Here is a 57,154-nt window from a genome sequence, read left to right as displayed (position 1 = left end):
GTGGTCATCTGGCCGCCGACCCAGACGTGCACCCGGTTGTGCAGATTGGGACCGCGCCAGCCCTCGATGTTGTTGCGGAAGCCGTCGGAGGAGCTGTTCCAGGGGGCGGCATCGTAGACGTTCAGGGCGAGCACCCGGTCGACCTCGGCCCGGGTCGGCAGTTCGCGGACCCCGGTGCCCAGGGAGCGGCGCAGGAACGTCCGGCCGTCCACCCGTATGTTCATCGGCCACTTGCCGCTGCCGAAGGCGAACGGCCCTGACGTCACCCGGCCGTCGCCGCTCCGTCCGTCACCGCCGAGGAAGTCGTCGGCCCACAGGGAGCTGCTGGTCGAACGGTCGACGGTCCAGTCCCAGTAGGGCAGCGTGACCGACGGCGTGATGCTCTGGAGCGCTTCTTCGAACTGGAGCAGGAACCTGCGGTGCCAGGGAAGGAACGACGGTGACCGGTGGCCGGTCCGCTCTCCGTTGTCGGTGTCACCGATGATGAAGGCGTTGTGGGTGCTGATGAACTCGTCGTAGCGGCCGGTGCGCTTGAGCTCCAGCACCGCGTCGACGAAGTTCCGCTTCTCGGTGGCGGTGAGGTCCGCCTGGTTCTTCCGGTCTGCCATGTCGAGGACTCCTCGGTGGGGGGACGGTCAGGGTCGGGCCTCAGCCGGTGACGACGGGGACCAGGTCGGCGCCCTGGAGTTCACGCACGGCGGCGCGCGCCAGGGCGTGTGGCGTGTTGAACGTCTCGTAGTGGTTCACCAGGCTGATCCAGGTGCCGTCCGCGTTCCGCATCACATGCAGGTCGTCGTTGTCGATGCGGACGACGAAGTCCATGCCCTCGTGCGGGCCGGCCTGGCCGGAGTGGTGCCCCGCCTGGCCGCCATGTCCTTGGTGGCCACCGTTGTGCCCACCGTCTTCGTCTGTCGGCCAGCCCTCTATGTGGCGGCCCTGGTATATCTCGTCGAAGGGCTCCGGCATCTCGTGGCCACCGGAGTGCCCGGCTCCCGCCGTGTGTGCGTGGCCGTCGGCGGGGCGGGCGGTGGGGGTGTCGGCGAAGGCGGCCGGCGCGGCGAGCGCCGCTCCGGCCAGGGCCGCGGCGCTGCCGTACAGCACCTGGCGTCGGGTGGGACGCGACATGTTCCACTCCTCTGTTCGTCTCGGCTCCTCCTCCGGGGCAGGGCCGCGGAGGAGGCTGGAGCCGGCGCGCCGAAGGTCGGCCCGCGCCGCCACATGCTGGCAGGGACGAACGGATCATCAAGTTGTGCCGTCTCCTCGGGCAACGAACGAGACAACACCTGTGCGGAGGTGCAGGATTCAACGGCGGTGATCGTGCTCCTGCCCCGTCGCACTTCTCCGCGGAACGGGATATTCCGCGATGTGGGCCACTCTTGGCCGCAGATCCTTTTCCCGCGCGGTCGAAACCGTGAGCCCTCGCACGGCCGGAACTCGGCGCGAATGCACGGGGCTTGGGGCAGAGGGAGTTTGAGGGCGGAGCCCGGTTACGGCGGGTCCGCAGGACGCACCATCCGGGCATGGGGTGTATCCGCAGCCGATGGAGCCCCCTACTGCGCCCCCTGGCCCGCTCGCCGTTCAGAGGTCCAGACAGAATGCGTCGTTCGTAGCGCGGCTGGTTGGTGCCTTCGCTGTCCGATACCGAGGTGTCCTAGAGTCGCCGCATGCGACGAAGGACAGGACTGGCAATAACTGGGGCTGCCGCCCTGGTCTGGGGCGAGTGGTTGAACTGGCGCTGGTCTCGAGCTCTCGTGGGGAACAGCGAGGGCGCTGTCGAGGCCGTGGTCGTGTTGGGTTACCGGAACCCTCAAGCGACGGCGAACTTCATCAACCGCTGGCGAGTCCGTGCTGGAATTCGCTCCATTGCCGCTGACCGTGCGCGTGGCACTCGCGTGATCTTCAGCGGCGGTGCGACCAGCAGCGGCGCCGCGGAGGCCCAGTTGATGGCTGACTACGCGAAGTCGGTGCTCGAGTTCGACGGCACAGTGCTCCTCGAAGACCACAGCGAGACGACATGGGAGAACATCACGAACGTGATCCCACGTCTTGAGGACGTCGACCGCATCAAGATCGTCTCCCAACCAGCTCACGCGCTCAAGGCCCGCGCGTACTTGCGGCGGCAGCGCCCTGATCTTGCCAAGAGGCTCGTGCGCGCGGATGACTACCGCCCTGGCGAGTGGATGGTCGTCAAACCGCTGCTGGCTCTGTACGGCCTTTGGACACTCCGCGGTCTCAAGGCCGACGAACGGAAGGCCTCGCTGTAGACAGCCGCTGTCGCAGCCTGACGTCCTGGGCCCGCAACATCGACCCGGTGGCTGCCTCACACCCCCACTGGACCGCGGTTCTCTCTGGCCAGTGGGACGACCCTGGCATGGTGTGAGGACCCCGGCCGGCGCTGCCACAACTCACCACGGCCCCTTTCGGTGGGAACCCATGGGGCAGAGGACGCCCTTGCTCGGCTGTGAATGCGGCGAGTGGGGATGCCGGCCGCTCATGGCCCGCATCACCGTGACAGCCGATCTCGTGACCTGGGACTCCTTTGAGCAACCCCACCGCACAACACGCGACTACACGGCATACGGCCCGTTCCCATTCGACCGCAACCAATACGACGACGCCTTGCGGGTGCGGAGCGCGACAATCAACTCCAGCGACACGTGAGTTCGCCCGAACCATCCCGGCAAGTTCAGAGAGATCCCGGGCCTTGTCCGTCAGTTCCTGGTGCTGCTCCTTCATCCTCGTCCAGCTGCCGACGACACCGTCGTCCCAGGAGGGGAGCGGCTCGAGGAAGAGATCGTCGCCGCGGGCGCCGCCCAGATGCGGGCCCGGATGTTCCACCGGAGCCACGGGAAGCTGCGCACGACGAGGATGAGGGGCCAGTGCGACGTTTGCGCCGAGCCTTTGCGAGGCGAGAGGGCCGCTGGCGATCTCCGGTGTGATCCATGCCGCGGGAACTCCGGCCGTACGCCGTGGGTTACGGGGCGCTGCGCCGTCCGGGCACCACAGCAACGCCCCCAGCCGAAGCCAGGGGCGCGGTGGACGCGACGGCGTGCGCGAGGTGCATCTTGCCGGTGCCCGGCATACCCGTGACCCCGCCGCGAGGGTTACAGGAGGTGCTGGAGCCACTGGATGAGGAGGGTGACGATGCCGCCGCCGGCGGTGTAGGTGGCGCCGCGGACGAGCTCGTGCCACCAGGGCTGAGCAGTCAGCGGAAAGCGGCTGGTTTCCTGAGCTGGTGTGGTGTGGGGCGGGGTCGGCTGCTCGCCGGACGGGTCGGTCATGTCGGGCCCTCTCGGGTCGGCGTGTGGGCTTGTGGTCGAAGGTCAGGACCGGTCCGGGTTGTCGTAGAAAGGCGCCACCTTGAACCTTATTGACGGGTCGGAGCGCGTGTCAGGGTTTGCGGTCCCCGGCCCCTGGAGCTCGCGGGAGCTGGGCGGGACGGTGACAACGAAGGTTGAGCAGTGTCAGCGAAGGCTGAGTGACCCAGTTCACTTCTGTGGTGGTCATCGGGCGGCTCCGACGACGGTCGACCCACAACGCTTGATCTCATTTGCCGAACGGACCGGCATCGGACCGGGCATCAATTTGCCTGACCTGCATGGTTTGCACGTCCTTGGTGTGCCAACGTCGAGCCTGGCACGAGTGACCAGGCGAAGGGACGGACGACAGTGGGATTCCGTAAGGATAGGTTAGGAGTGGCGATCGCCGCGGTCGCGGCGGCGGCCGCGGGGGTAGTGCTGCTCGGACCCGGTGCCGCGGGGCCCGGATCCGGCCCGAAGGCGTCGTTCGCGCTCCGCTCCCACGAATCGCAGGTGGTCGTGGGTGCTTACGATGCGCCAGTGCCGCTCCTGACGCCCGCGTTCAAGAACACCGGGCCCGAATCGGCCTCCCGCGGCGTCGTCCTGCGGGTGTCGGTCACCAACGCGCAGATTGCCGACACCGCCCCGTCATACCGCAACTGCTACTACTCGGACGACTACCACACGGCGTTCTGCGAATTCCCGGACGCCGTGCGTGCGGGAGCCGCGTTCGAGACGACCGAGCCGATCACGGAGCGCATCAACACCCACTACCACGAGCTCGAAGCGGCATACACCTACGCCGTGTGGCCGTTGGACAGTCCTGCACCGCACACCCCGGACTACAAGGCGCACTACCACCAGGGCACGGGTGACGCGCTCGGCCTGAAGCCAACGACCCTCAGCGCCGGCAAGCGCGGCGGTGAGCTGCGCTTCCACTGGAAGGCCTTGGAGGGGCCGGCGGACTGGTCTGTCAGCGCCCTCACGATCCGCGGCAGGATCGGCGAAGAGGCCGAGGTGGACGTCCCGCAGCCCCAGGGCACACCCGGGCCGGGCCCGACACGGATGCGTATCGAACTCCCGCCGGGCACCACACTGGCCAAGCTCACACAGGAGGTGCGGGAATCGAAGCCTTCCGAAGTCGACTACTGCTCGCGGGATGACAAGGACGGGAACATCTACTGCACCAACGTCAACTGGAACGTCCTGCGGGTGCGGATCGACCGTCGGGTCGACGGCGCCGAGGGACGGATCTCGGTGCCCGACCCGCTCAAGGGGGACACCAACCCAGCCGACAACTCCGCCCCGATCAAGGTGGAGATCACCGGTACCGCATAGGTGGACCACGCCGTGCCACCGGTAGCCGGCGGGCCGAGCGGGCCGACTGAGCTGCCAACGGCGTCGCCGCGGAATCTGGGTCGGCCGGTGACCAGCTCCGGCGGGACGCTGACGGACATGGCACACCTTGGAGTCCAGGCTAACCACGCAGTCGATCCGACCTCCCAGAAGGGTGGTCGGCAGGATCAGCTCGTCCCGCTCCGACCGCGACTCATAGGCGATCTGCTCGCCTGGCCCACTCCGCAAGCTCCCCCGCTGCCGCCCTTTACCCACCAGCACGTCGTGCCACTCAAACTTCGCTGGCCCGTACCTGCTGATGCGCAACCTTCGGTGGCAACCGGTCACGGTCCGCTGGCACAGGACAATCATGTGACTGAGCACGGCAGTTGGCCCGTCTGGCCACCTAGAGCGCTAAATTCAGAAGCCTCTGACCTGCAGTAATGCTTGAGAAGCTCATGCCTCGAGGGGACTGTGCGAGCCTGCTCACCCGGTCGGCCGGCTACGGGGTCGCCGCGCGGAAGAGGGCCAGGAGGGCCTGGGCCGGCGAAGTGTCCGCGTCGAAGAACTGCGTGGCCAGCGCGGGTGGCACGGCCGTTCCGTGCATGCGGACCTCGTGGCACCTGAAACAGAACGCCGCCTCGAACAGCGCCAGGTCGAGAGAGTCCTCGTAGCCCCGGACGCTCCAGCCTGGCGAGAAGCCGCACCGGTGCTGTTCGCTGCCGGGCAGGTTCTCCATCAAGGCCAGGGCGTCGGCGGCCTCGCTCCCAGCCCAGTGGGCGACCGCCCTGCCGGGGTACGCGACGCCCCGCTTGGTCGGGAGGGCGGAGATCCTTACGACCTCGATCAGCACGGTGGCGGCAACGGCATCGGCAGGGAGCTGCATGTGCGCAGTCTGCCCGCCGGGTCGCGTCTAGCTAAAAAAGTGAAGCGCAATCTCAGCGGGCCAACTCACTCGCTCACGGGCCAACTGAGGCGGAATCACTTTTACTCCCAACTGGGCACGGTGAGATTTCACCGATACCCGCACAAAAATCTCCTCACCGGGCTGGCCACCAGCACGGTGAACACGGTGCCCGAGGCGCCGTGTGAGCCCTGCTCTTCCTGTAAAGCGAGCTTGACAACCGCTGAGAGGTGACAAGTAAGCTTTACACGTGCGAAACAGCGTCAGGGAACTGCGGTCGTCACGAGGGCTCTCCCAGGGGCAGTTGGGCACAGCCCTCGGGGTCTCACGGCAAACGATCAACGCGATCGAAACCGAGCGGTACACACCTTCCCTGCCGCTCGCCTTGTCCATGGCCAAGTTCTTCAAGGTCAGCGTTGAGGAGATGTTCCATGTCGATCAAAGCCCAGCAGATGACCAGTAGCACAGCCAAGCGGGCGGTCCCCCGCTTATTCCTCGGCGTCGGAGTCGGCTGCCTCGCGGCCGCAACTGTCGGCGGCCGCCTCGCTCTCGGCCTGGTGATATTCGGGATCCTGGCGACCTGCAGCCTCGCCTTGGTCCTGCTGGGACGCCGGAGCGAGACCTATCGGGGCCTCACCGAAGATCCCGACGAACGCTTCGCCCGGATCGGAGGGCGAGCCTGGGCCGGCACGGGCGTGGTGCTGACCGTGGGGAATCTCTGCGCTTTCATCGGCGAGCTGGCATCCGGACGAAGCGGCGATCCGTACTACTGGTTCGTGGCCACCGCCGCCATCACCTACATCGCGTTCGTCGCCTTCTTCACTCGGCATACCTGAGAAGCCATCCCTTCGAACAGCTTCGCCGCCGTACGTCCGACCAGACAACGCGATCAACCTGGTCACCGGAGGTCGGTGCCGGGCGAGGCTGAGCAGGCGCGGGCAATGGCGGGCACGTCAGTTCCCGGCCGAGCCCTGGGCGGCGGCTCGGGCTTGGGTGATGGCGAGGCGGTGGGATTCGGTGCCGGGCTGGATGAGGTTGCCGCCGAAGCTGAGGCGGTCGACGATGGCCGCGCAAAGGCGGGGGCGGTGAAGGTCTTGGTCCAGCCGCTTCGGCTTCCATGAGTGAATCCTTGCGCACAGGAACGGCGCGGTGGGGCGAACTGGCCGGATCAGGCAGGGATCAGGCAGGGACCGGCGCCGACGGTGAATGGCCACTGAGAAATGCCCCGGCCGGATGGTCGGCAACGGGATCCGAGGAATCCATCAAGGCGTGAGCGGATCCGGCTGGAGGCCGTGGCTCGATTCGAGCCGGGGAGAAGAACGCGGAGGTTGCCGCGCACGGAACGGGACCGTGCCGACCGCGACCCGTCGGAGAGCGCCTACACCCCGTCCCCACTCCCGTTGCTGTCCCCGCTGAAGGACAGCCCCTCCGCCGCCAGGGCGTCGCGCAGGATGCCCAGGGCCTTGGGTCCCATCCCGTGCAGCTGCCGCAGCTCCGCCTCGCTGGCGCCGGCCAGCTGGGAGAGCCGTAGATAGCCGGCCCGCTCCAGCGCCCGGCGCGCCGGGGCGCCGATCCGTGGGGGAAGGCCGTCCGAGGGCTCGCCGAGCTCGGTGTCGTCGGCCGTCACAGGGCTTCTCCTCGTCGTACGGACTGCTGCCTCGCTCCCAGCCTGACACCGTCGTGGCCGGGCCGCCCGCAGGGGAACGCTCATGGGACGTTCTCCGGCTGGAAAGATCCACGTGGTCCCCTGAACGCACGGCACGCCGAGAACAGCGGTATGCGTGTCGTCATCGTCACCGAATCCTTCCCGCCCGATGTCAACGGCGTCGCACACTGCGCCCTGGAAACCGCCCGGCACCTCGTACGACGCGGGCACGAACCACTCGTCATCGCTCCGCTCGGTGGCGGCGCGCCCGGCCCCATGACCTTCGAGAGCCCCTGCCGGGTCGTCCGGGTGCCCTCGATGCCGCTGCCCGGATACCCGCAGGTGCGGATCGCGCTCCCGGGGCGCCGGCTGTCCGCGGCGCTCACCGAACACCGGCCCGATCTGGTGCACCTGGCCAGCCCCTTCGTCCTCGGAGCCCGCGGTATGGCGGCCGCGGCCCGGCGGCAGGTGCCCGCGATCGCCGTCTACCAGACCGATCTGGGCCGCTACGCCCGTACCTATCTCGGAGGCGGCGCGGCCACCGCCTGGCGGCGCATCCGCGCGGTGCACGCGGCCGCGGACCGCACCCTGGCACCTTCCAGCGCGGCGCTGCTGGACCTGACCGAGCACGACGTGCCGCGGGTGCACCTGTGGCCGCGCGGTGTCGACTCCGAGCGGTTCCACCCCGGGCGGCGCGACGCGGTGCTGCGCAGCTCGCTGACCGCGGGACGGGAGCTGCTGGTGGGGTACGTGGGGCGGCTCGCGCCGGAGAAGGACGTCCGGCTGCTGGCCGAGACCTCCCAGCTGCCGGGCGTACGCACCGTCGTCATCGGCGACGGCCCCAGCGCCGCCGGGCTGCGCGCCGCGCTGCCCGACGTCCGCTTCCTGGGGCGGCGCACCGGCGATGAACTCGCCCGGCTCTACGCCTCGTTGGACGTCTTTGTGCACACCGGTCCGTATGAGACCTTCTGCCAGACCGTGCAGGAGGCGATGGCCTCCGGTGTGCCGGTGGTCGCGCCACGGGCGGGCGGCCCGGTCGACCTGGTCGACCACGGCCGTACCGGACTGCTGGTGCCCCCGGGCGACGGCGGTGCGTTCCGGGACGCGGTGCGCTTCCTCGGGGACAGCGCCGAGCTGCGGGTACGGTTCGGCGCCGCGGCCCGGCGGGCCGTCGCGGACCGCACCTGGGAGGCGGTCGGCGACCAGCTGCTGGGCCACTACGAGGCCGTGCTAGCCGACCGGACGGCGGTGGCGGCATGAGCCGGCGGCAGGACAGCGGGGCGGGCCTGCGGATCGTACGGATCGCCAACTTCGTCACCCCGGCCTCCGGCGGGCTGCGCACCGCGCTGCGGGAACTCGGCGCGGGCTACCGGGCCGCCGGACACGAGCCGGTGCTCATCGTGCCGGGTCCGCCTGGCCGCGGCACGGGTGACGAACTCACCGCACAGGGACGGGTGATCACCCTGCCCGGACCGGAGCTGCCCGGCAGCGGCGGCTACCGGATGCTGACCGACCGGCGGCGGCTGGAACGGCTGCTGGCGGCGCTGGCCCCCGACCGGCTGGAGGTCTCCGACCGGACGACGCTGCGCTGGACCGGCGAGTGGGCCCGCCGGGCCCGGGTGCCCGCGGTGATGGTCTCCCACGAGAGTGTGGACGGGGTGCTGCGCACCTGGGGCGTGCCGCGGCCGCTCGCCCGGGCCGCCGCGGACCGGCTCAACCGCCGTACCGCACATGCCTACAGCCGGGTGGTGTGCACGACCGAGTGGGCGGCGGCGGAGTTCACCCGGGCCGGGGCGCGCAATGTGGTGCGGGCACCGCTCGGGGTCGATCTGGCCGCCTGGCACCCGGACTGCCGCAGCACGGAGCTGCGCCGTCACTGTGCGGGCCGGGCGGAGTTCGTGCTGCTGATGTGTTCCCGGCTGTCCCAGGAGAAGCGGCCGGGGCGGGCCCTGGACGCCCTGGCGGAACTGCGCCGGCGCGGGGTCGACGCGGCGCTGGTGGTGGCCGGTGACGGGCCGCTGCGGTCGCGGCTGGAGGCCAGGGCGCGGGCCGAGCGGCTGCCCGCGGCGTTCCTCGGCCATCTCGCCGACCGCGCCCGGATCGCCGCGCTCCAGGCCAGCGCCGATCTCGCGTTGGCGCCCGGGCCGGCGGAGACGTTCGGACTGGCCGCCCTGGAGGCGCTGGCCTGCGGCACCCCGGTGGTCGCCAGCGCGGCCTCGGCGCTGGCCGGGCTCGTCGGCAGCGGTGGCGATACGGCGCTCGACGACGGGCCCTCCTTCGCCGACGCCGTCCAGCGGGTGCTGGCCCGGCCCGGGCCCGCCCGGCGCGCAGCCGCCCGCCGGCGCGCCGAGGGCTACGGCTGGCAGCCCGCCGTCGACGCCTTCCTGGCGGCACACGACGCGCCCGCGGTGCTCGGCCGGCCGGTCGCCGCGGCGGCCTCGCCGTACCCGGCGGGTCCGCGGGGCGGGTGGTGACCATGGCGTCCGAAGGGGGAGCGATATCCGGCGCGCCGGCCACGTCCGGTCCTGCTCAGGCCGGCGGCTCCGCCGCGGCCCCGGACAGCTTCGTCGCGCTCGGCGATTCGCTGACCGAGGGGCTGGGCGACCCCGTACGGGGCGGCGGCTGGCGCGGCTGGGCCGCACTGCTCGCCGAGGCGCTGGGCGAGCGGCCCGGGAGTGTGGCGCTGGTCAACCTGGCCTTCAGCGGGGCCCTCGCGGCCGATGTCGCCGAGCGGCAGCTGCCCCTCGCGCGCGAGCTGAGGCCGCGGTATGTCTCGCTGGTCGTCGGCGCCAACGACACCCTGCGCTCCGCCTTCGCCATCGAGCGGGTCGCGGCCGCGCTGGACCGGGTGCACGGCGCGCTGAGCGCGGACGGGGCGGTGGTCCTGACGGCGTGCCTGCCCGACCCGGGGAAGATGCTGGGGCTGCCCGCGCCGCTGGCCCGTCCGCTCGCCCGCCGGATGCGCGCCGTCAACACCGTCGTCCATGCGGTCGCCGCCCGCTACCAGGGCGTCCATCTGCACCTCGCCGACCACCCCTGGGTCGCCGAGCGCGCCTCCTGGAGCGTGGACCGGCTGCACCCCAGTGAGCGCGGCCACCGGCTGCTGGCCCGCGGTTTCCACACGGCGCTCGCCGACACCGGCCTGCCCCTGGGGCCGCCGCCCTCGCTCACCCTCGACGGCCGGCCGCCGACCCGTACCGCATCCGCCCTGTGGATGGCGACCAAGGGGACGCGCTGGGTGGTCGACCGGTGCACGGACCTGCTGCCCGGGCTGCTCGGTCTGGCGCTCCAGGAGTGCCGGCACGGGCCGGCCGGGTCCGGTCGCCTGCTGGACGCCGCGACCGAACACGCCACCCGTGCCGCGCTTGCCGCGCTGGGCGGCGCCGACCGGGCGAAAGACGCCGCTACGGTGCCGGACGCTGCGACAATGGCGGGATGACGACCGGACGCTGGGAGTTCTGGATCGACCGCGGTGGCACCTTCACGGACGTCGTCGGCAGGCGGCCGGACGGACGGCTGGTCGCCGGCAAGCTGCTCTCGCACCACCCCGAGCGCTACCGGGACGCCGCGGTGGCCGGTATCCGGATGATGCTGGGCCTCGGGCCGGACGAACCGGTGCCCGCCGACCGGGTCTCCGTCGTCAAGATGGGCACCACCGTCGCCACCAACGCCCTCCTGGAGCGCAAGGGCGAGCCGACGGTGCTGCTGATCACCGAGGGCTTCCGGGACGCGCTGCGGATCGCCTACCAGAACCGGCCGCGGATCTTCGACCGGCACATCGTGCTGCCCGAGGCGCTCTACGACCGGGTGATCGAGGTGCCCGAACGGATCGGCGCGCACGGCGAGACGGTCCGCCCGCTGGAGGTGGACCGGGTCCGCGCGGCGCTCGTCCGGGCCCGCGCCGACGGGCTGCGCAGCGCCGCCGTCGTCCTGCTGCACGGCTACCGCCACGCCGACCACGAACGGGCGGTCGCCGAACTGGCCCGGCGGGCCGGCTTCACCCAGGTCAGCTGCTCGCACGAGGTCAGCCCGCTGATGAAGCTGGTGCCGCGTGGCGACACCACCGTCGTCGACGCCTATCTCTCGCCGATCCTGGGCCGCTACGTCGACGAGATCGCCGCCCAACTCCCCGGTATCCGGCTGATGTTCATGCAGTCCAACGGGGGGCTCCGGGAGGCCACCCACTTCCGCGGCAAGGACGCGGTGCTCTCCGGCCCGGCCGGTGGTGTGGTCGGCATGGTCCGTACGGCCGCCGAGGCGGGCGACGGGCACGACCGGGTGATCGGGTTCGACATGGGCGGCACCTCCACCGATGTGTCGCACTACGCCGGTGAGTTCGAGCGGGTCTTCGGCAACGAGGTCGCGGGTGTACGGATGCGCGCGCCCATGATGAACATCCATACCGTGGCGGCCGGCGGCGGTTCCGTACTGCACTTCGACGGGCGCCGCTACCGCGTCGGCCCCGACTCGGCCGGCGCGGTCCCGGGGCCGGCCTGCTACCGGCGCGGTGGACCGCTCACCGTCACCGACGCCAATGTGATGCTCGGGCGCATCCAGCCCGACCACTTCCCCGCCGTCTTCGGGCCGGACGGCGATCAGCCGCTGGACGCCGAGGTGGTCCGCACCCGCTTCGCGGAGCTGGCCGCACGGGCCGCCGCCGAGGCCGGGGACGACCGCGGCCCCGAGGAGGTGGCGGCCGGCTTCCTGGAGATCGCGGTGCTCAACATGGCCAACGCGGTCAAGAAGATCTCCGTGCAGCGCGGCCGGGACATCACCCGCTACGCCCTGACCAGCTTCGGCGGCGCCGGCGGCCAGCACGCGTGCGCGGTCGCCGACGCCCTGGGCGTCAACACCGTTCTCGTGCCGCCGCTGGCCGGTGTGCTCTCCGCCTACGGCATCGGGGTCGCCGACGCCACCGCGATGCGCGAACAGGCCGTCGAGGCGGAGCTCGCCGACCCCGCGGCCGTCGACCGGATCCACCAGGTCTGTGACACGCTCGCCGGACAGACCCGGCGCGAACTCCTCGACGACGGCGTGCCGGACGCGTCGATCACCACCCGCGCCCGGGTGCTGGTCCGCTACGCCGGGACCGACTCCACCATCGGTGTACCGCTCGGCGACGCGGACGCCATGAGTGCGGAGTTCGTCCGTGCGCACCGCGAGCGCTATGCCTTCGCCATGGACAAACCGCTGGTGGCCGAGGCGGTCTCGGTCGAGGCGCTGGGGGAGGCCGGCGGCGCTCGGGGCTACGAGGTCCCCTCCGGCGGCCGGGAAGGGGAGCTGACGCCGGCCGCCACGGTCCGGATGTACGCGGGCGGACGCTGGCGGGACACCGTCCTCTATCGGCGCACCGATCTGCGCCCCGGCGACACCCTCACCGGCCCGGCGATCATCGCCGAGGAGGATGCGACCACGGTCCTCGACCCCGACTGGCAGGCCGCCATGGGTGACCGCGGCCACCTCCTGCTGACCCGGGCCCGCCCGCGCGGCGACCGGGTCGCGGTGGGCACCGAGGCCGACCCGGTGATGCTGGAGGTCTTCAACAGCCTCTTCATGGCCATCGCCGAGCAGATGGGCGTCCGCCTGGAGAACACCGCACACTCCGTCAACATCAAGGAGCGGCTGGACTTCTCGTGCGCGCTCTTCGACGCGGACGGCAACCTGATCGCCAACGCCCCGCACATCCCGGTGCACCTGGGCTCGATGGGGGAGTCCATCAAGGAAGTGCTGCGGCGGCGCGGCGACGACATGCGGCCGGGCGATGTGTATGCGGTCAACGATCCCTACCACGGCGGCACCCACCTCCCTGACGTCACGGTCGTCACCCCCGTCTTCGCAACGACCTCTGATGCGGTAACGCACGGTGACGAGTTGTTGTTCCTGGTCGCCTCCCGCGGCCACCACGCGGAGATCGGCGGCATCACGCCGGGCTCGATGCCCGCCTTCAGCACCACCATCGAGGAGGAGGGCGTTCTCTTCGACAACTGGCTGCTGGTCCGGGACGGGAAGCTGCGGGAGAAGGAGACCCGCGAGCTGCTCACCGCCGGCCCGTACCCCTCCCGCGCCCCGGACGCCAACCTCGCCGATCTACGCGCCCAGATCGCCGCCAACGAGAAGGGCATCCACGAACTCCACCGGATGACCGAGCAGTTCGGGCTGGACGTCGTCCGCGCGTACATGGGCCACGTCCAGGACAACGCCGAGGAGTCCGTGCGCCGGATCATCGCGCAGCTGTCGGACGGCAGTTACCGCTACGAGACCGACAGCGGCGCGGAGATCCACGTCACCCTGACCGTCGACCGCACCGAGCGCAGCGCCGTACTGGACTTCGCCGGCACCTCACCCCAGCAGCCCGGCAACGCCAACGCGCCCACCTCGGTGGTGATGGCGGCCGTGCTGTACGTCTTCCGCACCCTGGTCGCCGAGGACATCCCGCTCAACAGCGGCTGCCTCAAGCCCGTCCAGGTCCGTATCCCGGAGGGCTCGATGCTCGCCCCCGTCCACCCGGCGGCCACCGTCGCGGGCAATGTGGAGACCTCCCAGGCGGTCACCGGCGCGCTCTACGCCGCTCTCGGCGTCCAGGCGGAGGGCTCGGGCACGATGAACAACCTGACCTTCGGCAACGACCGGGTGCAGTACTACGAGACCGTCGCCAGCGGCTCGGGCGCGGGCGACGGCTTCCACGGTGCGGACGCCGTACAGACCCATATGACCAACTCCCGGCTGACCGACCCGGAAGTACTGGAGTGGCGCTATCCCGTCCGCGTCGACAGCTTCGCCGTCCGTGCCGGCAGCGGTGGCCGGGGCCGCTGGCACGGCGGCTGCGGCGTCGAGCGCCGGCTGCGCTTCCTGGAGCCCATGACCATCGCCCTGCTGACCAACCACCGCCGGGTCCCGCCGTACGGTCTGGCGGGTGGTGCCCCGGGCGCGCTCGGCGTCAACTCCGTCGAGCGGGCGGACGGTTCGCACCGGCAGCTGGCGGGCTGCGATGTGGCGGAGGTCGGCGTGGACGATGTGCTGGTGGTACGGACACCGGGGGGCGGCGGATACGGGGCCGCGGACGACGGCTGACCGTCCCGCGGCCTCAGCGCAGCCGGAGGAACCGGACCGGGGTGCCCGGGACCGCCTGCGCAGCGGGGGCCAGGAAGCGCTCGGGGACGACACCGACGACCGGGTAGCCGCCGGTCGTGGGATGGTCGTGCAGAAACAGCACGGGCAGGCCGTCGGGCGGGACCTGGAGCGCGCCCAACGGCATGCCCTCGCTGGGGAGTTCGCCGGGGCGGGCGCGTTCCAGCGGCGGGCCCTCGGTGCGCAGCCCGATCCGGTTGCTGGCCGGGGAGACCCGGAAGCGGCCGGTGGTCAGGGTGCGCAGCCCGGCCTCGGTGAACCACGCGTCGCGGGGTCCGGGCAGGAACGGCAGCAGGAGTTCGGCCACCGGGCCGGCGTGCGGGACGGCGTCGGCGGTGGCCGGCGGGCCGTACGGTTCGCCCAGGGGGAGGACGGCGTCGTCGGTGAGCGGGTCGGGGCCCAGCCCGGAGAGGAGATCGGCGGCGCGGCTGCCCAGGACCTCTTCGGTGTCGATACCGCCGGCGAAGGCGAGATGGGAGCGCAGCCCGTGGGTCGCGGGCCCGGCGTCCAGGACGGCTCCCGCCGGGACGCGGACCGGTGCGCCCCAGGGGGCGGGGCGGCCGTCGACGGTCACCGGACAGGGGGCGCCGGTGACGGCCACGGTGGTGGCCGTGCGGACCCGTACGGCGCACCCGGTCAGTGTCGTCTCCAAGGTGGCGGCCCGGTCCGGGTTGCCGACCAGGCGGTTGGCGAGGCGGTGCGCGGGCTCGTCCAGGGCGCCGGCCCGCGGCACACCGAGGTGGGCGTGGCCGGGCCGGCCGAGGTCCTGGACGGTGGTGAGCGCACCGGCCCGGACCACCGAGAAGGCGCGGTCGGTCATCGGGCGGTCTCCAGGGCTTCCACGGTCTCCACGGTCTCCAGGGGGACGAAGCGGACGCGGGTGCCAGGGGTGAGCAGCGCCGCCGGTTCGCGGCGCGGGTCCCACAGCACCGTGTCGGTGGTGCCGATCAGCTGCCAGCCACCGGGCGAGGAGCGCGGATAGACCCCGGTGTACGGACCGGCCAGCGCGACCGAGCCCACCGGGACCTTGGTGCGGGGGGTGTCCCGGCGCGGAACGTGCAGCGGCTCGGGCAGTCCGGTCAGATAGCCGAAGCCGGGCGCGAAGCCGCAGAAGGCGACGTGGAACTCGGTGCCGGAGTGCCGGCGCACGACCTCGTCGGGGGTGGTGCCCCACAGGGCGGCGACATCGGCGAGGTCGGGGCCGTCGTAGCGGACCGGGATCTCGACGGCCGGCCGGTCGGCGGCGGTGAGCGGCGGGATGTCCCAGCTGCCGAGTTCGGCGATCAGCCCGCGGGGGTCGGCCAGGCCGTCGACGAAGACCGTGCGGGCGGCCGGCACGATCTCGCGGGCCGGGGGCAGGGTGCCGTCGGCGGCCCGGCGCAGCAGCTCGGCGTGCAGCGCCTCGACCTCCTCGGCGCTGTCCAGCTCGATCAGGAGCCCGTGTTCGCCGACCGGCAGCGGCCTCATACGAAGCTCCGGACGCGCACCCCGGCCGCGGTCAGTTCGGACCGTACGCGCCGGGCGAGGGCGGCGGCTCCGGGGGTGTCGCCGTGCAGACACAGCGAGCGGGCGGTGACCTCGACCCGCCGGCCGTCGAGGGAGGTGACGGTGTGGTCGCGGGCCATCCCCACGGCGCGTTTGACGACCTCGTCGGGGTCATGGAGCACCGCGCCCGGCTCGCGCCGCGACACCAGGGTGCCCTCGGCGGTGTAGGCGCGGTCGGCGAACGCCTCTCCGACGACGGGGAGGCGGGCGTGCCGGGCGGCCTGGTGCAGCCGGGAGCCGGGCAGGCCGAGGACCGGCAGCCCGCCGCCCGCGGTACGGATGCCCTCGATGACGGCGCCGGCCTGCTCCTCGTCGTACACACAGCGGTTGTAGAGCGCGCCGTGCGGTTTGACGTAGCCGACGCGGGCCCCGGCGGCGCGCGCGAACACCTCCAGCGCACCGATCTGGTAGGTGATCTCGTCGGCCAGCTCGTCCGGCGGTACGTCCATCGCGCGGCGGCCGAACCCGGCCAGATCGCGGTAGGAGACCTGGGCGCCGATGACCACCCCGCGCTCGGCCGCCAGCGCGCAGACCCGGCGCATGGTGGCCGGATCGCCGGCGTGGAAGCCGCAGGCGACATTGGCGCTGGTGACGACGGACAGCAGCGCCTCGTCGTCGGTGAGCTGCCAGCGGCCGAAGCCCTCCCCGAGGTCGGCGTTGAGGTCGATGACGGGAGAGTCCGCCGCGTCGCTCGCGTCGCTCATGTCAGTCCGTTCCAGAGGGGCAGTCGTGCCGGTCGGGCGGGCCGTTCGCAGGGCACGGTGGCCGGTGTACGGGCGGGCGGGAACGCGGTGACCGGCCGGCCCCTCCGTAGCGGCTCTCCCCCGAGGGCCATCGGGCCGGCCGACGTTGACGGATAACGTAGAGGATCGTTGAACGATCCGACAAGGGGTGTGCCGCTGCCCGGCTGTCGGTCCGTTGTTTTGTCCCCTGATCTGGGATTGACTGCCGCTCGAAAGGGACCGGACGGCCCAGGTGGCCGCCAGGCACGGTGCGAGAGCGGGGAGCGGTATGGCCGGCGGAGCGGCGAAGAACGATCAGCGGCGGCTCGCCGAGGTCGCGGGCCTGGAACGGGACCGCGCCCTCCTGGGGCGCGCGAGCACGGCCGAGCGGGTCGCCGACATCCTGCGCGACCGGATCGCCGAGGGCTACTTCCCGCCCGGCGCCCGGCTCTCCGAGGAGAGCATCGGCGGTGCGCTGGGCGTCTCGCGCAACACCCTGCGGGAAGCGTTCCGGCTGCTGACGCACGAGCGACTGCTGGTGCACGAGCTCAACCGCGGGGTCTTCGTACGGATCGTGACCGTCGAGGACCTGGAGGACATCTACCGGGTGCGGATGCTCGTGGAGTGCGCGGCGGTACGCGGCCTGGGGGAGGGGCCCTACGGCCCGCCGGTGGCCGAGGCGGTCGAGGCGATCGAGGCCGCGGTGCGGGCCGGTGAGGCGGCCGCCGCGGAGCGGGCCTGGGACGACCTCTCGACCGCGAACATCCGCTTCCACCAGGCGATCGTCGCGCTGGCCGGCAGCCCCCGCACCGACGAGCTGATGCGCGGGGTGCTGGCCGAACTCCGGCTGGTCTTCCACGTCATGGACGATCCGCAGCGCTTCTACGCGCCGTACCTGGTCCGCAACCGGCAGATCGCGGAGGCGCTCCAGGCGGGGCGCGCCGCCGAGGCCGAGCGGCTGCTGCTGTCCTATCTGGAGGACTCCCGCGGCCAGTTGTCCGGGGCGTACGCCCAGCGCATCGCGACGGAGTGAACAGGGTTCCGAGGATTGCCCTCGCAGAACCCTTGTCGGATCGTTGAACAATCGCCTAGCCTCCGCTGCAATCTCTTCACCCCTCTCCACGGACCCGCAGGGGTCCCGTATGCGGAAGGCGGGAGCCATGGTCGTGCTCCTCGGCGTGCTCGTGGTCGTGATCGGCTTCGCCACGAAACGCAATCCCCTCCTGGTCGTCGGGGTGGCCGGCATCGTCACCGGCCTCCTGGGCGGCCTGTCACCGGGCAAGGTGCTGGCCGCCTTCGGCGAGGGCTTCGCCGGCAGCCGGGCGGTGACGATCTTCGCGATCACCCTCCCGGTCATCGGCCTGCTGGAGCGCTACGGCCTCCAGGAGCAGGCCCGCAACCTGATCGCCAAGTTCGCCCGGCTCACCACCGGCCGCTTCCTCGCGCTCTACCTGGGCCTGCGGCAGATCGGCGCCGCGGTCGGGCTGACCAATGTCTTCGGGCACGCCCAGACCGTCCGCCCCCTCGCCGTCCCGATGGCCGAGGGCGCCGCCGAGCGCAAGTACGGCCAACTCCCCGCACGGACACGGGAGAAGGTCCGGTCGTTCTCCGCCAGTGCGGACAACGTCGGCCTGTTCTTCGGCGAGGACGTCTTCCTCGCCGTCGGCTCGATCCTGCTGATCACCGGCTTCGTCAACACCACCTACGGCACCCACCTCGAACCGCTGCACCTCGCGCTGTGGGCGATCCCCACCGCCGTGTGCGCCTTCGTGGTCCACGGCTGGCGACTGCTGCGCCTGGACCGCCAGTTGGAGCGCGAACTGCTCACCGCCAACGTCCAGTCCAGCGCCGCAGTGGAGGCAGCCCAGTGATCAAGGCAGAGTGGTTCTACTGGCTGGTCGGCCTCAGCTTCCTGGTGATGGCCGCCCAGATGGTCACCGACCGCAGCAACCCCAAGCGCTATGGCACCGGCGCCTTCTGGGGCCTGATCGGTGCCGGCTTCATCTACAGCAGCTGGGTCGTCACCAAGCAGGCACCGGCCGAACCGCTGGGCGCCGCCGTCCTCGTCATGGCCGCGCTGGCCGGCTTCGGTTTCACCGGACGCGGCACCCCGCGCACCACCACCCCCGAGGAGCGCACCGCCCACGCCGCCAGGTTCGGCAACCGGCTGTTCGTCCCCGCGCTGACCATTCCGGTCGTCGCCATGGCCTGCGCCATCGGCGTCAAGCACCTCTCCGTCGGAGGCGAACCGCTCCTCCAGGCGGGCAGCGAAACCATCCTGGGCCTGGGGATCGGCGCCGTCGTCGCACTCGTCGTCGGCATGATCATGCTGCGCGAGAAGCGGATATCGGTACCCGTACAGTCCGGCCGCTCCATGCTGGAAGCGATGGGCTGGGCGATGCTGCTGCCGCAGATGCTGGCCACACTGGGCGCCATCTTCCAGGTCTCCGGCGTAGGCGACCAGGTCGGCAAACTCACCACCTCGGTATTGCCCAAGGACTCGCTCTACATCGCGGTGGTCGTCTACTGCGTGGGCATGTTCGCCTTCACCACCATCATGGGCAACGCCTTCGCCGCCTTCCCCGTGATGACCGCGGCCGTCGGCTGGCCCGTCCTGATCGGCCACTTCCACGGCAACCCCGCCGCCGTCCTCGCCGTCGGCATGCTCGCGGGATTCTGCGGCACCCTCGTGACCCCGATGGCCGCCAACTTCAACATCGTCCCGGCCGCCCTGCTGGAGCTGAAGGACCAGTACGGGCCCATCAAGGCCCAACTGCCCACCGCGGGCGTGCTGCTCGGCTGCAACATCCTGATCATGGCGCTGTTCGCCTTCTGACTCCGCCTCCCCTCGACGCCCCCCACCAAGGATGACCGTATGGCCCGGGTACTGCTGACCGGATTCGCACCGTTCGACGGGGAAACCGTCAACCCCTCCTGGCAGGCGGTACGCGCCGCCGCGGCCGCACCGCCTGCCGGAATCACGGCGTCCGCCGTCGAACTGCCCTGCGTCTACGGGGCGTCGGTGGCCGTCCTGCGCGCCGCCATCGAGGAGACCCGCCCCGAGATAGTCGTCTGCGTCGGCCAGGCGGGCGGTCGCCCCGACATCACCGTCGAACGCGTCGCCATCAACGTCGACGACGCCCGGATCCCCGATGTCTCCGGCGCCGAACCGGTCGACGAGGCGATCGTGCCCGGCGGTCCCGCCGCGTACTTCTCCACCCTCCCGGTCAAGGCGTGTGTGGCGGCCGTCCGCGCCGCCGGCCTTCCCGCCTCGGTCTCCAACACCGCCGGCACCTTCGTCTGCAACCACGTCTTCTACGCCCTCGCCCACCTCCTCGCCACCGAACTCCCCGGCGTACGCGGCGGATTCGTGCACGTCCCCTACGCGCCCGAACAGGTCACCGACCGCGCCCAGCCGTCCCTCCCGGTGGCCGCCGTCGCCCAGGCCCTGCGGGAGATCGCCACCGCCGCGGCGCACACCCACACCGACCTCCGCGTCCCCGGAGGAGCCACCCATTAAGCGACTGTGGAGGCTGCCCGCGGCAGACCGCCGGTCGGGGCGGCTCGCGCTCTGGTGGACCGTCGGCCCGGCGGGAGAACTCGCCGTGCTGCTCGTCGACCGGCGGAGCCTGAGCCGGAGCCGTTACGTCAAGGGCTGGGTGGGACAGGCCCCAACGGTCCCCTTCGACGCGGTGCTGGTGATACGCCGGCCCGACGGATCCGTACAACGCCGCACGATAAAGGGCATACCGGTCCGGCCCACTCATATCGCTCTGCTCCCTGATTCCCGGCTCCTCGTGGCAAGCGGTCGCGCGTTCAGGGAGGACACCGGCTCGTGGCAGCAGAACGCCATGGTGGTGAATCGGGAGGGCGAGCAGGAGAGCGCCTTCTGCATCGGTGACGACATCCCGGTCCTGGTGACCGATCGCGGGGGTGCGATCTGGACGGCCTATGGTGACGAAGGCATCTATGGCGGACATCCGGAGTCAGCGGCCGGACTCGCCGGCTGGAGCGCCGGGGGCGAGGCGGTCTGGGCCCCGGAAGGCCGCCTTCCGGACGCGCCGTTGGAGGGCTGCACCGCGGCGACCGAGGGCGACCGGGTGTGGCTGGTCTGGTACTCCGGCGGCAGCCGCGGGGGCACGTTCCTGACGCGGATCACGCCCTCCACGGGAGAGGTGACCACCTGGCCCAGCCCGGTACGCGCACCGGACGGATTCGCGGTGCGCGGCAACCGTGCGGTCCTGACCAGGCGCCACCACAACCGGCGAGCAACCGAAGTGGTCCGCGCCGAGCTGACCGGCACCACATGGAACGTGACCGACCGGCGCACGAGGCGGGTGCCCGGCCGGGTGGTCATGCACTGCGGCCAGGGGCGCGACGGCGTTCTGTGGCTACGCGCCGGCGACACCTGGCTTTGTATCGAAGCCTGACACCGTTGCGGGACCTGGGAGCCGGCCGCGGCGGGCCGCACCGTAGAATGAACGACCGGCCGACGCGCCGTCCGGCCGTCCGCCGTCAACGGATTCACCGGCCGTTCCACCCATGAACGGATCCGCGCCGTTTCGTCCGTTGTCAGTGCGACCGCCTACTCTGTGCGACGTGACTTTTCCCGCCCCGGGGCCCGCTGCGCCCCAGCTCAACGGGGTTAACCGCCCCGCGCCGGGCCCGGCCGCCGACGAAGGCCTGGCCCGCCGGCTGCGCGCCCTCGCGTGCACCGCGCCGCTGCACGACCTCGACGTGCGCAAGGCCAACCTCGCGGGCGAGTACGGGGTCTATGCGATGGCGGAGGTGGCGCTCGCCGTCATCGACCTCGTCACCCTCAACATGGACTTCGACACCGGCGCCGACCACGAAGAGATAGTGGCCAAGGTGCTCCCCAGGGTGGCCGCCCAGACGCCCGGCCGTCCCACGGGCGAGCATGAGCGGGTGGCCCGCTGGGTGCTGGAGAACCTGATCAACGTCGGCAGCGTGGACCGCGGCTTCCGCGCCGTCTACGGCACCTTCACCACCGACGGCGCGTACGTCCGCCGCGACTACGACTTCAAGCTGATCGAGGAGGTCCCTGGCGCCGGCGGCACCGTCTATCTGAGGGCCACCGACGAAGCGGTCAACGTCCTGGTCGGCGCGCTCGACACGGACGTCACCAGCGCCCAGATCGCCGCCGAGGTCAAGCTGGAGGTGCTGATCAACCGCGGCCGGCTGGCGGACGCCCAGCTCGCCGCCGAGCAGGCCCGCTACCGCACCGTCCAGTACGCCGAGACGCTGCGCCGGACCCTGGACGCCACCCGGCGCAACGTCCGCGCGGTCGACTGGCTGGAAACCGTCCCGGACATGATCAACGAGGCGCTGGACCACGTCGCGGACCGCTACCGCCACGAGAACGCCATCCTCACCAACATCCGCAAGGCCCGCGACGAGACCGAGGAGCCCGACCACAAGCGGCGCGCCGCCGAACTCGTCGACATCGTCAAGGACTGCATCCGCCGGCACACCCAGCTCCAGTCCCGGCTGCTGGAGGCCGGCCCGCTCTTCCGCGCCGAACAGGACCGGCAGGCCTTCGCCGCCCCCGTCGCCCGCGCCGGACTCGACCTGTACGGCCAGCTCGTCGCGCCCCTGCTGCCGCTCCCCGCCGAACAGGCCATCCGGGTCACCGACGCCTTCTTCGCGCACGGCACGGGCCTGCGCACCCCCTCGGCGGTCCGGGTCGGGGACCTCGTCGAGGTGCTGCTCACCCCGCCCGTCGAGCGCGAGCACCTGGGCGCCGAGATGCCCGAGCCCGACCTGGTGGCCACCCCGGACGACAGCCGCTTCAGCGAGGCCCAGCTCGATGCCGCCATGGCGCTGCTCGACCTGCCCCACGACGCGCCGCGCCGGCTCTCCGGCCTGCTCGCCGAGGCGCGCCGCAGCGATCCCGAACTCCCGTACCTGGTCGCCCTGCTGGCGGTGCACGCCGCCAGCCCGCCGGTCGGTACCGCCTACCGGCAGGGCGAGCAGCAGCTGCTGTTCGCCGTCGACGACGGTACGGAGCTGATGGACCCGGAGTTCGGCGGTGCCGACCTCATCGTCGGTACGGCCCTGCTGGACGCCGCCGGCATGGCCGCCGACCGCTCGGAGGTGGCCTGATGCCCCGCGCCCGGCCCGTACCCCCGATACCGGCCCGGCCGCGCACCGCGCCGTACGGCCCCCCGCCCGCGCACCGGCGCACCCTTTCCCCGACCGTCCCCCGCCCCTGCAAGGAGCCTGCCCCGTGACCCAGTACGACGCCGACGAGGTGCCGCAGCCGGACCCGGCGCCCGCGAGCGGCGAGCCGGGCCGGGGCGCGCCCACCGCCGACGCAGAGCCGACGGCGGCGCCGCGGCCTGCGGCCGTCACCCCGGCCGACGCGGCCGATGCCGCGCGGCTGGTCTCCTTCGGCCTCCAGCCCAAGCTGCTGCCGGCCCGCGACGCGGAGTACGGCGAGCTGCTGCGCCGCTATCGGGACGAGCCCGCCTTCGCCCGGCTCGCCGACGCCGTCGCCGGCGGCCTCGGCCTGGTCGTCCTGGAGGTCTCCACCCGCGCCGGGATGGCCGTCACGGCCGCCGAGGACTCCGTCTTCGCGGTCCGTATGGGCGACTACGCCCGCCGGGCCTCCGCCGACTCCGCCGACCGCTTTCTGCACGGTCTGGCGCATCTGGCGGTCGCCGCGCTGGCCTTCCCGCGCCCCGAAGACCTCGCCGACGACGGCTATATCGGCCGGATCACCGTCAACGGCGTCGACGCCTTCGTACGGCAGGCCTGTCGCCGTCTGGAGGAGCGGGCCGAGCAGGACGGCGAGAACACCGACCCGGTCACGGACGCCCCCGGCCTGGAGTCCGCCTGGCGCATCTACGCCCGGCGCAGCGCGACCGGTGCCACCAAGGACGCCCGGCGTCTTGCCGGTTCGACCACCGGCATCATCGCCAAGGCCGTGACCTTCCTCGTCGACTCCGGCTTCCTCCAGCGCACCGGCGACGACGCGGGCGGCGCCTACCGGACCACCGCCCGCTACCAGCTCCAGGTCCGCGACATGGCCGGCAGCGCCGCCATGGCCGAACTCCTGGACCTCGGCATCGTCCCCGTCGCCGACGGCAGCGCCTCGCTGCTCCCCGGGGAGGACACCGACGCCCTCGGCCTGGTCTCCGACGCCGGCCTGCCGTTCCACTCCACCTGACGACGCCCCGCCGCCGCCCGACCACCCCCGCCACGACAACGAGAGTCCGCCATGTACGAGCTGTCCCGGGTCCGCCTCTACTCCATCGGGCCTGCCGGTGCGCGCTATGCCGACACCGTGCTGGACCTGCGGGGGGTCGGTGCGCCCGTGCCCCAGCCGGCACCGGCGCAGGCGGACTTCTTCGAGGACGAACCGGTCGGGCCGCCGCGCCGCCCCGCCCCCGCCGGTGTGCTCTTCCTGGAGAACGGCGGCGGTAAGTCCGTCCTGCTCAAGCTGATCTTCTCGGTCATGCTGCCGGGCCACCGCAACACCCTGGGCGGCGCCAGCTCCGGCGTCCTGCGCAAGTTCCTGCTCGCGGACGACTGCGGCCATGTCGCCCTGGAGTGGCAGCACGTGCTGACCGGCGAGAGCGTGGTCGTCGGCAAGGTCAGCGAATGGCGCGGCCGGCAGGTCTCCAACGACCCGCGAAAGTTCGCCGAGGCCTGGTACAGCTTCCGGCCCGGCCCCGGTATGAGCCTGGACTCGCTCCCCGTCGCCGAGGCCACCGTCGTCCGCCCCCGCCAGGAAGGCGGTGAGGGCACCTCCGGCGCCCAGGGCCGCCGCCGCACGATGAAGGGCTTCCGCGACGTCCTCACCGAGGCCGGCAAGAACTACCCCAATCTGGACGTCGTCTGGGAGGAGATCCACGAGCGCTGGAACGAGCACCTGGGCGAGCTGGGCCTGGACCCCGAGCTCTTCCGCTACCAGCGGGAGATGAACGCGGACGAGGGTGAGGCGGCCGGCCTGTTCGCGGTGAAGAACGACTCGGACTTCACCGACCTGCTGCTGCGCGCCGTCACGGACACCCGCGACACCGACGGCCTCGCCGACCTCGTGCACGGCTTCGCCCACAAGCTGGGCCGGCGCGCCGAGCTCACCGCCGAGCGGGACTTCACCGCCGGGTCGCTCGATCTGCTGTCGCGGATCGCGGACGCGGCGGAGCAGCGCGAGCGGGCCCGCGAGGTACATGCCGGTGCCGAGCGCCGCACCCGCGCCCTGGCCCAGCGGCTGCACGCCCGCGGCACCGAGGAGCGCGGCCGCGCCGCCGAACTGGCCGAACAGGTCGCCGCCGCCGCCCACCGCGTCACCGACGCCGAGCGGATCCGCGAGCGCCGCGCCCTGGTCTCCGCCGAACTCGCCTACCGGCACGCCTCGCTGGCGCTGGCCGCCGCGGAGAAGGGCGCCGCCGCCCAGCGCCGTGAGCTGAACGACGCCCGTACGCTGCACAGCGCCTGGCAGGCCGCCGAGATCGCGCTGCGCCACCGCGCCGCGGCCGACCGTTCGGCGCGGGTCGCCGCCGCCATCCGCGAGGCCGAGCGGGACGCCGCCCCGGCGCTGGCCGCCCGGGCCACCGCCGCCGCCGACCTGGTCCGCGCCCTGCACGCGGCGGCCGAGGCCGGGGAGCGGATCGCCAACGAGGAGGAGGAGCGCTCCGCCGCGCTCCAGGAGGCGGGTGAGTCCGCGCACCGCGACGCCACCACCGCCGCCACCCACGCCCAGCGCGCCCGCAGCGAGGCCGACCATCTCAAGCAGCGGCTCGCCGAGGTCGCCGAGGAGACCGCCGAGGCCGTACGGGCCGGCTGGCTGGACGACAGCGCACCGGACGCCGACCCGGCCCGCGCCGCGCTCGCCGCCTCGGACGCGGAGAAGACCGCCGTCGAGGCCTGGGACACCGCCCGGGAGACGGCACGTCAGGCCACCGACCGCGCCCGCGAGGAAACCTCCCGGCACTCCGCCGCCGAACTCGCCGCGGCCCGGGCCGAGGACGCCGCCGAAGCCGCCGGGCGGGCGTACGACGCCGAGCGCCGGGCGGCCGAGTCGATCGGCGCCGAGCAGCGGCTCGCCGAACTCCTCGGTCTCCCGCAGGCGGACGCGAGGACCGTCGGTGTGCCCGGTCCCCGTACGGGCACACCCGGTACGGAGCCGGACGCCCCGCGCCGCTCCGCCGGCGCCGGACCGCTGACGGCCGAGGAGCTGGACCGTAACGCCGATGCGTTGCAGGAGCTGCTGGAGGAGGGCGTCGCCGCCGCCGAGCGGCAGCTGTTCGATCTGCGCACCGCCGCCGCCGACGATGCGCGGATCCTCGGCGCACTGGGCGACGGCGGACTGCTGCCCCCGGGGCCCGATGTGCTGGCCGCCGTGGAGTATCTGGGTGAGCACGGTGTGCCCGCGCTGCCCGGCTGGCGCTATCTCGCCCAGTCCGTCGACCCCGCCGACCACGCCCGGGTGCTCTCCGCCCGCCCCGAGCTCGTCGACGGCGTGATCATCACGGACCCGGACACCCACGCCCGGGCCCGCGAGGTGCTCGGGCAGGCGGCGCTGCTGCCGCGCTCCGCGGTCGCCGTCGGCACCGCCGCGGCGCTGCTCGCCCCCACCCCGGCCCCCGACGAGCGGGACACGGGCGTCTTTCTCGTGCCGCCGAACCCGGCGATGCACGACGAATCCGCCGCCGACGAGGAGCGCCAGGCCTTGCGGGCCCGCGCCATAGAGCGTGACGAGGAGATCCGGGCGCTCGCCGCCCGCCTCGCCGGGGACCGTGCGCTGGCCGCCCGGCTCGGCTCGTGGCGTACGGGCTGCCCCGCAGGCCGGCTCGCGGAGCTGGCCGCGGAGGCGGAGCAGACCCGTACGGCCGCGGAGGAGGCCGCCGCCGAGCTGGCCGAGGCCCGTACGGCCCGCAACGAGGCCGAGGAGATCGCGGCCGAGGCCACCCGGGAGCGCGACGAGCGGCAGGAGGCCGCCCAGCGCGCCCGCCGCGCCGCCGACCTGCTGGCCGGGCTCGCCCACCGGCTGCGTGAACGGGCCTCCTGGCAGTCCCGGCTGCGTGAACTCGCCGACGAGGCGGCCGAGTTCGAGGCCCGCGCCGAGGAGTGCGTGGACCACGCCCGGGCCGCCGACGAGGACCGCAGGGCCGCCCAGCGCGCCGCCGACGACGCCCGCCGTACCGCCCGTGCGCTGCGGGCCGAGCGCGCCGAGATCGCCGGCGTGCCGGACGAGCTGGGCGAGGCGCCCGAAGCTCCCAGCACCTCCCTGCCCGCGCTGCGCGAGGCCTACCGCGCCGCCTCCCAGCTCTACGAGAAGGTCGGTGTCGGCGCCGATCTGCGCGCCGAGCAGGCCCGCGCCGAGGGTGACGAGTCCGCCGCCCTGGCGGAGCTGAACCGCCTCACCAACAAGGTCCGCACCCGCGCCGAGGCGCTGCTGGAGAGCCCGGACGCGGCCGACGGCCCGTCCCGGCAGGCCGCCGCGGCCCGCGCCGAATCGCTCGTCCAGATGCTGGAAACCCGTGCCTCGGCCGCCAGTGAGCAGCTGGGCCGGCTGCGTGGTGAGGCCGAGCGGCTGGCGCCCACCGACGGGGAGGCGCACACCGAGCTGCCCGACGAGCTGGTGCCCAGGGACGCCGAGCGGGCCAAGGAGCTGCTGCGCGCCGCGGCCGGTGAACTGGCCACCGCCACCGAGGCGCTGGAGAACGCCAGGGAGCGGCACGAGGAGCTGCTGCGCGCCCACCGCGGGGCCGAGGACGCGGCCGGCGGCTTCGACGAGACCGCCGCCCTGCTGCGCGATCTGCTGCGGGACAACAACGACGCCGAGGACGCCGCCGAGGAGCGGACCGAACCGTACGCCGGCTCCCTGGGCGAGGCCCGGCAGGCCGCCGCCGAGTCCCGCCGCTCGCTGCGCGGCTGCGCCGCCGATCTCTCCGGCGCCGAGTCCGCGGTCCGCGAGGCCTCCGACATCCTCGTACGGCACGCCAACTCCACCCGCTACGAGCAGGTCCGCACCCCGGCCCGGCAGCAGATCCGTGAACTGCCCGCCGCGGCGCTGCCGGACCACGCCGCGAAGTGGGCCGAGGCCTTCGCCCCCCGGCTGCGGGTGCTCACCGACGAGCTGGCGCAGCTGGAGCGCAACCGCGACTCCATCGTCGACCGGCTGCGCGGCCTGGTCGAGTCGTCGCTGACCACCCTGCGCTCCGCCCAGCGGCTGTCCAGGCTGCCCGAGGGGCTGGGGGAGTGGTCCGGGCAGGAGTTCCTGCGGATCCGCTTCGAGGACCCCGACCAGGCCACGCTCACCGAGCGGCTGGGCGAGGTCATCGACGAGGCGACCCGCTCGGCGGTCAAGAAGAACAGCGATTTGCGGCGGGACGGGATGTCCCTGCTGCTGCGTGGGGTCAGCGCGGCGCTCCAGCCGCGCGGCGTGGCGGTGGAGATCCTCAAGCCGGACGCGGTGCTGCGCGCCGAGCGGGTGCCGGTCGGGCAGATGGGCGATGTGTTCTCCGGCGGTCAGCTGCTGACCGCGGCCATCGCGCTGTACTGCACGATGGCCGCGCTGCGCAGCAACGACCGGGGCCGCGACAAGCAGCGGCACGCGGGCACGCTGTTCCTGGACAACCCCATCGGCCGGGCCAACGCCACCTATCTGCTGGAGTTGCAGCGGGCCGTCGCCGATGCGCTCGGCGTCCAGCTGCTGTACACCACCGGCCTGTTCGACACCACCGCGCTCGCCGAGTTCCCGCTGGTCATCCGGCTGCGCAATGACGCGGATCTGCGCGCCGGGCTGAAGTACATCAGCGTCGAGGAGCATCTGCGGCCGGGTCTGCCGCAGCAGGATCCGGCCGGGGAGGCGGTGCACGGCCAGATCACGGCGACGCGGATGTACCGCCGCCCGGAGGAGCCAGCCGCCGAGGACGTGGCCGGGGCGGACGAGGCCGCCGGGTGACCTAGGGCCTGATCCAAACGACAGGCCCTACGGGCGCGGGGCGGGCGCGGGTTGGGGGCGGGCTGCCGGTCACGGCACCACCACCGACCGCAGCACCTCCCCGCGCCGCATCCTGGCGAACGCCGCTTCGAGACCGTCGAGCGCGACGGTCTCGCTGACGAAGCGCTCCAGATCGAGCTTGCCGCTCAGGAACAGATCGATCAGCACCGGGAAGTCACGGCTGGGCAGACAGTCGCCGTACCAGGAGGACTTCAGCGCGCCGCCGCGGGAGAAGAGGTCGATCAGCGGCAGCTCGATACGCATGTCCGGGTCGGGGACGCCGACCTGGACCAGGGTCCCGGCCAGATCGCGCATATAGAAGCCCTGCCGGTAGGTCTCCGGCCGGCCGACGGCGTCGATGACGACATCCGCGCCGTGCCCGCCGGTGAGGGAGCGGACGGCCTCGACCGGGTCCGTACCGCGGGAGTTGACGGTGTCGGTGGCACCGAACCGCTCGGCGGCGTCCAGCTTGGCGTCGTCCAGGTCGATGGCGATGACCCGGCGCGCACCGGCCCGGGAGGCGCCCGCGATGGCGGCGTTGCCGACCCCGCCGCAGCCGATGACGGCGACGGTGTCACCGCTGCCGACGGCCCCGGTGTGCACGGCGGCGCCGTAACCGGCCATCACCCCGCAGCCGATCAGGCCCGCGGCCTCGGGGCGGGCTGACGGATCGACCTTCACCGCCTGCCCGGCGGCGACCAGGGTCTTCTCGGCGAAGGCCCCGATGGCGAGGGCGGGGGTCAGCTCGGTGCCGTCGAGCAGGGTCATCGGCTGTGCGGCGGTGCGGGAGTCGAAGCAGTACCAGGGCCGGGCGCGCCGGCAGGACCGGCACCGTCCGCAGGGGGCCCGCCAGGCGAGCACCACATAGTCGCCGGGGGCCGGCTCGGTGACGCCGGGCCCGACGGCCTCGACGACACCGGCCGCCTCGTGGCCCAGCAGATAGGGGAAGCCGTCGCCGACCGCACCGTCGCGGTAGTGCAGATCGGTGTGGCACACCCCGCAGGCATGGACGGACACGAGCACTTCGCCCGGGCCAGGGTCCGGCACGAGGATCGGCAGCACCTCGACGGGGGCGCCCTTTTCGCGGGCGACGACGGCGCGGGCTTCGTGCGGCATGTCTCACTCCTAAAACAGCGCCTGCGGTGGTGGCAGGGCGGGCGACGCGCGTGAGGTGGCACGGATGCCTGTGAGGGGTGGGAGTGGTGCGCTGCGCTGGGAGCGGGGACGGTGGTGGAGGGCGCTCCACCACCGTCCCCGGTGTGTTGCCTATAACGCGCTAGGTTGCGCCATAGGAGACATGCTGGAAGTCCGTCAGGGATCCGTCAAGGGGGATTTTCCGCTACCGGGTCTCAACCCCCGTACCCCATGCGGCGGGAGAGTTCGAGGGCCGCCTTGGCTGAGCATTCCGCGAGCTCGGGCAGCCGCTCCCGCCCCATCCGGTACGCCGGTCCGGAGACGCCGATCGCGCCGATCACCGCACCGTCGTGCGCCCGCACCGGCGCCGCCACCGCATTCAGTCCGATCTCCAACTCCTCGCTGGTGCAGGCGAAGCCGTCGTCGAGTGCGGCGGCCAGCTGCGTGCGCAGTTCCGCCGCCCCGGTCAGGGTGTGCTCGGTGAACTGCGCCAGTTTGCGGGTCACCAGGGTCTCCCGGCGCGGCTGCGGCAGATGCGCCAGCAGAACCTTGCCGCTGGCGGTGGCGTGCAGCGGGGTGCGCCGGCCCAGCCAGTTGTACGCGGTGACCGCGGCGGAGCCCCTGGCCTGCATGATGTTGACCGCGGCATCGCCGTCCAGCACCGCGATGTTGGCGGTCTCCCCGGTCTCGTCGGCGAGCGCCCGGCACACCGGCTGGCCCTCCTGGGAGATGTCCAGCCGGATCGCGGCGGCGCCGGCCAGCCGCAGCACCCCGGCGCCCAGGTAGTACTTGCCGCGCTCCTTCTCCTGCTCGACCAGCCCGCGGTGCTCCAGCACCCCGAGGATCCGGAACGCGGTCGACTTGTGGACGCCCAGCTCCTCGGAAATCTCGGTCACGCCGGCCTCGCCCAGCCTGGCCAGGATCTCCAGCACGCTCACCGCACGGTCCACGGACTGGACGGATCCCGCCCCGCCGCGCCGCTCCTCGGACCGGTCGTCCGCCGTCCCGTTCGTGTTCGACATGGGTCTTTGTCTCACCACCCGGTGGCCCCCGTCGGGCGCGTCCGGGGCATCTGCCGAAAGCCCCTTGACGGCCCGCACTGCGCCTTGGATTCTGTTGCGCATCGCGCTCTGCGATGCGTTATTCAGAACACATGATACCGATCAGCGCGAGGGGGGCCAGATGATTCCCGTCTGCCGCATCGAGGACCTGCCCGAGGGCGAGTCCGTACGGATCGAAATCGACGACGCCACACCGGCCATCGCGGTCTTCCACGCCGAGGGCGGTTTCTACGCCGTCGACGACACCTGTAGCCACCAGGACGCCTCGCTCTCCGAAGGCTGGGTCGAGGGCTGCTTCGTCGAATGCCCGCTGCATGCCGCCCTGTTCGACCTGCGCACCGGTGCCCCGACCTGTCTGCCGGCCCGCCGCGCGGTACGCACCCACGAGGTCAGCGTCCTGGACGGAATGATCCATGTCCGGCCCGCCGTACGGGAAGAGGCGGTGGCGTAACGAGGACCGGCGTCACGGCGGCTGTAGAGGGCGGTGGCGCAAGGGCCCGGCTCCCGGACGGGGTGGTCAGGCCGCCGCCCGGTCCATCCGCCGCCGGTCCTCCCGGGCCCGGCGGCGTTCCTGGCGGCGCGCCTGACGCCGGTCGCGGCGCAGCTCGCGGGCCGTGCTGCTGGGCCGCGACTGCACCCCGTAGCGCTGGATCCAGACCTGGCGGGTCACCCAGACGTCCAGTACGGCCCAGGTGGCGACGACCGTGGCGGCGACCGTGCCGAGCACCGCGGGAAAGGCGAGCCAGGAGCCGGCCAGGGTGCTCAGGAACGCCACCATGGCCTGAACCAGCGTGACCGCCACGATGATGACGGCGCGCACCGCGGCCGTGCGCACCGGATCCGGCATACGAGGCCGGGTCGCCGGTTCCTCCTGCCACAACGGCCGTCCGCCGGTGTCCATGAAAGCCCTCCCCGCACTCTCCCCGTGTGTCCGGCTGCTGGTTGGCTGCCCGGATTTCGCCGGGTACATGCCCGTACCGCCGGACCCCGTCGTGATCCATGGTCACGCACCGGACCGGCGCGGAGTGACCCGGGGTAGCGCAAAACCGGCCAACTGGCCGGGTGTGCTGCCCGAAAGAGGCGTGGCGTGCGGGCCCGGAAGTACGGGAGGGTTGTCCGGGAATCGGTGGACAACTCATGACGATCCGTCGCGGTGGCCTTCCCCGACGTGACGGGAGGCCTTCGGCTCGGTCCCCCGACAGTAGTAGGCTCGCGCCGTTTGTTGACGGAACACCGCCCCCGTGCGCCGGGGTTGACGTAGGGGAGGCCATGCGCTTTCGCGGGAAGTCGGTCCGCCGGAAGATCGTGGCGTTGCTGCTCGTACCGCTGGTGTCCCTGACGTCCATGTGGGCGTTCATGACCTATATCACCGGGCGCGAGGCCAACCAGCTGCTGGACGTCGGCAACGTCGTGCAGAAGCTGGGCTATCCGGTCGAGGACGTCATCCAGGCGCTCCAGCGTGAGCGCCGGCAGAGCCTGCTCTACCTCGCCGACCGGCGCGGCGCCGATGCGCTCGGCGCACTCCAGGGGCGGACCCGGGCCACCGACGAGGCCGTCACCCGGCTGCACGCCGATGCCGACACCCGCGACGTGCGCGAGGGCCTGACCGGTGAGGCGGGCGACCGGATGGACGGCGTCCTCAAGGGCCTGGCCACCCTCGGCTCGCTGCGCGCCCAGATCGAGCGCAACACCGTCACCCGTGACGAGGCCATGGAGGGCTACAACTCCCTGGTCGACCCCGGCTACGACTTCCTCGCCGCGCTCCACGCCCTGGAGAACGTCGAGATGGACAAGCAGGGGCGCGCACTGGTCAACATCACCCGCGCCCGCGAGGCCGTCGCCCGCGAGGACGCCCTGATGTCCGCGGTGCTGGCCTCCGGCAGCATGAGCCGGCGCGATGTCCGCGCGCTGTCCGACCGGGTGGCCGAACGGCGGGTCCTGTACGGCACCAGCCTGCCGATCCTGCCCGCCAAGGACCGCGGCCTCTACGAGGACTACTGGCGCTCCGCCAAGGCCCGCGAACTGACCTCCTACGAGAACCAGGTGATCGCCGCCGGCGCACAGGCCGGACCGCATGAGATCAACGCCGAGCGCTGGACCAGCACCGCGGGCAAGGTCCTCGGTGACCTCCAGCGGATGGGCAAGGACGCCGGCGACCGCTACCAGGAACGCGTCGCACCGGTCGCCACCCACATCCTCCTCAAGGCCGCCCTCGCCGGCGTGCTGGGCTTTGTCGCGCTGCTGGTGTCGATCATCGTGTCGTTCCGCATCGGCCGGCGCCATGTGCGCGACCTGACCCGGCTGCGCAAGACCGCACACGAGGTCTCCGGCGTACGACTGCCGAGCGTGATGCGCCGGCTGGCGGCCGGCGAACAGGTCGACGTGGAGACCGAGGCGCCCCGACTCGAATTCGGCCCGGACGAAACCGGCCAGGTCGGCCAGGCGCTCAACACCCTCCAGCGGGCCGCGATCGAGGCCGCCGTCAAACAGGCGGAGATGCGCCGTGGCGTCTCCGAGGTGTTCGTCAACCTCGCCCGCCGCAGCCAGGTCCTGCTGCACCGCCAGCTGACGCTGCTGGACGCCATGGAGCGGCGCACCGAGGACACCGACGAACTCGCCGATCTCTTCCGCCTCGACCACCTCACCACCCGCATGCGGCGGCACGCCGAGGGCCTGGTCATCCTCTCCGGCGCCGCCCCCTCCCGGCAGTGGCGCAAACCGGTCCAGCTGATGGACGTGGTGCGCGCGGCGGTCGCCGAGGTCGAGGACTACGAGCGGATCGAGGTACGCCGGCTGCCGCGGCTCGCGGTGGACGGCCCCGCAGTGTCCGACCTCACCCACCTGATCGCCGAACTCCTGGAGAACGCCACCGTCTTCTCCCCGCCGCACACCGCCGTCCAGGTGCTCGGCGAGCGGGTCGCCAACGGCTACGCCCTGGAGATCCACGACCGCGGTCTGGGCATGGCGCCCGACCTGCTGCTGGAGGCCAACCTCCGGCTCGCGGAGACCCCCGAGTTCGAGCTGTCCGACACCGACCGGCTCGGTCTGTTCGTGGTCAGCCGGCTCGCCCAGCGGCAGCACGTACGCGTCTCGCTCCAGCCCTCGCCGTACGGCGGCACCACCGCCGTGGTCTTCATCCCCGGCGAAATCCTCACCGAGACCACCGCCGGCGGCCGGGAGGACCACGGGCCGGCCGCGGACGCGCTGCCCGACGGTCCGGAGGGCAACGAACTGGAGCACGCCGCAGGCAAGTTGGCCGCGCTCGCCCAGTCACCGGTGCCGCTCCCGCAGCGGGAGCGGCACCTCCCCGGCCTCATCGACGGCCCCGTCGAACTCGAACCGCCGCTGGGACCGGACGAGCTGGCGCCCGACGAGGACGAGGAAGACGGCAGCCTCTTCCGGGGGCGGAGCCGGGAGCGGGGCCGGGGCCGGGCGCGCGACGGCGGACGAAGCCGCGAGCGTGACCGGGACGGCGACCGCCACGGGCCGGACGCCACTCCGGCCGGCCCGTCCGCGCCGCGCAGTATCGCGCCGGTGCCGTCGGCCCCCGACGGTGAGCAGCATCAGCAGACCCGCGACCAGGCGCCCGGCGGCGGGCTCGCACCGCTGCCGCGCCGTCCCCGGCCGCCGGTGCTGGTCTCCGACCACGGCAGGACGGTCGACGACCGCGACGGGGCGGCGGACGACCGCGACGAGGCGGACCGGGCGGCCTCCGGGCAGCCCGCCGGCGAGGAGCCCGGTGAGGCCACCCCGCCCCAGGACGCGCCCTCGGCCACCACCTCCACGGGACTGCCCCGCCGGGTCCGGCAGGCCAGTCTCGCGCCCCAGCTCAAGGCCGATGCCGCCGGGCCGCCCGCGACCGCGCGGCCGGACGGGCCGTCCGCCGACGACCGGGACGCCGAGGAGGTGCGGGCCCGGATGGCCTCGCTCCAGCGGGGCTGGCAGCGCGGCCGCAGCGAGAGCGGCGAGGAACCGCGCCGCTCCGCGCCACCGGTCGAGGACGCGAGCGCCGGGCAGCCGGCCGCCGCGGACACCACAGGCCCGGATGCCTCGGACGCCGCCACCAAGCACGGCGACGACAGGGGCACCGCAGCACCACCAGGAACCACATCGGGAGGCGACGGTCCATGACCGCACCGAAGGCAGCAGCGTCCACCGCATCGGTCTCGGCGAAGGGATCCGGTGAGCTGAACTGGCTCCTGGACGAGCTGGTCGACCGGGTCGGCTCCATCCGCAAGGCCCTCGTCCTCTCCAGCGACGGGCTGGCCACCGGCGCCTCGAAGGACCTGACCCGCGAGGACGGCGAGCATCTGGCCGCGGTCGCCTCCGGCTTCCACAGCCTGGCCAAGGGCGTCGGCCGGCACTTCGACGCCGGGCAGGTCCGCCAGACCATGGTCGAGCTGGACGAGGCGTTCCTGTTCGTCAGCGCGGCCGGCGACGGCAGCTGCCTGGCCGTGCTCGCCGATGCGGACTCCGACGTCGGACTGATCGCGTACGAGATGACCCTGCTGGTCAAGCGCGTGGGTGCGCACCTGGGCACCGCGCCCAGGTCCGGCCTGTCGACCTGAGTCAGACGACGGTGACGCCGTGAGCGAGCAGGAGGGCCGGGCGGCTCGGGGCCGGGAGCCGGCCCGCTGGTTCGACGACGAAGCGGGCCCCGTCGTCCGGCCGTACGCCATGACGCGCGGGCGCACCCGCACGGCCGCCGAGGGACGCCTCGACCTGATCGCGCAGGTGATCGCCGAGAGCCGGGCGCAGCAGACGATCGAGGACCAGACGCTGTCGCCCGAGCATGTCGAGATCGTCGAGCGCTGTCGGCAGGCTCCGCTGTCGGTCGCCGAGGTGGCGGCCGAGCTCGATCTGCCGCTCGGCGTCGTACGGGTGCTGATCGGCGATCTGCTGGACGCGGAACTGGTGCGGGTCAGCCGGCCGGTCCCCCCTGCCGAGCTGCCCGACGAGCAGGTGCTGCGCGAGGTGATCCACGGCCTGCGGGCGCTGTGACCCGCGGCCTCAGCTGCCGTCGTCGCGCTTCTTCCTGCGCGGCGGCGGCCACTGCTCCGCGGAGGTGTCCGTCTCCATCTGGGCGACCGCCTGCGTCAGTTGGGCGACGACCCGCTCGATCTCCCGGTGGGTGGTGCGCCGCTCGGTGACGACCGCGGCGAGCAGCAGCGCGGTCAGCGCGGTGATCCCGTTGAACGCCTGAAGGGTGGCCATGTTCGTGAACAGGTCATGGTGCGCGAACGGCCCCGAGCCCTCGGCGGCCGCCACGATCGTGACCGTCGAGACGAGCAGCGCGCACGGCGCCGCCCCGGCCCGTTCGAAGCGGAACGCGGCCCAGATCAGGCACGGTGACACGAGGAAGAGCAGATTCACCGGACTGCTCACGGCCAGCTCGGTGACCGCGAGGGTGCAGGCCGCGAGCAGCGCGGCTTCCGCCCACCGGTAGGGGCGGATACGTTCCCGGGGCGGCCACCGGGCCGCACTGAGGAGCAGCAGCACCGGCGTGATCACCAGGACCCCCATCGCATCCCCGGTCCACCACACCGCCCAGGTCGGCCAGAAGCCGGCCCGGGTCAGCGCTCCGGAGAGCACCAGGACGCCGCTGCCGACCGTCGCGCTCACCAGCATGCCGGTCAGCGCGCCGAGGCCCACCAGGGCGACGGCGTCGCGCAGCCGGTCCAGCTGCGTACGGAATCCCACCCGGCGGAGCAGCCGGTAGGAGAGCACCGGGCCAAGGGTGTTGCCCGCGACGATCACGAGGACCACCAGCGGCGACGGCCCCAGCGCGACATTGGCCAGGAAGGCGCCCAGGGCGATTCCCGGCCACATCCGGGGGCCGAGCAACAGCAGCGCCGTCAGGGCGATACCGGTCGGCGGCCACAGTGGGGTGACCTGGCCGCGGACCAGTTCCTGGAGCAGACCGAGCTGGGCGCTGCCGTAGTACACACCGGCCACCCCGAGGCACTGAAGGGCGGTGACCCGGTGCCGCTGTACGGCACCGGGGATCCGCCCGGCGGTGCCGCCCCGCCGTCCGTGCCGCTCGTCGTGGACCACACCGGCCTCCGTTCGCCGTCGCGGGATGTGCCTTACGCGTAGGGACCGCCGTCGTGGCGGAGCACGAGGACGGCGGCGTCATCGGTGTGCCCCGTCAGATCGGCCACCGCGACCACCTCGGCGGCGAGGGCGTCGGCGTCCGCGTCGTACGCCGCCCCCACCAGGTCCACCACCCGCGCCATGCCCTGCTCGATCGGATAGGCGGGCCCCTCCACCACCCCGTCGGTGAGCAGCACGAACGCGCCCACCCCGGTCAGCCGGCGGCGGGTGACCGGGTACCGCTGGTCGGGGAAGACCCCCAGCGGCAGACCGCCCGGGTCGTGGGTCGTCGCCGCGCCGGCCGCAGTGCCCCAGACCGCCTGGACATGCCCGGCACGGGCGTCGGCCAGCTCGCCGCTGTACGGGTCGAAGCGGAGAAAGGTGCAGGTCGCCATGAGGTCGGAGCTCATTGACAGCAGGAGGTTGTTGGCCCTTTCCAGGACGTCGCCGGGGTCGGTGGTGGCGCCCGCGACGGCGCGCAGGCCGGTGCGGACCTGTCCCATGAAGGCGGCGGCCTCCACGTCGTGGCCCTGGACGTCGCCGATGGCGAAGCCGAGCGAGCCGTCCGGCAGTGTGAAGGCGTCGTACCAGTCGCCGCCGATGTCCAGCCCGGTCTGCGCCGGTACATAGCGGGCCGCGGTCTGTAGTCCGGGCAGTCCCGGCAGTTCGGGCGGCAGCATGTGCCGCTGGAGCTCCACCGCCAGCGCCACCCGGGCCTGCTGGAGCTTGATCCGTTCCATGACCTCGCCGGTGAGCCGGCCGAGGAGGCCCAGAAGCTCCTCGGACGGCGGGCCGGCGGTGGCACGGCGTCGATTCATTCAGCACCCCGCTCCGCAGGGCCGGTTCCGGTGGGACGCACCGATGCTGCACTTTCACATTACGCCGGGCCCTTGTTGAGCAATGCTCAATAAAGGAGTACGGTCCATTGAGCAACTGTCAACAGGAGGAGAACCGCCGCCATGCCCACGGACCCCACCCCGGCGACCCCGGCCCCCTTCGACCGCCTGGAGATCCAGGCCGGCCCGCACACCTACGACGCACTGGCCTGCGGCCCCGCCGACGGGGAGTTCGTCCTGCTGCTGCACGGCTGGCCCGAGTTCGCCGACTCCTGGAGCGGGGTGCTGCCCTCCCTCGGCGCGGCCGGCTACCGCGCCGTCGCCGTCGACCAGCGCGGCTACTCCCCGCGGGCCCGCCCGCCCCGGATCGCCGACTACGCCGTCCCCGAACTCGTCGCCGACGCCCTCGCCTTCGCCGACTCCCAGGGCGCAGGACGCTTCCACCTGGTCTCGCACGACTGGGGTGGCATGGTCGCCTGGGCGCTGGCCGGTGCCCACCCCGAGCGGCTGAAGTCCCTGACCGTGCTGGCCACTCCGCACCCGGACGCGCTCAACCGCGCCGCCGCCGAGGACCCCACCCAGCACCACCGCCTCGACTACGTCCGCTTCTTCCGCCGCGACGACAAGGCGGCGGAGACCGCGCTGCTGGCCGACGACGCCGCCCGGCTGCGCGCCGCATACGGAGGCAAGGTCCCCGACACGCTCGTCGAGGCCAATGTCCGCAGGCTCTCGGAACCGGGCGCGCTGACCGCCACCCTGAACTGGTACCGCGCCCCCGAGTCCGTCATCTCGGTACCCGCCGGCCGGATCTCCGTCCCCACCCTCTTCCTGTGGGGCAGCGAGGACATGGCCCTCGGCCGCGGCGCGGCCGAGTCGACGGGGGAGTGGGTGGACGGCCCGTACCGCTTCGAGGCCCTGGAGGGCGCCAGCCACTGGCTCCCCGAAGAGGTCCCCGCCCTCGTCACCCCCAAGATCCTCGACCACCTCGCGACCTACGCCTGAGACCGCGCGGCCGCGCCTCGCGACGCCCCGGCCGGCTCCCGCGACCACGCCGGCCGGGGGCCGGAGCACGCTCTAAACTGCGGGCATGTCCGGCAAGCGAGCCACCCGCCTCACCCCCGACCAGCGCCGGGAGCAGCTGATCGGCATCGGGCTGGAGATGCTCGCCGACCGGTCGCTGGACGAGCTGTCCACCGATGAGGTCGCCCGGCGGGCCGGGATCTCCCGCGGGCTGCTCTTCCACTACTTCGCCTCCAAGCGCGACTTCTACCGCGCCGTGGTCCGCGCCGCGTGCGACCGCTTCACCGCCGCCACCGAACCGGAAGGATCGCTGGAACCGGTCGCCTGGATGCGGGCGTTCATCTCCGGTTTTGTCGCCTACGTCCTGGAACACCGTCAGGTGTACCTCGCCCTGGTACGCGGCGCCGCCGGCAGCCACCCCGCGGTCACCGACATCGTCGGCGAGGCCCGCGAGACCCTCGCCCGCCGGCTGCGCGACGGGCAGCGGCGGCTCGGCATGCCCGACGCCCCGCGGCTGGAACTGGCCTCCCGCGCCTGGATGGCGTTCGCCGAAGAGGCGGTCACCAGCTGGCCGGCGACGGAGAACGGGGAGGCGGCTCGCGACGAGCTCTGCGCGTTCATCGAGTCCAGCTTCGTCAGCCTGCTGGGACTGCTCGACCGGCCCGGCAGCCTCGCACCGCGCTGAGCGGCCGACCGAGCCTGTCCGCCGGGACCGGCCCGTGGCCCAAGCGTGATGCATCTCAAGTGGGCGCCGTGCTGAGCACGTTGTACCGTTCCTTTGCACCTGCTGCCTCGTTCGCCGACGCACGGGGAACAAGCGGGAGCTCCGCCCGCACACCCGGCAATTCAGGAGAAGACCCATGGCTTTCGGGCGTTCCGAACGTCGCCGCCGGACCGCCGCCGTCGAGCCGGTGACGCTCAAGATTCTGGTTGCGGGCGGCTTCGGCGTCGGCAAGACCACCCTGGTCGGTGCGGTCAGTGAGATCAAACCGCTGCGTACCGAGGAGCGGTTGACCGAGGCCGGACGGCCGGTCGACGACCTCGACGGGGTGGAGGCGAAGACCACCACCACCGTGGCGATGGACTTCGGCCGGATCACCCTCCACGACGAGCTGGTGCTCTACCTCTTCGGCACGCCGGGCCAGGACCGCTTCTGGTTCCTGTGGGACGAGCTGGCGCGCGGTGCGCTCGGCGCGGTGGTCCTCGCCGACACCCGCCGGCTCGCCGACAGCTTCTCCGCCATCGACTACTTCGAGCGGCGCGGGCTGCCCTTCACGGTCGCGGTCAACTGCTTCGACGGCGCCGACCGCTACCCCCCGGAGGCCGTACGCGAGGCCCTGGACCTGGGCCCCCAGGTGCCGGTGATGCTCTGCGACGCCCGTCTGCGGGACTCCGCCCGCGATGTGCTGATCGCCGTCGTCGAGCATGCGATGCAGAACGGCGCCCGGCGGCGGGAGCCCGCGCTGCCCTGAGCGGCACACAAGTACGGCCGGTGGCCCGCCGTCCGGGCCACCGGCCGTACGTCTGCGCCTGTCGCCCCTACGAGGCCGCCGGGCCGTCCTCGGCCAGCCAGCCGAAGCTCCGCTCCACGGCCTTGCGCCAGTTGGCGAACTCCCGGTCGCGGGCCGGTGCGTCCATCCGCGGTTCCCACTCGGTATCGCGCTTCCAGTGGCCCCGCAGCTCGTCCAGGTCCTGCCAGACGCCGGTCGCCAGGCCGGCCGCGTACGCCGCGCCCAGACAGGTCGTCTCCGAGATCACCGGGCGGATCACCGGCACACCCAGTACATCCGCCTGATGCTGCATCAGCAGATTGTTCGCGGTCATCCCGCCGTCGACCTTGAGCCGGGTGATCCGTACGCCCGAGTCCTGGAACATGGCGTCCACGACCTCACGGGTCTGCCAGCTGGTGGCCTCCAGTACGGCGCGCGCCAGATGTGCCTTGGTGACGAAGCCGGTCAGACCGGTGATCACCCCGCGGGCGTCGGAGCGCCAATAGGGCGCGAAGAGGCCGGAGAAGGCCGGCACCACATACGCCCCTCCGTTGTCGGGGACGCTCGCCGCCAGCGGTTCGATCTCGTCCGCGGAGGCGATGATGCCGAGCTGGTCGCGGAACCACTGCACCAGGGCGCCGGTGATGGCGATGGAGCCCTCCAGACAGTAGACCGGCGCCTCCCCGCCGAGCTGATAGCCCATCGTCGTCAGCAGCCCGCTCTTGGACGCAACCGGGCGGTTGCCGGTGTTCAGCAGCAGGAACGAGCCGGTGCCGTAGGTGTTCTTGGCCTCGCCGACGCCGTAACAGGTCTGCCCGAAGACCGCGGCCTGCTGGTCGCCCAGCGCGGACGCCACCGGCACGCCTTGCAACTGCCCCACGGCCGTGCCGTACACCTCCGCCGACGGCCTGATCTCCGGCAGGATCGCGGCCGGCACATTCATCGCCGACAGGATCGCCGGATCCCACTGGAGGGTGGACAGGTTCATCAGCATGGTGCGGCCGGCGTTGGTCACGTCGGTGACATGCACTCCGCCGTCGGTGCCGCCGGTCAGATTCCAGATCAGCCAGGAGTCGATGGTGCCGAAGGCGATCTCGCCGCGCTCGGCACGGGCCCGCAGGCCCGGCACCTCGTCCAGCAGCCAGGCCGCCTTCGGCCCGGAGAAGTAGCTGGCCAGCGGCAGACCAGTGGCGTCCCGGAAGCGGTCCTGGCCTTCCGCGCCGCCGAGTTCGGTGCACAGCTGCGCGGTCCGGGTGTCCTGCCAGACGATCGCGTGGTGCACCGGCTTTCCGGTGGCCCGGTCCCACAGGACCGTGGTCTCACGCTGGTTGGTGATGCCCAGCGCACTGAGCTGGTCCGCCCGCAGGCCCGCCTTGGCGAGCGCACCGGCCACCACCGCCTGCACCTTCGACCAGATCTCGGTGGCGTCATGCTCCACCCAGCCCGGCCTGGGGAAGATCTGACGGTGTTCGCGCTGGTCGACGGCGACGATCGCCCCGCCGTGGTCGAAGATGATGCAGCGGCTCGATGTCGTGCCCTGATCGATCGCGGCGACGTACTTCTCGGTGTGCTCCGTCATACCGTCACGCCTCCAGAAGTCCTGGCTCCGAGTGTGTGGGCGGTGCGGGGGTGCGGGCCGGCCGGGGTCAGAAGACGCAGTTGTACACCAGGCCCGAGAGCACCGCGCCGATCAGCGGGCCGGCGACCGGTATCCAGGCGTAACCCCAGTCGGAGGAGCCTTTGTTGGGGATCGGCAGCAGGGCGTGCACGAGACGCGGACCGAGGTCGCGGGCCGGGTTGATGGCATAGCCGGTCGGCCCGCCCAGCGACAGTCCGATACCGACGACCAGCAGCGCGACCAGCAGGACATTGATCCCCGAGCCGTAGACCCCGGCCTGTGCGCCCGGCACCTGGCCGATGCCGATCCCCTTGTTGTGGCCGAAGAACAGTAGCGGCAGCACCAGACCGAGGGTGGCGATGATCTCGGTGACGAGGTTGGCGGCCGGTTGGCGGATCTCCGGGCCGGTGGAGAAGATCCCCAGCGTCGGCTGCGGAACGTCACCGGAACGCCCGTCGTTGGCGGCGAACTGCGCGTAGTACAGCGCCCAGGCGAGGACCGCCCCGATCGCCGCGCCGGCCATCTGCCCCAGCACGTACACCGGCACCTTCGACCACTCGGTGCCGCCGGCGACCGCCGAGCCGACCGTCACCGCCGGGTTGAGGTGCCCGCCCGACAGCGGCGCCGCGGTGTAGGCCCCGGCCAGTACGCCCATGCCCCAGCCGAAGGCGATCGCCACCCAGCCGGCGGCCCGGGCCTTGGAGTGGTGCAGGGTGACCGCGGCGCACACACCGGCGCCGAAGAGGATCAGAATCGCGGTGCCGATCACTTCACCGATGAAGATGTCCCCAGAGGAATACATGGCGGCTCCTTGTCCCTCGCCCGGGGGACGTCCCCCGGACCACCGTGCAGGGTGCGTGCCACCGGCGGGCAGCGGGCAGCCGCTGCCACCCGGCCGGGTGCCTGGGTGCGGCACCCGGGAAGTGTTCACCCGAGGTGAGGGGGCGTCAAGGTCGCCTACACCAGAGGATGTTGAGGGCAGTACGGGACGGAGAACGTGCCCGGTCCCGTACGGCCGCCGTCACCTGCGGGCCCGTACGCCCTTCTGGCCCGGCACCCGGGACGCTCCGCCCCGCCGGATCTCGGTACTCCCCGAGCCGGGCCGGCCCAGCACCCAGCTCGCCCCCGGCAGCGCCTTGGCCGCCTTCTTCAGCGGGGCGAGCGCGGCCGCGGCCTGATGGTGTCCGCCGACACTTCCCGGCGGGCACACCGCGGTCGCCAGCGACAGCGTCACCGGCCGCCCGCCCGCCGACCAGGCCACGTCCAACAGCGCGGCGGCGAACGGGTCCAGACCGTCCGGCTCGGTCAGCACCAGGAAGTCGTCACCCCCGATATGACCCACCCGGCAGGCCGGTACGCCCGCAGCGACCTCGGCGAGGGCCCGCCCCACCGCACGGATCAGCTCATCGCCGGCCGCGAACCCGGCACCGTCGTTGACCTGTTTGAAACCGTCCACGTCCAGCCAGCTCAGCGCGAACCCCCGGCCCTCGGCGATCCGCCGGTCCACCTCGCCGTTGACCTCGTCCGAACCGGGCAGCCGGGTCAGCGGATTGAGCCGCGCGGCCTCCTCCACCCGGCTCTCGGCCAGCGCCCGCAGAATGTCGGCGAGGTGCACCACACCCATGCACCGGCCGCGCTCGTCCACCACCGCCACATCGTCCCCGGTACGGTCCCGGTCGCCCTCGGCGATCACCTCCAGCACCTGCCAGGCGGTGGCGTCAGCCCCGACCGTCCGCGGCCGGTCCGCGAGCCGCAGCGCCGGCCGGTCGGCGTACAGCGCATGCCCGTAGCGCCCGGACAGCGACAGCAGGAACCGGTCCCGGTCGATCGCCCGGACCGGCACACCGTCGGCGTCCACCAGCAGCACCCCCGACACCTCGGGAAAGCCGGTCAGATGGCTGCGCACCGCGCCCGCCGACGCGGACATCGGCAGCAGCGCGGCGGGCTGCAAGAACTGCGCGACCGGCGGCCCGGACGGCGGGCGGCAGGGCGCCGGTCCGGGCACCGCGGGGGAGAGGGCGGGCGGCAGATAGACCCCGGTGGCCGGCCGGCGCGCGGGCGGCGCGAACAGGTGCCCCTGCGCCAGCTGAACGCCGGCCTCCCGCACCGCCGCGTACTGCCGCTCGGTCTCCACGCCCTCGATGGCCAGCAGTCCGCCCACCTGCTCGCACAGCTGCCGCATCGCGGCCACCGCGGCCTGCGGCCCCCGGTCGGTGGCCATCCGGGCACACACCGAGGCGTCGAGCTTGACGAGGTCCGGCGCGAGCTCACCGAGCAGCCGCAGCGGCAGATCACCGTCCCCCACCCCGTCCGCGCAGATCCGGTAGCCCTCGTCGCGCAGCACCGCCACCGCCTCCAGCAGCGCGCCGCGCGGGACATGGGTGAACGGCCCGCCGAGATCGAGGGTGATCTCCCACGGCCGCCGCCCGACGTCGTGGACGGCCTTGCCCAGCACCGCCATCCGGGGCAGTTCGGCCACCGTCGACGCGAACACATTGATGTGCAGCGGCAGCAGCGTCTCCTGGTGGGCCGCCGCCCGTACGGCGAGCGCCGCGAGTTCGGCGTCCAGATCGGGACAGCGGTGCGCACAGGTCAGCACATCGACGTCGCCGGGCTCGGGGCGGGCGAGTATCTCCAGCGCGGCAACCGAACCGGTCGAGAGGTTCACGACGGGCTGGAACGCGAAGCGGAGCTGGTCCGTCCAGGCAGGCACGGGTAGCAGCATGCCCCGCCGCACCGCTGAACAGGGCCTGATTAACGCACTGTTCATGCATCCTTCCGGAGCGTGCGGACCACTGCCGCATGATCCACACAGGACGTTCGACGCGGAGCTCCGCGGCCGCCCGGCCCCCGGCCCGCATCGGACGACAAAAAAGAAGGGCAAAGAGCGTGCCCGCTCCTTGCCACTCTCAACGTATAGCGCACTGGGGGGCTTGCGGCAAGACCCTGGTCGTGCCGCAGAATCGCCGGCCGAAGCAAGATTCTGCGGAAATGGGGGGCTGTGTTGATTGACGTGATCGTGGTCGGCGGTGGACCGACCGGGCTGATGCTGGCGAGCGAGTTGCGGCTGCACGGTGTGCACGTGGTCGTGCTGGAGAAGCTGGCCGAGCCGACCGGGCAGTCCCGGGGGCGCGGTCTGCACGTGCGCAGCGTCGAGATGATGGACCAGCGCGGTCTGCTGGACCGGTTCCTCGCGGTCAGTGAGACGTTCCAGGTCGGCGGTTTCTTCGGCGGCATCGTCAAGCCGTGGCCGGACCGGCTGGACACGGCGCACCCGTACGGCCTCTCCACCCTTCAGCCGGTCACCGAGCGGCTGCTCAACGAGCGTGCCCTCGAACTCGGTACCGAGATCCGGCGCGGCTGCGAAGTGGTCGGCCTGAGCCAGGACGAGGACGGGGTGACCGTCGAGCTGGCGAGTGGGGGCGTAGCCGCCGGGGGAGGGGGAGGCACGCACCTGCGCTCGCGCTACCTCGTCGGGTGCGACGGCGGCCGCAGTGTGGTGCGCAAGGAGCTCGGTGTCGGTTTCCCCGGCGAGCCCGCCAAGGTCGAGACGCTGCTGGGCGATATGGAGATGACCGAGGATCCGGCCGCGGTTGCCGCCGTCGTCGCGGAGGTCCGCAAGACCCAACTGCGGTTCGGCACCATCCCCAACGGGGACGGGACGTACCGCGTCATCGTGCCCGCCGACGGCGTGGCCGAGGACCGTGCGACCGCGCCGACCCTCGACGAGTTCAAGAAGCAGCTGCGGGCGGTCGCGGGCACCGACTTCGGCGTGCACTCGCCGCGCTGGCTCTCCCGGTTCGGCGACGCCACCCGGCAGGCCGAGCGCTACCGGGTCGGCCGGGTGCTGCTGGCCGGCGACGCGGCGCACATCCACCCGCCGACCGGCGGGCAGGGGCTCAACCTCGGTGTGCAGGACGCGTTCAACCTCGGCTGGAAGCTGGCCGCCGCGGTCAACGGCTGGGCGCCGGAGGGGCTGTTGGACAGCTACCACGCCGAACGGCACCCGGTGGGCGCCGCCGTGCTGGACAACACCCGCGCGCAGATCACGCTGCTGGGGACCGATCCGGGGGCGACCGCGCTGCGGGAGCTGTTCACGACGCTGATGGACTTCGAGGAGGTGAACCGGTACGTGACCGAGATGGTCACCGCGGTCGGGGTCCGCTACGACTTCGGTGAGGGCCACGAACTGCTCGGCCGGCGGATGCGGGACGTGAAGCTGAAGCAGGGGCGCCTCTACGAGCTGATGCACGGCGGCCGCGGCCTGCTGCTCGACCGGACCGGCCGGCTCTCGGTGGCGGGCTGGGCAGACCGGGTCGACCACGTCGTCGACGTCAGTGAGGAACTGGACGTGCCCGCGGTACTGCTGCGGCCCGACGGCCACGTGGCGTGGGCCGGTGAAGAGCAGGCAGATCTGCTCAGCCAGCTGCCGAGGTGGTTCGGCGCCGCCGTCAGCTGAGCGCGCGCGGCCGTCAACTCCCCCTGCACGCCTGGACGGTGCCCCATCTGGTGCCATTCACACGCCTGGACGGTGCCCCCTCCCGATGCTATGTTGTTCTCGTTCCGAGAAAGACTCAGGGTGAGAATGAATCGCGAGGGGGTGGCGGCCGTGCACACGGACCGACAGCGCGTCGGGAGCGGTGACGCGGACGACGGTGACGAGCGCGCCTTCCTCGCGGCCTACGACCCGCGGGACTTCCCGGCCATCGCCGTGACCGTCGACATCGTCGCGCTGACCTTGCGCGCAGGGGTGCTGCACGTCCTGCTCGTCGAGCGTGGCGGCCGGCCGTTCCAGGGCGCCTGGGCCCTGCCGGGCGGATTCGTCCGCGCCGGCCGGGAATCGCTCGACGAGGCCGCGGCCCGCGAACTCGCCGAGGAGACCGGGCTGGACGCCACCCAGCTGGAGCGTGTCCACCTCGAACAGCTCGGCTCGTACGGCGATCCAGGCCGTGACCCGCGGATGCCGGTCGTCACCGTCGCCTACCTCGCCTTCGCCCCGGACCTCCCCGAGGCGCGCGGCGGCGGCGACGCCTCGGCCGCGGCCTGGATACCGGTCACCCGGCTGGACCTCGGTAGCGCGGCCGAGCGGACGTCACCCCAGAGGGGTACTCCGCGGACTTCCGGCGAACCGGACGCGGCCCGGCCGCGTCCCCCAGAACAGGGTCCGGGGCACGGGATCGACGGGGGTGATGCCGTGCCCCGGCCCGGAGCCGGCCCGGTGCCCGCCGGGGACGCCGCGGCGGACCTGCTCCCGCTCGCTTTCGACCACGCCCGGATCGTCGCCGACGGCCTCGACCGCGCCCGCGCCAAGATCGAGTACACCCCGCTGGCCACCGCCTTCCTCGGCGAGGAGTTCACCATCGTCGAACTCCGCGGCGTCTATGAATCCATCTGGGGCAGCCCGTTGCACGCCGGCAACTTCCACCGCAAAGTGCTCTCCGTCCCCGGGTTCGTCGAGTCGACCGGCGCCACCGCGGCCCGCGGGGGTGCCCGCGGCGGCCCACGCGCCCGCCTCTACCGGGCGGGCGACGCCCGGCTGCTGCACCCGGCGCTGCTGCGCCCCGACCGGGAGGACAGCGTGCGATGACACCCCCGGCCACCCTGCCGGGCCCGTCGCCGCATCCGTAGCCGGCCGGCCACCGACCACACAACCCCCTTACCACTCAGGGGCGTACGGGCCCACAGCGGCGGACAAGGCGACCCGTCGGCTCACTGCACGGGAAAGTCGAAGTAGGTGTCAGGAAACGTCTCCGGCTTGAAGGTGAAGTGCCACCACTCTTCCGGGAGATTCACGAATCCGGCCCGCTCCAGACCGTTCTTGAGGAGCAGCCGGTTGGCCAACTGCCGCCCGTGGATGCGCGGGTCGAAGGTGTGCGCCAGAGTGTCGAAGCAGTCGAAGCCGGTCCCCATGTCGAGCGAGTTGTCCGGGAAACGCGCGGCCTTCGGCCCGTAACAGGGCGTCAGTGGCTCACCGGGCACATACGGCCGGGTGGGCAGGGCCGGCAGTCGCACCAGCGTCAGATCGACCGTACTGCCCCTGCTGTGACCGGACTTGGCGGCGATATAGCCGTCGTCGAACAGCTTCGACTTGTCCTCCCGCGGATAGAACTCGGCCTTCATCCGCTGATCGCCGAGGTCCTTCGCCCACCGGACGAAGTGGTCGACGGCGCGCTGCGGCCGGTAGCAGTCGTACACCTTGAGCGAGAAGCCGCGTGCGAGGAAGGAGAGCTGAGCGCGGTGCAGCGCCCGCGCCGCATCCCGCGTCAGCAGACACCTCGGCCTGCGGTAGCCGTCCACCGGCACGCCCATGAAGGTGTGCGGGGTGAAGTAGCGCATCTCCTGGATGATCGTCGGATCCACCGCGCGCAGGGCGACGAACTCCTCAGGCGCCTTGGGCGCCTTGAGCACCTTGGGCGGCGATGCCGGCCGGCGGGCGGTCCCCGCCGCGGGCGACGGCAGCGCGGTGACGGTCATCAGGGCGGCGGCAGCGACGGCCAGGCCGCGCAGTGTGGCAGTGATTCTCGGCATGGCCCCCCTGTACCAGGCGCGGGCCCCGGCGCGGAAGACCGCGACCGGGCCCGTCAGCTACCGCCCCCTCGCGCACCAAGACCGCCACCGCTACTGCTCGGACGGTGTGCCGGTCAACCGCCTTCCAGCCCGCGCACCCGCACCTGATACCCCACAGGACCGCCGTCCCGTCGCTCCACGACCACCCGGTCGCCCTGCCACCGAGTGGCGAAGCGCTCCACCGTCGGCCGCTGCCAGCCGTCCCCGGTGTCCGGCACCACCAGACCGGCGCCCCCACGCCCGGCCGCCGGAGCCCACACCTCCAGCTCCGTCCCGCCGTCCTCGCCCGCCACCGGCAGCACCGCACCGGCCCGCGCCAGCACCGGAATCCGTGACAGCGGTGCGTCCACCCAGACCTGCCCGGGCCCGTCGTGCGCCTGCCCGGTCGCGGTGTCGTACCACCTCCCGCGCGGCAGCCGCACCGGCCGCCGGGTCACCCCCTCCGCCAGCGCCGGCGCCACCAGCAGCGCATCCCCCAGCAGAAAGGCGTCCTCGCAGTCCCGCAGCGCCCGGTCCCGCGGCGAGCTCCACCACACCGGACGGACGTACGGCGCCCCCGTCAGCCGCGCCAGCTGCCCCAGCGTCTCGAAGTACGGCAGCAGCCGCTGCCGCTCGCGCAGCGCCGTACGGGCGTGCGCGAGCACCTCTATGCCGAACTCCCAGGGCTCCCGCCGTCCCGCCCAGATCGCCGAATGGGTACGGAACAGCGGCAGATACGCGCCGAGTTGGAACCAGCGCAAATACAGCTCCTCGGAGGGCACCGCGGAGAACCCGCCGACATCGGGCCCGCTGTACGGCACCCCGCACAGCCCCAGCCCCAGAACCAGGGACAGCGAGGCCCGCAGCCCCGGCCAGCCGGTCGCCACATCCCCCGACCAGCTGCCCCCGTAGCGCTGCATACCCGCCCAGCCCGAACGCGAGAAGAGGAACGGCCGCTCGTCCGGCCGCAGTTCACACAGCCCCTCGAAGCCGGCCCGCGCCATCGCCAGCCCGTAGACGTTGTGCGCCTCCCGGTGGTCGCCGCCCCGCCCCTCCAGCGCATGGCGGGCCGAGCGCGGCAGCGTCTGCTCACCGAAGGCGGCGAACGACACCGGCTCGTTCATGTCGTGCCAGACCCCCGAGAAGCCCTGCGCCAGCCGCTCCGCGTACAGCCCGCCCCACCACTTGCGCACCCGTGCGTCGGTGAAGTCCGGGTACACCGACTCGCCGGGCCAGACCACCCCGCGCACCTCCCGCCCGCGGTCGTCCCGTACGAACGCATCCGCCGCCGCCCCGCCCTCGTAGACCGCGTCCCCCGGCTGCGCCTTCACCGCCGGATCCACGATCGACACCAGCCGCACCCCCTCGGCGCGCAGCTCCCGGGCCAGACCCGGCAGATCGGGATAGCGCCTGCGGTCCACCGTGAAGACCCGGTGCCGGTCGTAATGGTCGATGTCCAAATGGACGGCGGACAGCGGCAGTTCGCGCTCCCGGTAGCCGGCCACCACCCGGCGCACCTCCTCCTGGCCGCCGAACCCCCACCGGGCGTGCTGATGACCCAGCGCCCACCGGGGCGGCAGCGCCGGCGCACCGGTCAGCGCCGTCCAGACCTGGAGCACCCGGGCCGGGGTGCCGGCCAGCACCCAGTAGCGCAGCGGCCCGCCGTCCATCCGCAGCTCGCAGGTGCCCGGCCGGTCGTGCCCCGAGCCCGCACCCTCGGTGCCCTCGCGCAGCAGCACCCGGCCGTCCCAGGAGTTGTCGTGGAAGACCAGATGCGTACCGGCGTCCGCCACCACCAGCTGCACCGGCATCGTCAGCGACAGCGGATCGTCGCCCGGCCCGAACGCCCCGCCCGGATCGGTGTTCCACAGCCGGTACGCACCGTCCCGCAGCCGCGGCCCGTGCGCCCGGCCGCCCAGCCCGAAGAACCGGGCATCGGCCGCCACCTCCGAGCGTTGCACCCACCGCGAGGCATCGCACCCCTCCGGCCGCCCGGCGCGCTCACCCGCCCCCGAGGCACCCGGCCCGTCCGTACGGTCCCACCAGCGCGGCGGCAGCTCCCGCCGCAGCACCGCCCCGCCGGGCGTCCGCACCTCCACCGCGCCGTGCCGGGACACCACCACCAGCACCCGCTCGGAGACCACCCGCCAGCCGCCCTCCGTATCGGGCTCCAGCACCGCCCGCGCATCCACCTCCGGACACGCCCCGGCCAGCGCGTAGGACGGTTCCGGCCCGGCCCCGTCCCAGCCGCAGAACACCGCCCCGCCCGACGCGACCCGCACCCGCAGCGACGACCGGGCGAAGTGGATCACCCCACCGCCCGGCTGGGGTTCCGCCCCTTGCGCCGCCCCCGGCACCCGCGCCCGCTCCGCGGCCCGCCGCGGCAACGCCCTCGCATCCCCCCGCCGCGCCCGCCACGCCGCGCGCACGGACCGCAGCCCCTGCACCGGCCCGATCGCCCTGACCACCCGTACCGACCGCACCAGATCACGCCCGTTCATGCCGGTCAGCCTGCCATCGACACGCGGGCCGGCGGGCACCGTTCAACTGCCGTTCACCTGCACGGGATCACGCTCGGCCACGCCAAGGCCTGCGGATCGCCCTCCAATGGCCGAATCCCGCCGGGCGCGCCCTCGGGTGTCTCTTCGATCTCCGGGAACCTGAGCCCACAAGAAACCTCCACGCCGGACCCGCGCCATGTGCCGCCACCACATGAGCCACCCCCCGAATGTGGGAGGTCCACCCTGGTGCACAAGTCGATCACATGGCATCGTCCAGGCAAGCCGTGTCATGCGCACACGTCAGGCCGGGAGACCCCCGCAGCCGTGCGCGCCGACGCAGACGACGCGTACCGTCCGGGAGCCGCATCATGACCACCGCACCGCAGTCCGCCCCTCAGCCGGAACCCCTCTGGCAGCCCGGCCCGGACCGCATCGCCGGCGCACAGGTCACCCGATTCCACACCTGGGCCGCCGCCCACCACGGAGCGCCCGCCCCCACCCCGGGCGACCCCGCCGCCAGCTACGCCGGCCTGCACCGCTGGTCCGTCGACGAGCTCCCCGCCTTCTGGCAGGCCGTCGCCGAATGGTTCGACGTCCGCTTCGCCACCCCGTACGAGACCGTGCTCGCCGACCGCACGATGCCCGGCGCCCGATGGTTCCCCGGCGCCACGCTCAACTACGCCGAACACGCGCTGCGCGCCGCCGAGGACCCGGCCCGCGCCGACACCCCCGCGCTCCTCTACGTCGACGAGACCCATGAGCCCACCCCGGTCAGCTGGGCCGAGCTGCGCGCCCAGGTCGGCTCGCTGGCCGCCGCACTCCGCCGCCTCGGCGTCCGCCCCGGCGACCGGGTCAGCGGCTACGTCCCCAACATCCCGCAGGCCGTCGTCGCCCTCCTGGCCACCGCCGCGGTCGGCGGTGTCTGGACCTCCTGCGCCCCCGACTTCGGCGCCCGCAGCGTGCTGGACCGCTTCCAGCAGATCGAGCCGGTCGTCCTGTTCACCGTCGACGGCTACCGCTACGGCGGCAAGGAGCACGACCGCCGCGACACCGTCGCCGAACTCCGCGCCGAACTGCCCACCCTGCGGGCCGTCGTCCATATCCCGCTGCTCGGCACCCCCGCTCCCGAAGGTGCCCTGAACTGGTCGGACCTGACCACCCAGGACACCGCACCGGTCTTCGAACAGGTCCCCTTCGACCACCCCCTGTGGGTCCTGTACTCCTCCGGCACCACCGGCCTGCCCAAGGCCATCGTCCAGTCCCAGGGCGGCATCCTGCTCGAACACCTCAAGCAGACCGGCCTGCACTGCGACCTCGGCCCCGACGACCGGTTCTTCTGGTACACCTCCACCGGCTGGATGATGTGGAACTTCCTCGTCGCCGGCCTGCTGGTGGGCACCACGATCGTGCTCTACGACGGCAGCCCCGGGCACCCCGACATCGCCGCCCAGTGGCGGGTCGCCGAGGCCACCCGCACCACCGTCTTCGGTACCTCCGCCGCCTACGTCATGGCCTGCCGCAAGGCCGGCATCCACCCCGCCCGCGATCTCGACCTCTCCGCCATCAGCTGCGTCGCCACCACCGGCTCCCCGCTCCCGCCGGACGGCTTCCGCTGGCTGCACGACTGCTTCGCGGAGAGCGGCGCCGACCTGTGGATGGCCTCCGTCAGCGGCGGCACCGACGTGTGCAGCTGCTTCGCCGGCGCCGTCGCCACCCTCCCGGTCCACATCGGCGAACTCCAGGCCCCCTGCCTCGGCACCGACCTCCAGGCCTGGGACCCCCAGGGCGAACCAGTCATCGGCGAGGTCGGCGAACTCGTCGTCACCAACCCCATGCCGTCCATGCCCACCCGCTTCTGGAACGACCCCGAGGGCACCCGCTACCACGACAGCTACTTCGACATGTACCCCGGCGTATGGCGGCACGGCGACTGGATCACCGTCACCCCCCGCGGCAGCGTGATCATCCACGGCCGTTCCGACTCCACCCTCAACCGCCAGGGCGTCCGGATGGGCTCCGCCGACATCTACGAGGCCGTCGAACGCCTCCCCGAGATCCGCGAATCCCTCGTCATCGGCCTCGAACTCCCCGACGGCGGCTACTGGATGCCGCTCTTCGTCCACCTCGCCCCCGGCGCCACCCTCGACGACGCCCTCCGCGACCGCATCAAGCGCACCATCCGCGAACAGCTCTCCCCGCGGCACGTCCCCGACGACATCATCGAAGCCCCCGGCGTCCCGCACACCCTCACCGGCAAGCGCATCGAGGTCCCCGTCAAACGCCTCCTCCAGGGCACCCCGCTCGACAAGGCCGTCAACCCCGGCTCCGTCGACAACCTCGAACTCCTGCACTTCTACGAGCAGGTGGCCCGCGACCGCGCACAGTAGAGCGGATGCAGGCGCAGGGGCCGGCCCGAGGCACACCGACGACACCGCCGCGGGCCCCCGCCGGACCGCCGTTGTCAGACCCCCCGATTACTCTCGGTGACGAGTGATCGCCCGGCCGGCACACCCGTCGGCCGGGCGTCACCCCACACCGAGCCACCCAGGGGGAACCATGACCACCACATCCCGGCCCACAGGACCGTCCGCCGCCCGCCGCGCCCTCCGCCGCGAAGTCCCCAGCGCCGCCGCCGTCCTGGCCGACGAGCGCGACTTCACCGCCATGCGCCGCTACCGCACCTTCCCCTTCGACGACCACAGCAGCTACCTCCAGCAGATGGAGACCCTGCTGCGCACCCTCACCGCCCAGGGCGTGCTGACGACCGTCAGCCTCTTCGACCCGGCCGCCTACGAGAAGTACTGCGCGGACCTCGCCCTGGACCCCGATCGCCCCGACAGCCGCACCCGCTACACCGCCGAAGTCGCCCGGACCGGCGCCACCTTGACCTACGAAGGCGAGCCGCTGCGCCAGCTGCTCCCGTTACTCGTCGAAGAAGCCGGCCGCCAGGCGACCTGGGACAACGCCTCCGCCCTCCTGGCCCGCGCCGGCCGCTGCGCGCAGTGCGGTGAGGACCTTGCCCACGCCGCGTTCGCCCGCGCCACCGCCGCCGTCCAACAGCTCCTCGAAACCCTGGGCAGCGGCAGCCACCACCTGGTCTGCTCCGTCGCGGCGGGCGACCCACCCCTCCTCGCGGTGCTGCACGCCACCGCCCGCGACGGTGCCCCGCTCCAGCTCGCCGAATCCGAGACCCTGATCTTCTGCACGGTCCTCGCCGCCGGCCTCGCCCTGGGCACCCCCGGCGGCATCGTCGCCCGCACCACCACGGACCCCACCGACCCCACCACTCCCCAGACACTCAACCACGAGACCACCGCCCACGAAGCCACCGCCCACGGAGCCACCGACCACCAGCCCACCGAGCACCATCCCACCGACCGTGCTCCCACCGGCGAGCCCTACCGCGACACGGTCCGCGGCTGGTCCCTCCGCGACTCCTGGCTACGCCCCCTCAGTACCGCCGAAGTCTTCACCGCCTACTGCACCGACGCCGACACCGGCGAACCGGTCCCACCCGAGCACGGCGTCGCCTACGCCCCCGGCCTCCCGCTCACCCCACCACCCGACACCCACCGCCACTGACCCGAGAGCCACCGCGGCACACAGAACGGCCGCCCCACCACAAGGGCGGGACGGCCGTTCACCGACTCCTGCGACGCACCGCGCCGCACAGGATCACTCCCCGGAGAGCACCGCCCGCGCCGCGGCCCGCGCATCATCGGCGGTGTCCGCGGCCCGCGCCGCAGCCGCCGCCCGCTCGCACTGCGCCAGCGTGTGCTTGGCCAGCGTCGCCCGCACATAGGGGATCGACGCCGCACCCATCGAAAGGCTGGTGACACCGAGCCCCGTCAGCACACATGCCAACTCCGGATCGGAGGCCGCCTCACCACATACGCCACAGCTCTTGCCCTCGGCCTTCGCGGCTTCGGCCGACAGCGCGACGAGGTCCAGCAGCGCCGGCTGCCAGGGATCCTGAAGCCGCGAGACCGCACCCACCTGGCGGTCCGCGGCGAAGGTGTACTGCGCCAGGTCATTGGTCCCCAGCGAAAGGAACTCCACCTCCTGGAGGATCGACCGCGCCCGGAGAGCCGCGGACGGAATCTCCACCATCGCACCGAACTTCGCCCGCAGACCGGCGTCCCGGCACGCATCCGCGAACGCCTTGGCGTCGATCCGGTCCGCCACCATCGGCGCCATGACCTCGAGGTAGACCGGCAGCCCCTCGGCCGCCTTCGCCAGCGCGGCCAGCTGCGTACGCAGCACCTCGGGGTGGTCGAGCAGAGTACGCAGACCCCGCACACCCAGCGCCGGGTTCGGCTCATCGGCCGGCGTCAGGAAGTCCAGCGGCTTGTCGGCACCGGCATCCAGCACCCGCACCACGACCCGCCCCTCAGGGAAGGCCTCCAGCACCTTGCGGTACGCCTCGACCTGCTTCTCCTCGGACGGCGCCCGCTTGCTGTCGTCCAGGAACAGGAACTCCGTACGGAACAGACCGACACCCTCGGCACCGGCCTCAACCGCCGCCGCCACATCACCGGGACCGCCGACGTTCGCCAGCAGCGGCACCTTGTGCCCGTCGGAGGTGGCACCCGGACCGGACGACGCGGCCAGCGCCGCCTTCCGCTCCGCAGCGGCCTTCTCCAGCTCCGCCCGCTTCTCGGCGCTCGGCTCCACGAAGATCTCACCGGTGCTGCCGTCCACGGCGATCACCGTGCCCTCGACGAGCTCACCCGCACCCGGAAGCGCGACCACGGCCGGCACTCCCAGCGCCCGCGCCAGAATCGCGCTGTGGCTGGTCGGCCCGCCCTCCTCGGTCACAAAGCCGAGCACCAGCGTCGGGTCGAGCAGCGCCGTGTCGGCCGGCGCCAGATCCCGCGCGATCAGTACATACGGCTCATCGCTGTCCGGCACACCCGGCATCGGCACACCCAGCAGCCGCGCGACGATACGGTTCCGCACATCATCAAGGTCGGCCACCCGGCCCGCGAGGTACTCCCCGGCCCCCGCGAGCAGCGCCCGGTACGCCGCGAACGCGTCGTAGACCGCACGCTCGGCGGTGCTGCCGACGGCGATCCGCCGCTCGACGTCCGCCATCAGCTCGGGGTCCTGCGCCATCAGCGCCTGGGCCTCCAGCACGGCCTGCGCCTCACCGCCCGCCAGATTTCCCCGTGCTATCAGGTCTGCGGCGACAGCTTCCACGGCCTGACGGGCACGCCCCTGTTCGCGCTCCGCCTCCTCCGCCGGAATCTGCTTGGCCGGCGGCTCGAGAACCGCCGTACCCATGTGCCGCACCTCGCCTATGGCCACACCGTGGCTCACACCGACGCCTCGCAGCGTTGTCTCCATTGCACCCGTCTCCGGATTTGATGCGACGGCCGGGCCGCCGCGGTGGATGTCGTACCTGCCGTTCAGGACGGCGCCCGGCTACCGCCAGGAGAAGAGCTGGTCGCCCGCCTTGATGTCGCCGTCCTCGCGCACCTCACCGAGCGAGTCCGCGGTGGCCTCCAGCGCGACGACCGGGCAGACCGGCGACTTACCGGCCTCCTCGACCGCAGCCGGGTTCCAGCGCACGATCTCCTGGCCACGGGTGACGGTGTCACCCTTGTTCACGAGCAGCTCGAAGCCCTCGCCATTGAGCTGAACGGTGTCGATCCCCAGGTGGGTGAGCACGCCGTGCCCCTCACCATCAACCACGACAAATGCATGCGGGTGCAGCGAAACAAGAACACCGTCCACCGGAGAGACTGCGGCAGACGGCTCACGAACGGGGTCGATGGCGGTACCGGGACCCACCATCGCTCCGGAGAACACCGGGTCGGGCACGGCCGAGAGTCCGATGGCGCGTCCAGCGAGCGGGGACGTCACGGTGGTCATGGGAAGCCTCCCAGGGGTGGAGATTCATCAGGCCGCCGTCACTACCTGTCCTGGACGGCGCACCGTTCAGAAGCGTAAGTCATAAGAACTGACGGTTCCGCATGTGAGACGCCGGTTGCACCCCGCGAGTCCCGCTGAATCGATTTGCCTCGCCCACAGCAGGCCTGTAGTGTCTGACTCCTGCCCCAAACAGCCAGGACGCAATCTACTGCGGCCGGTTGACGTGGGCGGCACTCCACTGCGTCTTGATCGCGACTCAAGAATTGCGCGCTTCTGCATGCCTGCAGAAAAGCGGCGGTTCGAAAGCCGGAAAAGGCCTGATAGAGTGTGAAACACCGAAGGGAAGCGCCCGGAGGAAACCCGAGAGGGAATCCAAAGGAAGCGTCCGTTCCTTGAGAACTCAACAGCGTGCCAAAAGTCAACGCCAGA

48 protein-coding genes and 1 pseudogene (1 of these 49 cut by a window edge) are annotated in these 57,154 nt (G+C 72.5%); 28 read left to right on the top strand and 21 right to left on the bottom strand.

The features are described 5' to 3' along the window. Both melC2 and melC1 read right to left on the bottom strand, forming a co-directional pair. On the bottom strand, positions 1-608 hold the 5' portion of the coding sequence (gene melC2 / locus ACZ55A_RS23675; RefSeq protein ID WP_468843344.1) for a tyrosinase MelC2. Its footprint begins 211 nt before the window's first position; 608 of the gene's 819 nt are visible here — the first part of the coding sequence; the start codon lies at positions 606-608; its stop codon lies beyond the left edge, outside the window. A 40-nt stretch (positions 609-648) separates the two neighbouring features. After that, on the bottom strand, positions 649-1,125 hold the full coding sequence (melC1, locus tag ACZ55A_RS23670) for an apotyrosinase chaperone MelC1 (RefSeq protein ID WP_468843342.1): 477 nt from the start codon (positions 1,123-1,125) through the stop codon (positions 649-651). Between the two features lie 539 nt (positions 1,126-1,664). Here melC1 and ACZ55A_RS23665 point away from each other — a divergent pair. Both ACZ55A_RS23665 and ACZ55A_RS23660 read left to right on the top strand, forming a co-directional pair. Next, a complete protein-coding gene (locus ACZ55A_RS23665; protein WP_468843340.1) occupies positions 1,665-2,264 on the top strand; it encodes a YdcF family protein in 600 nt (199 codons plus the stop codon). Between the two features lie 229 nt (positions 2,265-2,493). Further along, entirely contained in the window at positions 2,494-2,661 is a 168-nt protein-coding gene (locus ACZ55A_RS23660) for a hypothetical protein (RefSeq protein WP_468843337.1), read from the top strand. 443 nt (positions 2,662-3,104) lie between these two features. Here ACZ55A_RS23660 and ACZ55A_RS23655 read toward each other — a convergent pair whose 3' ends face one another. After that, positions 3,105-3,281, bottom strand: a complete 177-nt coding sequence (locus tag ACZ55A_RS23655; RefSeq protein ID WP_468843335.1) for a hypothetical protein — start codon at positions 3,279-3,281, stop codon at positions 3,105-3,107. 558 nt (positions 3,282-3,839) lie between these two features. On the opposite strand from ACZ55A_RS23655, the gene ACZ55A_RS23650 reads away from it, so the two are divergent. Beyond that, positions 3,840-4,637 carry a hypothetical protein gene (locus ACZ55A_RS23650; RefSeq protein ID WP_468843333.1) on the top strand — a complete coding sequence of 266 codons (798 nt, stop codon included), beginning with the start codon at positions 3,840-3,842 and terminating at the stop codon, positions 4,635-4,637. A 499-nt stretch (positions 4,638-5,136) separates the two neighbouring features. Here ACZ55A_RS23650 and ACZ55A_RS23645 read toward each other — a convergent pair whose 3' ends face one another. Beyond that, positions 5,137-5,520 (bottom strand): hypothetical protein, encoded by a 384-nt coding sequence (locus ACZ55A_RS23645; protein WP_468843330.1) that lies wholly within the window; start codon positions 5,518-5,520, stop codon positions 5,137-5,139. A gap of 268 nt (positions 5,521-5,788) precedes the next feature. Between ACZ55A_RS23645 and ACZ55A_RS23640 the strand changes: the two genes are divergently transcribed. Beyond that, positions 5,789-6,001 (top strand): helix-turn-helix transcriptional regulator, encoded by a 213-nt coding sequence (locus ACZ55A_RS23640; RefSeq protein WP_468843327.1) that lies wholly within the window; start codon positions 5,789-5,791, stop codon positions 5,999-6,001. Further along, complete coding sequence (locus ACZ55A_RS23635) at positions 5,970-6,374, top strand: hypothetical protein (protein WP_468843324.1); 405 nt, start codon at positions 5,970-5,972, stop codon at positions 6,372-6,374. Before ACZ55A_RS23640 ends, ACZ55A_RS23635 begins: the two co-directional genes overlap by 32 nt. 117 nt (positions 6,375-6,491) lie before the next feature. On the opposite strand, the pseudogene ACZ55A_RS23630 reads toward ACZ55A_RS23635, so the two are convergent. Together ACZ55A_RS23630 and ACZ55A_RS23625 are read right to left on the bottom strand one after the other, a co-directional pair. Then, a pseudogene (locus ACZ55A_RS23630) lies at positions 6,492-6,652 on the bottom strand (IS21-like element helper ATPase IstB); the annotation flags it as partial. Between the two features lie 264 nt (positions 6,653-6,916). Then, positions 6,917-7,165 (bottom strand): helix-hairpin-helix domain-containing protein, encoded by a 249-nt coding sequence (locus ACZ55A_RS23625; RefSeq protein ID WP_468843321.1) that lies wholly within the window; start codon positions 7,163-7,165, stop codon positions 6,917-6,919. A gap of 150 nt (positions 7,166-7,315) precedes the next feature. Between ACZ55A_RS23625 and ACZ55A_RS23620 the strand changes: the two genes are divergently transcribed. The 4 genes from ACZ55A_RS23620 to ACZ55A_RS23605 are packed head-to-tail and all read left to right on the top strand — an operon-like array spanning position 7,316 to position 14,254. Then, positions 7,316-8,443, top strand: a complete 1,128-nt coding sequence (locus ACZ55A_RS23620) for a glycosyltransferase family 4 protein (RefSeq protein ID WP_468843319.1) — start codon at positions 7,316-7,318, stop codon at positions 8,441-8,443. Continuing rightward, positions 8,440-9,657, top strand: a complete 1,218-nt coding sequence (locus ACZ55A_RS23615) for a glycosyltransferase (protein ID WP_468843316.1) — start codon at positions 8,440-8,442, stop codon at positions 9,655-9,657. The genes ACZ55A_RS23620 and ACZ55A_RS23615 overlap by 4 nt, the downstream gene beginning before the upstream one ends. Further along, on the top strand, positions 9,654-10,622 hold the full coding sequence (locus ACZ55A_RS23610) for an SGNH/GDSL hydrolase family protein (protein ID WP_468843313.1): 969 nt from the start codon (positions 9,654-9,656) through the stop codon (positions 10,620-10,622). Before ACZ55A_RS23615 ends, ACZ55A_RS23610 begins: the two co-directional genes overlap by 4 nt. Continuing rightward, complete coding sequence (locus ACZ55A_RS23605; protein WP_468843311.1) at positions 10,619-14,254, top strand: hydantoinase B/oxoprolinase family protein; 3,636 nt, start codon at positions 10,619-10,621, stop codon at positions 14,252-14,254. The genes ACZ55A_RS23610 and ACZ55A_RS23605 overlap by 4 nt, the downstream gene beginning before the upstream one ends. Before the next feature lie 13 nt (positions 14,255-14,267). On the opposite strand, the gene ACZ55A_RS23600 is transcribed toward ACZ55A_RS23605, so the two are convergent. The 3 genes from ACZ55A_RS23600 to ACZ55A_RS23590 are packed head-to-tail and all read right to left on the bottom strand — an operon-like array spanning position 14,268 to position 16,560. Then, positions 14,268-15,131, bottom strand: a complete 864-nt coding sequence (locus tag ACZ55A_RS23600; protein WP_468843309.1) for a 5-oxoprolinase subunit C family protein — start codon at positions 15,129-15,131, stop codon at positions 14,268-14,270. Continuing rightward, on the bottom strand, positions 15,128-15,778 hold the full coding sequence (gene pxpB, locus ACZ55A_RS23595) for a 5-oxoprolinase subunit PxpB (RefSeq protein ID WP_468843307.1): 651 nt from the start codon (positions 15,776-15,778) through the stop codon (positions 15,128-15,130). Before pxpB ends, ACZ55A_RS23600 begins: the two co-directional genes overlap by 4 nt. Continuing rightward, the gene (locus tag ACZ55A_RS23590; RefSeq protein WP_468843305.1) at positions 15,775-16,560 is read right to left on the bottom strand and encodes a LamB/YcsF family protein; all 786 of its coding nucleotides are present in this window, start codon (positions 16,558-16,560) and stop codon (positions 15,775-15,777) included. Before ACZ55A_RS23590 ends, pxpB begins: the two co-directional genes overlap by 4 nt. A 307-nt stretch (positions 16,561-16,867) precedes the next feature. Between ACZ55A_RS23590 and ACZ55A_RS23585 the strand changes: the two genes are divergently transcribed. From ACZ55A_RS23585 to ACZ55A_RS23550, 8 genes are all read left to right on the top strand, one after another. Further along, complete coding sequence (locus ACZ55A_RS23585) at positions 16,868-17,611, top strand: GntR family transcriptional regulator (protein WP_468843302.1); 744 nt, start codon at positions 16,868-16,870, stop codon at positions 17,609-17,611. Positions 17,612-17,738: 127 nt separating this feature from the next. Further along, positions 17,739-18,449, top strand: a complete 711-nt coding sequence (locus ACZ55A_RS23580) for a DUF969 domain-containing protein (protein ID WP_468843786.1) — start codon at positions 17,739-17,741, stop codon at positions 18,447-18,449. Then, positions 18,446-19,414 (top strand): DUF979 domain-containing protein, encoded by a 969-nt coding sequence (locus ACZ55A_RS23575; protein WP_468843300.1) that lies wholly within the window; start codon positions 18,446-18,448, stop codon positions 19,412-19,414. Before ACZ55A_RS23580 ends, ACZ55A_RS23575 begins: the two co-directional genes overlap by 4 nt. A gap of 39 nt (positions 19,415-19,453) precedes the next feature. Further along, the gene (gene pcp / locus ACZ55A_RS23570) at positions 19,454-20,098 is read left to right on the top strand and encodes a pyroglutamyl-peptidase I (protein ID WP_468843298.1); all 645 of its coding nucleotides are present in this window, start codon (positions 19,454-19,456) and stop codon (positions 20,096-20,098) included. Positions 20,099-20,183: 85 nt separating this feature from the next. After that, positions 20,184-21,008, top strand: a complete 825-nt coding sequence (locus ACZ55A_RS23565) for a hypothetical protein (RefSeq protein ID WP_468843296.1) — start codon at positions 20,184-20,186, stop codon at positions 21,006-21,008. A 169-nt stretch (positions 21,009-21,177) separates the two neighbouring features. Continuing rightward, positions 21,178-22,701, top strand: coding sequence for a hypothetical protein (locus ACZ55A_RS23560; protein ID WP_468843293.1), 1,524 nt, complete (start codon positions 21,178-21,180; stop codon positions 22,699-22,701). A gap of 124 nt (positions 22,702-22,825) precedes the next feature. Beyond that, on the top strand, positions 22,826-23,767 hold the full coding sequence (locus tag ACZ55A_RS23555) for a hypothetical protein (protein ID WP_468843290.1): 942 nt from the start codon (positions 22,826-22,828) through the stop codon (positions 23,765-23,767). 51 nt (positions 23,768-23,818) lie between these two features. After that, positions 23,819-28,513, top strand: coding sequence for a coiled-coil domain-containing protein (locus ACZ55A_RS23550; protein ID WP_468843287.1), 4,695 nt, complete (start codon positions 23,819-23,821; stop codon positions 28,511-28,513). A 69-nt stretch (positions 28,514-28,582) separates the two neighbouring features. On the opposite strand, the gene ACZ55A_RS23545 is transcribed toward ACZ55A_RS23550, so the two are convergent. Together ACZ55A_RS23545 and ACZ55A_RS23540 are read right to left on the bottom strand one after the other, a co-directional pair. Continuing rightward, positions 28,583-29,668 (bottom strand): S-(hydroxymethyl)mycothiol dehydrogenase, encoded by a 1,086-nt coding sequence (locus tag ACZ55A_RS23545; protein WP_468843285.1) that lies wholly within the window; start codon positions 29,666-29,668, stop codon positions 28,583-28,585. A gap of 233 nt (positions 29,669-29,901) precedes the next feature. After that, positions 29,902-30,708 carry an IclR family transcriptional regulator gene (locus ACZ55A_RS23540; protein ID WP_468843282.1) on the bottom strand — a complete coding sequence of 269 codons (807 nt, stop codon included), beginning with the start codon at positions 30,706-30,708 and terminating at the stop codon, positions 29,902-29,904. Between the two features lie 160 nt (positions 30,709-30,868). On the opposite strand from ACZ55A_RS23540, the gene ACZ55A_RS23535 reads away from it, so the two are divergent. Then, positions 30,869-31,198 (top strand): bifunctional 3-phenylpropionate/cinnamic acid dioxygenase ferredoxin subunit, encoded by a 330-nt coding sequence (locus tag ACZ55A_RS23535; protein ID WP_393500601.1) that lies wholly within the window; start codon positions 30,869-30,871, stop codon positions 31,196-31,198. 66 nt (positions 31,199-31,264) lie between these two features. Here ACZ55A_RS23535 and ACZ55A_RS23530 read toward each other — a convergent pair whose 3' ends face one another. Continuing rightward, positions 31,265-31,648 (bottom strand): hypothetical protein, encoded by a 384-nt coding sequence (locus tag ACZ55A_RS23530; RefSeq protein ID WP_468843279.1) that lies wholly within the window; start codon positions 31,646-31,648, stop codon positions 31,265-31,267. Between the two features lie 368 nt (positions 31,649-32,016). Between ACZ55A_RS23530 and ACZ55A_RS23525 the strand changes: the two genes are divergently transcribed. From ACZ55A_RS23525 to ACZ55A_RS23515, 3 genes are read left to right on the top strand one after another with little or no spacing between them, the layout of a single operon-like run. Then, positions 32,017-34,878, top strand: coding sequence for a nitrate- and nitrite sensing domain-containing protein (locus ACZ55A_RS23525; protein WP_468843277.1), 2,862 nt, complete (start codon positions 32,017-32,019; stop codon positions 34,876-34,878). Continuing rightward, positions 34,875-35,315, top strand: coding sequence for a roadblock/LC7 domain-containing protein (locus ACZ55A_RS23520; protein ID WP_468843275.1), 441 nt, complete (start codon positions 34,875-34,877; stop codon positions 35,313-35,315). Before ACZ55A_RS23525 ends, ACZ55A_RS23520 begins: the two co-directional genes overlap by 4 nt. A 19-nt stretch (positions 35,316-35,334) precedes the next feature. Beyond that, on the top strand, positions 35,335-35,748 hold the full coding sequence (locus tag ACZ55A_RS23515) for a DUF742 domain-containing protein (protein WP_468843273.1): 414 nt from the start codon (positions 35,335-35,337) through the stop codon (positions 35,746-35,748). Between the two features lie 9 nt (positions 35,749-35,757). On the opposite strand, the gene ACZ55A_RS23510 is transcribed toward ACZ55A_RS23515, so the two are convergent. Together ACZ55A_RS23510 and ACZ55A_RS23505 are read right to left on the bottom strand one after the other, a co-directional pair. Then, on the bottom strand, positions 35,758-36,753 hold the full coding sequence (locus ACZ55A_RS23510) for an MASE1 domain-containing protein (protein WP_468843764.1): 996 nt from the start codon (positions 36,751-36,753) through the stop codon (positions 35,758-35,760). Positions 36,754-36,833: 80 nt separating this feature from the next. Beyond that, entirely contained in the window at positions 36,834-37,658 is an 825-nt protein-coding gene (locus ACZ55A_RS23505; RefSeq protein WP_468843271.1) for a PP2C family protein-serine/threonine phosphatase, read from the bottom strand. A gap of 141 nt (positions 37,659-37,799) precedes the next feature. On the opposite strand from ACZ55A_RS23505, the gene ACZ55A_RS23500 reads away from it, so the two are divergent. The 3 genes from ACZ55A_RS23500 to ACZ55A_RS23490 all read left to right on the top strand — a co-directional run bounded on the left by ACZ55A_RS23500 (position 37,800) and on the right by ACZ55A_RS23490 (position 40,168). Beyond that, on the top strand, positions 37,800-38,678 hold the full coding sequence (locus ACZ55A_RS23500) for an alpha/beta fold hydrolase (RefSeq protein ID WP_468843269.1): 879 nt from the start codon (positions 37,800-37,802) through the stop codon (positions 38,676-38,678). A gap of 85 nt (positions 38,679-38,763) precedes the next feature. After that, positions 38,764-39,381 (top strand): TetR/AcrR family transcriptional regulator, encoded by a 618-nt coding sequence (locus ACZ55A_RS23495; protein ID WP_468843267.1) that lies wholly within the window; start codon positions 38,764-38,766, stop codon positions 39,379-39,381. A 175-nt stretch (positions 39,382-39,556) separates the two neighbouring features. Beyond that, positions 39,557-40,168 carry a GTP-binding protein gene (locus ACZ55A_RS23490; protein ID WP_468843265.1) on the top strand — a complete coding sequence of 204 codons (612 nt, stop codon included), beginning with the start codon at positions 39,557-39,559 and terminating at the stop codon, positions 40,166-40,168. A gap of 67 nt (positions 40,169-40,235) precedes the next feature. Here ACZ55A_RS23490 and glpK read toward each other — a convergent pair whose 3' ends face one another. The 3 genes from glpK to ACZ55A_RS23475 all read right to left on the bottom strand — a co-directional run bounded on the left by glpK (position 40,236) and on the right by ACZ55A_RS23475 (position 44,529). Then, positions 40,236-41,765, bottom strand: a complete 1,530-nt coding sequence (gene glpK, locus ACZ55A_RS23485) for a glycerol kinase GlpK (protein ID WP_468843263.1) — start codon at positions 41,763-41,765, stop codon at positions 40,236-40,238. A 67-nt stretch (positions 41,766-41,832) separates the two neighbouring features. Next, positions 41,833-42,606, bottom strand: coding sequence for an MIP/aquaporin family protein (locus ACZ55A_RS23480; RefSeq protein ID WP_468843260.1), 774 nt, complete (start codon positions 42,604-42,606; stop codon positions 41,833-41,835). A 219-nt stretch (positions 42,607-42,825) separates the two neighbouring features. After that, positions 42,826-44,529 (bottom strand): bifunctional diguanylate cyclase/phosphodiesterase, encoded by a 1,704-nt coding sequence (locus ACZ55A_RS23475; protein ID WP_468843258.1) that lies wholly within the window; start codon positions 44,527-44,529, stop codon positions 42,826-42,828. A gap of 279 nt (positions 44,530-44,808) precedes the next feature. On the opposite strand from ACZ55A_RS23475, the gene rox reads away from it, so the two are divergent. Together rox and ACZ55A_RS23465 are read left to right on the top strand one after the other, a co-directional pair. Further along, complete coding sequence (gene rox / locus ACZ55A_RS23470; protein WP_468843746.1) at positions 44,809-46,263, top strand: rifampin monooxygenase; 1,455 nt, start codon at positions 44,809-44,811, stop codon at positions 46,261-46,263. A gap of 150 nt (positions 46,264-46,413) precedes the next feature. Next, the gene (locus ACZ55A_RS23465; RefSeq protein WP_468843255.1) at positions 46,414-47,391 is read left to right on the top strand and encodes an NUDIX hydrolase; all 978 of its coding nucleotides are present in this window, start codon (positions 46,414-46,416) and stop codon (positions 47,389-47,391) included. Positions 47,392-47,513: 122 nt separating this feature from the next. Here ACZ55A_RS23465 and ACZ55A_RS23460 read toward each other — a convergent pair whose 3' ends face one another. Both ACZ55A_RS23460 and ACZ55A_RS23455 read right to left on the bottom strand, forming a co-directional pair. Beyond that, a complete protein-coding gene (locus ACZ55A_RS23460) occupies positions 47,514-48,332 on the bottom strand; it encodes a M15 family metallopeptidase (protein WP_468843252.1) in 819 nt (272 codons plus the stop codon). Positions 48,333-48,445: 113 nt separating this feature from the next. Further along, positions 48,446-50,851 (bottom strand): glycoside hydrolase family 31 protein, encoded by a 2,406-nt coding sequence (locus ACZ55A_RS23455; protein WP_468843250.1) that lies wholly within the window; start codon positions 50,849-50,851, stop codon positions 48,446-48,448. A 368-nt stretch (positions 50,852-51,219) separates the two neighbouring features. Here ACZ55A_RS23455 and ACZ55A_RS23450 point away from each other — a divergent pair, with 368 nt between their 5' ends. After that, on the top strand, positions 51,220-53,238 hold the full coding sequence (locus ACZ55A_RS23450) for an acetoacetate--CoA ligase (RefSeq protein WP_468843248.1): 2,019 nt from the start codon (positions 51,220-51,222) through the stop codon (positions 53,236-53,238). A gap of 169 nt (positions 53,239-53,407) precedes the next feature. Further along, the gene (locus tag ACZ55A_RS23445; protein WP_468843245.1) at positions 53,408-54,433 is read left to right on the top strand and encodes a hypothetical protein; all 1,026 of its coding nucleotides are present in this window, start codon (positions 53,408-53,410) and stop codon (positions 54,431-54,433) included. 93 nt (positions 54,434-54,526) lie between these two features. Here the strand turns inward: ACZ55A_RS23445 and ptsP are convergent, their stop codons facing one another. Beyond that, positions 54,527-56,197 carry a phosphoenolpyruvate--protein phosphotransferase gene (ptsP, locus tag ACZ55A_RS23440; RefSeq protein ID WP_468843243.1) on the bottom strand — a complete coding sequence of 557 codons (1,671 nt, stop codon included), beginning with the start codon at positions 56,195-56,197 and terminating at the stop codon, positions 54,527-54,529. Between the two features lie 78 nt (positions 56,198-56,275). Next, positions 56,276-56,725, bottom strand: a complete 450-nt coding sequence (locus ACZ55A_RS23435) for a PTS sugar transporter subunit IIA (RefSeq protein ID WP_468843240.1) — start codon at positions 56,723-56,725, stop codon at positions 56,276-56,278. Positions 56,726-57,154 lie beyond the last annotated feature (429 nt).

The sequence above is a fragment of the Streptomyces sp. NPDC034111 genome, from assembly GCF_055575375.1.
Note: the sequence above shows the minus strand (reverse complement) of the source record. Positions and strands in the feature narration are given on the sequence as shown.

Coding starts and splice junctions, on each gene's coding strand:
- melC1 (WP_468843342.1), bottom strand. CDS start 1,125: ATGTCGCGTCCCACCCGACGCCAGGTGCTGTACGGCAGCGCCGCGGCC.
- ACZ55A_RS23665 (WP_468843340.1), top strand. CDS start 1,665: ATGCGACGAAGGACAGGACTGGCAATAACTGGGGCTGCCGCCCTGGTC.
- ACZ55A_RS23660 (WP_468843337.1), top strand. CDS start 2,494: ATGGCCCGCATCACCGTGACAGCCGATCTCGTGACCTGGGACTCCTTT.
- ACZ55A_RS23655 (WP_468843335.1), bottom strand. CDS start 3,281: ATGACCGACCCGTCCGGCGAGCAGCCGACCCCGCCCCACACCACACCA.
- ACZ55A_RS23645 (WP_468843330.1), bottom strand. CDS start 5,520: ATGCAGCTCCCTGCCGATGCCGTTGCCGCCACCGTGCTGATCGAGGTC.
- ACZ55A_RS23635 (WP_468843324.1), top strand. CDS start 5,970: ATGTCGATCAAAGCCCAGCAGATGACCAGTAGCACAGCCAAGCGGGCG.
- ACZ55A_RS23620 (WP_468843319.1), top strand. CDS start 7,316: ATGCGTGTCGTCATCGTCACCGAATCCTTCCCGCCCGATGTCAACGGC.
- ACZ55A_RS23615 (WP_468843316.1), top strand. CDS start 8,440: ATGAGCCGGCGGCAGGACAGCGGGGCGGGCCTGCGGATCGTACGGATC.
- ACZ55A_RS23605 (WP_468843311.1), top strand. CDS start 10,619: ATGACGACCGGACGCTGGGAGTTCTGGATCGACCGCGGTGGCACCTTC.
- ACZ55A_RS23600 (WP_468843309.1), bottom strand. CDS start 15,131: ATGACCGACCGCGCCTTCTCGGTGGTCCGGGCCGGTGCGCTCACCACC.
- pxpB (WP_468843307.1), bottom strand. CDS start 15,778: ATGAGGCCGCTGCCGGTCGGCGAACACGGGCTCCTGATCGAGCTGGAC.
- ACZ55A_RS23590 (WP_468843305.1), bottom strand. CDS start 16,560: ATGAGCGACGCGAGCGACGCGGCGGACTCTCCCGTCATCGACCTCAAC.
- ACZ55A_RS23585 (WP_468843302.1), top strand. CDS start 16,868: ATGGCCGGCGGAGCGGCGAAGAACGATCAGCGGCGGCTCGCCGAGGTC.
- ACZ55A_RS23580 (WP_468843786.1), top strand. CDS start 17,739: ATGGTCGTGCTCCTCGGCGTGCTCGTGGTCGTGATCGGCTTCGCCACG.
- pcp (WP_468843298.1), top strand. CDS start 19,454: ATGGCCCGGGTACTGCTGACCGGATTCGCACCGTTCGACGGGGAAACC.
- ACZ55A_RS23550 (WP_468843287.1), top strand. CDS start 23,819: ATGTACGAGCTGTCCCGGGTCCGCCTCTACTCCATCGGGCCTGCCGGT.
- ACZ55A_RS23545 (WP_468843285.1), bottom strand. CDS start 29,668: ATGCCGCACGAAGCCCGCGCCGTCGTCGCCCGCGAAAAGGGCGCCCCC.
- ACZ55A_RS23540 (WP_468843282.1), bottom strand. CDS start 30,708: ATGTCGAACACGAACGGGACGGCGGACGACCGGTCCGAGGAGCGGCGC.
- ACZ55A_RS23535 (WP_393500601.1), top strand. CDS start 30,869: ATGATTCCCGTCTGCCGCATCGAGGACCTGCCCGAGGGCGAGTCCGTA.
- ACZ55A_RS23530 (WP_468843279.1), bottom strand. CDS start 31,648: ATGGACACCGGCGGACGGCCGTTGTGGCAGGAGGAACCGGCGACCCGG.
- ACZ55A_RS23525 (WP_468843277.1), top strand. CDS start 32,017: ATGCGCTTTCGCGGGAAGTCGGTCCGCCGGAAGATCGTGGCGTTGCTG.
- ACZ55A_RS23520 (WP_468843275.1), top strand. CDS start 34,875: ATGACCGCACCGAAGGCAGCAGCGTCCACCGCATCGGTCTCGGCGAAG.
- ACZ55A_RS23505 (WP_468843271.1), bottom strand. CDS start 37,658: ATGAATCGACGCCGTGCCACCGCCGGCCCGCCGTCCGAGGAGCTTCTG.
- ACZ55A_RS23500 (WP_468843269.1), top strand. CDS start 37,800: ATGCCCACGGACCCCACCCCGGCGACCCCGGCCCCCTTCGACCGCCTG.
- ACZ55A_RS23495 (WP_468843267.1), top strand. CDS start 38,764: ATGTCCGGCAAGCGAGCCACCCGCCTCACCCCCGACCAGCGCCGGGAG.
- ACZ55A_RS23490 (WP_468843265.1), top strand. CDS start 39,557: ATGGCTTTCGGGCGTTCCGAACGTCGCCGCCGGACCGCCGCCGTCGAG.
- glpK (WP_468843263.1), bottom strand. CDS start 41,765: ATGACGGAGCACACCGAGAAGTACGTCGCCGCGATCGATCAGGGCACG.
- ACZ55A_RS23480 (WP_468843260.1), bottom strand. CDS start 42,606: ATGTATTCCTCTGGGGACATCTTCATCGGTGAAGTGATCGGCACCGCG.
- ACZ55A_RS23475 (WP_468843258.1), bottom strand. CDS start 44,529: ATGCTGCTACCCGTGCCTGCCTGGACGGACCAGCTCCGCTTCGCGTTC.
- ACZ55A_RS23460 (WP_468843252.1), bottom strand. CDS start 48,332: ATGCCGAGAATCACTGCCACACTGCGCGGCCTGGCCGTCGCTGCCGCC.
- ACZ55A_RS23455 (WP_468843250.1), bottom strand. CDS start 50,851: ATGAACGGGCGTGATCTGGTGCGGTCGGTACGGGTGGTCAGGGCGATC.
- ACZ55A_RS23450 (WP_468843248.1), top strand. CDS start 51,220: ATGACCACCGCACCGCAGTCCGCCCCTCAGCCGGAACCCCTCTGGCAG.
- ACZ55A_RS23445 (WP_468843245.1), top strand. CDS start 53,408: ATGACCACCACATCCCGGCCCACAGGACCGTCCGCCGCCCGCCGCGCC.
- ptsP (WP_468843243.1), bottom strand. CDS start 56,197: ATGGAGACAACGCTGCGAGGCGTCGGTGTGAGCCACGGTGTGGCCATA.
- ACZ55A_RS23435 (WP_468843240.1), bottom strand. CDS start 56,725: ATGACCACCGTGACGTCCCCGCTCGCTGGACGCGCCATCGGACTCTCG.